36 protein-coding genes (1 of these 36 only partly in view) are annotated in these 43,473 nt (G+C 63.2%); 20 read left to right on the top strand and 16 right to left on the bottom strand.

The annotated features are described in order from the left end of the window. The 3 genes from ABT23_RS07555 to ABT23_RS07545 form a co-directional block, all read right to left on the bottom strand. On the bottom strand, window positions 1-915 hold a 915-nt coding region (locus ABT23_RS07555), incomplete at its 3' end, for an MCP four helix bundle domain-containing protein (RefSeq protein WP_296633348.1). A 221-nt stretch (window positions 916-1,136) separates the two neighbouring features. Further along, complete coding sequence (locus ABT23_RS07550) at window positions 1,137-1,796, bottom strand: RluA family pseudouridine synthase (RefSeq protein WP_296633347.1); 660 nt, start codon at window positions 1,794-1,796, stop codon at window positions 1,137-1,139. A 25-nt stretch (window positions 1,797-1,821) separates the two neighbouring features. After that, on the bottom strand, window positions 1,822-3,276 hold the full coding sequence (locus ABT23_RS07545) for a leucyl aminopeptidase family protein (RefSeq protein WP_296633345.1): 1,455 nt from the start codon (window positions 3,274-3,276) through the stop codon (window positions 1,822-1,824). 112 nt (window positions 3,277-3,388) lie between these two features. On the opposite strand from ABT23_RS07545, the gene pdhA reads away from it, so the two are divergent. The 3 genes from pdhA to ABT23_RS07530 all read left to right on the top strand — a co-directional run bounded on the left by pdhA (window position 3,389) and on the right by ABT23_RS07530 (window position 8,501). Beyond that, window positions 3,389-4,390 (top strand): pyruvate dehydrogenase (acetyl-transferring) E1 component subunit alpha, encoded by a 1,002-nt coding sequence (gene pdhA / locus ABT23_RS07540; protein ID WP_296633344.1) that lies wholly within the window; start codon window positions 3,389-3,391, stop codon window positions 4,388-4,390. Between the two features lie 20 nt (window positions 4,391-4,410). Next, the gene (locus tag ABT23_RS07535) at window positions 4,411-5,394 is read left to right on the top strand and encodes an alpha-ketoacid dehydrogenase subunit beta (protein ID WP_296633342.1); all 984 of its coding nucleotides are present in this window, start codon (window positions 4,411-4,413) and stop codon (window positions 5,392-5,394) included. A 95-nt stretch (window positions 5,395-5,489) separates the two neighbouring features. Further along, window positions 5,490-8,501 carry an FAD-dependent oxidoreductase gene (locus tag ABT23_RS07530; protein ID WP_296633340.1) on the top strand — a complete coding sequence of 1,004 codons (3,012 nt, stop codon included), beginning with the start codon at window positions 5,490-5,492 and terminating at the stop codon, window positions 8,499-8,501. Between the two features lie 136 nt (window positions 8,502-8,637). Here ABT23_RS07530 and ABT23_RS07525 read toward each other — a convergent pair whose 3' ends face one another. The 3 genes from ABT23_RS07525 to ABT23_RS07515 all read right to left on the bottom strand — a co-directional run bounded on the left by ABT23_RS07525 (window position 8,638) and on the right by ABT23_RS07515 (window position 12,293). Then, the gene (locus tag ABT23_RS07525) at window positions 8,638-9,228 is read right to left on the bottom strand and encodes a cytochrome c (protein WP_296633338.1); all 591 of its coding nucleotides are present in this window, start codon (window positions 9,226-9,228) and stop codon (window positions 8,638-8,640) included. Then, window positions 9,212-10,864, bottom strand: a complete 1,653-nt coding sequence (gene soxC, locus ABT23_RS07520) for a sulfite dehydrogenase (RefSeq protein WP_296633336.1) — start codon at window positions 10,862-10,864, stop codon at window positions 9,212-9,214. The genes ABT23_RS07525 and soxC overlap by 17 nt, the downstream gene beginning before the upstream one ends. Before the next feature lie 271 nt (window positions 10,865-11,135). After that, window positions 11,136-12,293, bottom strand: coding sequence for a D-alanyl-D-alanine carboxypeptidase family protein (locus ABT23_RS07515; protein WP_296633335.1), 1,158 nt, complete (start codon window positions 12,291-12,293; stop codon window positions 11,136-11,138). Between the two features lie 156 nt (window positions 12,294-12,449). Here ABT23_RS07515 and ABT23_RS07510 point away from each other — a divergent pair, with 156 nt between their 5' ends. The 4 genes from ABT23_RS07510 (at window position 12,450) to ald (ending at window position 17,182) form a co-directional block, all read left to right on the top strand. Next, window positions 12,450-13,763 (top strand): dicarboxylate/amino acid:cation symporter, encoded by a 1,314-nt coding sequence (locus ABT23_RS07510; protein WP_296633333.1) that lies wholly within the window; start codon window positions 12,450-12,452, stop codon window positions 13,761-13,763. Between the two features lie 4 nt (window positions 13,764-13,767). Beyond that, entirely contained in the window at window positions 13,768-14,778 is a 1,011-nt protein-coding gene (locus tag ABT23_RS07505; RefSeq protein WP_296633331.1) for a quinone-dependent dihydroorotate dehydrogenase, read from the top strand. Further along, window positions 14,757-16,031, top strand: coding sequence for a TIGR03790 family protein (locus ABT23_RS07500; protein WP_296633329.1), 1,275 nt, complete (start codon window positions 14,757-14,759; stop codon window positions 16,029-16,031). The genes ABT23_RS07505 and ABT23_RS07500 overlap by 22 nt, the downstream gene beginning before the upstream one ends. 68 nt (window positions 16,032-16,099) lie before the next feature. Further along, entirely contained in the window at window positions 16,100-17,182 is a 1,083-nt protein-coding gene (gene ald / locus ABT23_RS07495; protein ID WP_296633327.1) for an alanine dehydrogenase, read from the top strand. 1 nt (window position 17,183) lies between these two features. Here the strand turns inward: ald and ABT23_RS07490 are convergent, their stop codons facing one another. Then, window positions 17,184-17,906 carry a 2,3-bisphosphoglycerate-dependent phosphoglycerate mutase gene (locus tag ABT23_RS07490; RefSeq protein ID WP_296633326.1) on the bottom strand — a complete coding sequence of 241 codons (723 nt, stop codon included), beginning with the start codon at window positions 17,904-17,906 and terminating at the stop codon, window positions 17,184-17,186. Beyond that, window positions 17,903-18,556: a histidine phosphatase family protein gene (locus tag ABT23_RS07485; RefSeq protein WP_296633324.1), complete on the bottom strand. Its 654-nt coding sequence runs from the start codon at window positions 18,554-18,556 to the stop codon at window positions 17,903-17,905. Before ABT23_RS07485 ends, ABT23_RS07490 begins: the two co-directional genes overlap by 4 nt. A gap of 219 nt (window positions 18,557-18,775) precedes the next feature. On the opposite strand from ABT23_RS07485, the gene ccoN reads away from it, so the two are divergent. From ccoN to ABT23_RS07445, 8 genes are all read left to right on the top strand, one after another. After that, a complete protein-coding gene (gene ccoN, locus ABT23_RS07480) occupies window positions 18,776-20,218 on the top strand; it encodes a cytochrome-c oxidase, cbb3-type subunit I (RefSeq protein WP_296633322.1) in 1,443 nt (480 codons plus the stop codon). A 16-nt stretch (window positions 20,219-20,234) separates the two neighbouring features. After that, window positions 20,235-20,837: a cytochrome-c oxidase, cbb3-type subunit II gene (gene ccoO, locus ABT23_RS07475; protein ID WP_363161411.1), complete on the top strand. Its 603-nt coding sequence runs from the start codon at window positions 20,235-20,237 to the stop codon at window positions 20,835-20,837. 7 nt (window positions 20,838-20,844) lie between these two features. Beyond that, window positions 20,845-21,015 carry a CcoQ/FixQ family Cbb3-type cytochrome c oxidase assembly chaperone gene (locus ABT23_RS07470; protein ID WP_296633318.1) on the top strand — a complete coding sequence of 57 codons (171 nt, stop codon included), beginning with the start codon at window positions 20,845-20,847 and terminating at the stop codon, window positions 21,013-21,015. Next, on the top strand, window positions 21,012-21,932 hold the full coding sequence (ccoP, locus tag ABT23_RS07465; protein ID WP_296633317.1) for a cytochrome-c oxidase, cbb3-type subunit III: 921 nt from the start codon (window positions 21,012-21,014) through the stop codon (window positions 21,930-21,932). The genes ABT23_RS07470 and ccoP overlap by 4 nt, the downstream gene beginning before the upstream one ends. Window positions 21,933-22,042: 110 nt before the next feature. Continuing rightward, window positions 22,043-23,458, top strand: coding sequence for a cytochrome c oxidase accessory protein CcoG (gene ccoG / locus ABT23_RS07460; RefSeq protein WP_296633314.1), 1,416 nt, complete (start codon window positions 22,043-22,045; stop codon window positions 23,456-23,458). Window positions 23,459-23,476: 18 nt separating this feature from the next. Beyond that, window positions 23,477-24,004: a FixH family protein gene (locus ABT23_RS07455; protein WP_296633312.1), complete on the top strand. Its 528-nt coding sequence runs from the start codon at window positions 23,477-23,479 to the stop codon at window positions 24,002-24,004. A 1-nt stretch (window position 24,005) separates the two neighbouring features. Continuing rightward, window positions 24,006-24,140, top strand: a complete 135-nt coding sequence (locus tag ABT23_RS07450; protein ID WP_296633311.1) for a DUF3149 domain-containing protein — start codon at window positions 24,006-24,008, stop codon at window positions 24,138-24,140. Window positions 24,141-24,165: 25 nt separating this feature from the next. Beyond that, on the top strand, window positions 24,166-24,465 hold the full coding sequence (locus tag ABT23_RS07445) for a hypothetical protein (RefSeq protein WP_296633310.1): 300 nt from the start codon (window positions 24,166-24,168) through the stop codon (window positions 24,463-24,465). Window positions 24,466-24,498: 33 nt separating this feature from the next. Here ABT23_RS07445 and ABT23_RS07440 read toward each other — a convergent pair whose 3' ends face one another. Further along, on the bottom strand, window positions 24,499-25,938 hold the full coding sequence (locus ABT23_RS07440; protein ID WP_296633309.1) for a diguanylate cyclase: 1,440 nt from the start codon (window positions 25,936-25,938) through the stop codon (window positions 24,499-24,501). A gap of 158 nt (window positions 25,939-26,096) precedes the next feature. Further along, complete coding sequence (hemN, locus tag ABT23_RS07435) at window positions 26,097-27,467, bottom strand: oxygen-independent coproporphyrinogen III oxidase (protein ID WP_296633308.1); 1,371 nt, start codon at window positions 27,465-27,467, stop codon at window positions 26,097-26,099. A 146-nt stretch (window positions 27,468-27,613) separates the two neighbouring features. Here hemN and ABT23_RS07430 point away from each other — a divergent pair, with 146 nt between their 5' ends. Genes ABT23_RS07430 through ABT23_RS07420 form a run of 3 tightly spaced genes read left to right on the top strand, consistent with a single transcriptional unit; the run spans window position 27,614 to window position 32,188 of the window. Beyond that, window positions 27,614-28,426 (top strand): outer membrane lipoprotein-sorting protein, encoded by an 813-nt coding sequence (locus ABT23_RS07430; RefSeq protein ID WP_296633307.1) that lies wholly within the window; start codon window positions 27,614-27,616, stop codon window positions 28,424-28,426. Then, complete coding sequence (locus ABT23_RS07425; RefSeq protein ID WP_296633306.1) at window positions 28,423-29,883, top strand: DUF1302 family protein; 1,461 nt, start codon at window positions 28,423-28,425, stop codon at window positions 29,881-29,883. Before ABT23_RS07430 ends, ABT23_RS07425 begins: the two co-directional genes overlap by 4 nt. A gap of 13 nt (window positions 29,884-29,896) precedes the next feature. After that, entirely contained in the window at window positions 29,897-32,188 is a 2,292-nt protein-coding gene (locus tag ABT23_RS07420) for an MMPL family transporter (RefSeq protein WP_296633304.1), read from the top strand. Between the two features lie 3 nt (window positions 32,189-32,191). On the opposite strand, the gene ABT23_RS07415 is transcribed toward ABT23_RS07420, so the two are convergent. The 5 genes from ABT23_RS07415 to ABT23_RS07395 form a co-directional block, all read right to left on the bottom strand. Further along, window positions 32,192-32,821, bottom strand: a complete 630-nt coding sequence (locus tag ABT23_RS07415; protein ID WP_296633302.1) for a hypothetical protein — start codon at window positions 32,819-32,821, stop codon at window positions 32,192-32,194. Beyond that, window positions 32,758-35,577, bottom strand: coding sequence for a phosphoenolpyruvate carboxylase (gene ppc / locus ABT23_RS07410; RefSeq protein WP_296633298.1), 2,820 nt, complete (start codon window positions 35,575-35,577; stop codon window positions 32,758-32,760). The genes ABT23_RS07415 and ppc overlap by 64 nt, the downstream gene beginning before the upstream one ends. Before the next feature lie 73 nt (window positions 35,578-35,650). Continuing rightward, a complete protein-coding gene (gene purL, locus ABT23_RS07405) occupies window positions 35,651-39,607 on the bottom strand; it encodes a phosphoribosylformylglycinamidine synthase (RefSeq protein WP_296633297.1) in 3,957 nt (1,318 codons plus the stop codon). Between the two features lie 28 nt (window positions 39,608-39,635). Beyond that, on the bottom strand, window positions 39,636-39,878 hold the full coding sequence (locus tag ABT23_RS07400; protein WP_296633295.1) for a DUF3330 domain-containing protein: 243 nt from the start codon (window positions 39,876-39,878) through the stop codon (window positions 39,636-39,638). A gap of 82 nt (window positions 39,879-39,960) precedes the next feature. Then, window positions 39,961-40,758 carry a PhnD/SsuA/transferrin family substrate-binding protein gene (locus ABT23_RS07395; protein ID WP_296633294.1) on the bottom strand — a complete coding sequence of 266 codons (798 nt, stop codon included), beginning with the start codon at window positions 40,756-40,758 and terminating at the stop codon, window positions 39,961-39,963. A gap of 200 nt (window positions 40,759-40,958) precedes the next feature. Between ABT23_RS07395 and ABT23_RS07390 the strand changes: the two genes are divergently transcribed. Further along, window positions 40,959-42,395 carry an NAD(P)H-hydrate dehydratase gene (locus ABT23_RS07390; protein ID WP_296633292.1) on the top strand — a complete coding sequence of 479 codons (1,437 nt, stop codon included), beginning with the start codon at window positions 40,959-40,961 and terminating at the stop codon, window positions 42,393-42,395. Here the strand turns inward: ABT23_RS07390 and ABT23_RS07385 are convergent. Further along, window positions 42,373-42,939: a TetR/AcrR family transcriptional regulator gene (locus ABT23_RS07385; protein WP_296633290.1), complete on the bottom strand. Its 567-nt coding sequence runs from the start codon at window positions 42,937-42,939 to the stop codon at window positions 42,373-42,375. The two genes, ABT23_RS07390 and ABT23_RS07385, sit on opposite strands and share 23 nt — an antisense overlap. 85 nt (window positions 42,940-43,024) lie before the next feature. Here ABT23_RS07385 and ABT23_RS07380 point away from each other — a divergent pair, with 85 nt between their 5' ends. Continuing rightward, window positions 43,025-43,473 carry the 5' portion of a nuclear transport factor 2 family protein gene (locus tag ABT23_RS07380; RefSeq protein WP_296633289.1) on the top strand. It continues 19 nt past the right edge of the window, so 449 of the gene's 468 nt are visible here — the first part of the coding sequence; it begins with the start codon at window positions 43,025-43,027; the stop codon falls past the right edge of the window.

Genomic DNA, 43,473 nt, shown 5'->3' with positions numbered 1-43,473 from the left:
GGTGCTGGTCAGCTCTTCCATCGAGGAGGCGGTCTCTTCCAGGCTCGAGGCCTGCGATTCGGTACGCGACGACAGGTCGGCGTTGCCGGAGGCGATCTCACGTGAGGCAACGGCGATGGTCTCGGTGCCGTGACGCACCTGGCCAACGATGGTCACGAGGCTGGCGTTCATGTCTTTGAGCGCTTGCATCAGCTGGCCGACTTCATCCGTGGAGTGGATGTCGATACGCTGCGTCAGGTCGCCGGTTGAAACAATGCGGGCAAGCTTCACTGCATGCTTGATCGGAGTCGTGATGGAACGCGTGATCAGCCAGGCGGCCAAGCTGCCGAGACCCAGCGACAAGACCATCATGAAAAGCATGAACACGCGCGCACTGGCATAGGCCGCCTCCGCGTCCGCCACGGCCCGGGCACTTCCCTTTTCCTGAAGCCCGGCCATGTCTTCCAGGGCCTTGATCCATTGCTCCTGTGCCGGGCGTGCCTCATCGACCAGCACCTGGGTCGCCGCAATGGGGTTGCCAAGCGCAAACCCCATTGCCTTGTCGAGCAGGGGATCGGTCTTTGCGCGCGCCGCTGCAATCCTGGCGAGCCGCGATTTTTCCTCCTCGCCCGTTACCATGGCGGCCAGTTTCCTGCTTGCCTCGGCATACAGCGTCCGCTGCGCCTGGATACGCTTCGCTTCGGCTTCCATGGCGCCGTCGTCCGTCAGCAGGACAAGATTGCGGACCGAGATGGCGACGGTTTGCAACGTATCGCGCATGGTGCCGACCAGTTTGATCTTGACCATGTGATCCCCCGTCACCTGGTCAAGATGGCCCTGAATCTGCGACATCCGTATCAGGCCGAACGCTGCAACCAGCAGCATCAGGACCAGAACCAGACCGAATCCGGCGCCCATCCGGGCGCCAATTTTCATGTTTGCGAACGACATTTCCTACCTATGTATTGAACGAGTACGGATTCCTCGAACGCCCGAATTCCGGGTTCGGTCGGCATACGACGCCAAGGATGGAGCAGAGAGGATGGGGAATGTACTTGTGCCAAATGACAGCGGTGTGACTGCGTGTGACGACAGCGTGCCGCACAGTCATGGGCAAGGCCCGATGAGATCGAAGCAGAGCTCCCGATCGGAATCCGTCAGAATGGCGCCGAACGCTCGAACACGAGCGCTTCGCCGGTCAGCGGATGGGCGAAGCGCAAGACGCAGGCATGCAAGAGCAGACGACCAGCCTGGGCCTGCACATCCGGCGGCGCATACAGGGTATCGCCCAGGATGGGATGGCCCAACTCGCGCAGATGGACGCGCAACTGATGCGAACGGCCGGTCACGGGTTCGAGCTCGACGCGCGTGCGCGCTCCGGTTTCGTCGACTTCCAGCACGCGCCAGCGAGTGAGACTCGGCTTGCCGTGAATGCGATCGACCATCCGCAGTGGCCGCCTGGGCCAGTCGACGATGATGGGCAGGTCGATCGTTCCCCAACCGCCCGGCACAGCGTCCAGTCTGCCGGCCACGATTGCGACGTAGCGCTTCGACACCTCGCGTGCCGCGAAGGCCACGCTCAGTGCGCGCTGCGCCTCCGCGCCGCGCGCCATCACCATCAAACCGGACGTGGCCATGTCGAGCCGATGTACGATCAAGGCATCGGGATAACGGGCCTGCACCCGCGCACTCAGGCAATCCTGCTTGTCGACACCGCGCCCCGGCACGGCCAGCAGGCCGCTGGGCTTGTCGAATACCAGCAGGGTGTCGTCGGCGTAGAGAGGCTCGATGGCAACGCTGCCTGGGGTCGGCGTCATGGTCACCGATCGAGTGGGGTTTTTCTTACGCCTGAAGCCCGTCCAGCAATGCCAGCCCCCACGCCACGCCAAAGCCATTGGCGTCGCTCATCACCGCACCCAGCCCGCCCTTGCAGCTGTGGCCGGACAGATCCATGTGCAGCCACGGCGTGTCGCCGACAAAACGCGACAGGAAGCGGGTGGCGAGGATGTGGTCGGCTTCGCCTTCCATGCTGCACTGCTTGACGTCGGCCACGGTCGAATCGAGGCTGCTGTCGTAGTCCTCGGGGTAGGGAAAGACGACGATGCGTTCGCCGCTCACCGTCGCCGCGCGCGAAGCCGAGTGCGCGAGCGCGCTGGAGGTGGCGAACACGCCGGACATGCGGCTGCCGAGTGCGTAGTGCATGGAGCCTGTGAGCGTGGCGAAGTCGGCGATGAGCGCGGGCTTGGCCCTGGCCGCCAGCGTCAGCGTGTCGGCCAGCACCATGCGGCCTTCGGCGTCGGTATGGACGACTTCGATGGTGGTGCCGTTGAGCGCCGTGATCACTTCGTTCTGCCGGTAGGCTTGCGGGCTGATGTGGTTTTCGGCGAGCGCGACCCAGCCGTCCAGCGCGACCGGCAGTTTCAGCTTCGATGCCGTGGCGAGGATGCCCAGCACGACCGCCGAACCGTTCATGTCCTCGTGCATTCCCTGCATGTACTTGGCCGGCTTGAGGTTGTGGCCGCCGGTGTCGAAGCAGATGCCCTTGCCGACGAAGGCGACGGGCCTGGCCTTGCCGGCCTTGCCCTGGTAGCTGACGCGCACGATCGCCGCGTCCCTGGCAGGCGAGCCCTGCGCCACCGCGCAGAAGGCACCGGCACCCATCTTCTTCAGTTTGTCGAAGCTGTATTCCTCGACCGTCCAGCCGTACTGCTTGGCCAGCGTCTTGATCCGTTTGCGGTAGACGCCGGGCGTGAGTTCGTCCGGCCCCTGCACGGTGAGGCTACGGGTCAGGAGATTGCCTTCGGCCAGGGCCTGCGCGCGGGCAAAGCCGCTGGCCGACTTGTAGCCGAACAGCTGCACGCGCTTGAGCACCGTGTCGGTTTTGGATTTGCGCGACGGCAGCGGCACGGCGTTGACCAACGCGGTATACACCGCCGCCTCGGCAGCACGCGCCTTGAATGCCTCGTCGCCGAACACGGCCAGCGCCAGCGATTTCGGATGCTCGGCCATCAGGTGCGCAAGCGCCTTGCGCACCAGTTCATGGGTTTCGAAGGTGCTGGCATCGGCCTTGAGCATGGCGAACACCGCAAGCGTGCCGCCGGTCAGCTGCACCGCCACCGGCGACTTCGCCAGCGCGTCCACCTTGAGCTCGCGTCGCTTCATCACGGCCTTGAGTTCGGCGCTGCCCGGCACGTCCGGCAAGGTTTTCGACACCGGCAACAGCACGATCGCATGGCCTGCATCCTCCAGTGATTTGGCTGTGATTTCCTGTTTGTTTTCAGCGAGTTTAGGCAGCATGTGGGTTCCTTGGGGGTGGCGTTTTTCTTGATGGTTGGCGGGGTTTACCGGATAATTGCGCGTTTGAATTTTTCCGGCGCTTTTTCCGAGCCCATCCATTAAGGGTAACCGAATGAAGATTGAAGACAAGAAACGCGTGCTGCGCGAAATGGTGTTGCACCGCCGTTTTGAAGAGCGCTGCTATCAGGCCTACATCGAACGCAAGATCGGCGGCTTCCTCCACCTCTACCCCGGCCAGGAAGCCTGCTGCAACGGCGTGATGGAGGCCGCACGCCCCGGCCACGACTATGTGATCACCGGCTACCGCGATCACGTCCACGCGATCAAGTGCGGCGCCGATCCGAAAGCCGTGATGGCCGAACTGTATGGCAAGGAAACCGGCTCCTCCAAGGGACGCGGCGGTTCGATGCACATCTTCGACGGCGACAAGCGCTTCATGGGCGGCTACGCCCTGGTCGGCGGCCCCTTCCCGCTCGCGGCCGGCATCGCCAAGGCGATCCAGCTCAAGGGCGGCGACGAGATCGCCATCTGTTTCCTCGGCGATGCCGCCAACAACCAGGGCGTGTTCCACGAGACGCTGAACATGGCCGCGCTGTGGAAACTGCCGGTGCTGTTCGTCTGCGAAAACAACCTGTACGGCATCGGCACCTCGATCGAGCGTTCCACCGCCGTGGTGCACCAGCACAAGCGCGTCGCCGCCTACAACATCCCGGCCGACGAATGCGACGGCCAGGATATCGAAATCGTTTACGAAGCCGCGCGCAAGGCAGTCGACCATGTGCGCTCGGGCAACGGCCCCTACTTCCTCGAACTGATGACCTACCGCTATCGCGGCCATTCGATGTCCGATTCACGCGGCTACCGTTCGCGCGAAGAGGAAGAACTGTGGAAACAGCGCGACCCCATCTTCATCCTGCGCGACCGCCTGGTCAAGGACGGCGCGATGAGCATGGCCGACTTCGAGACGCTGGAAAAGGAAACCGACGCCTACATCGAGAACGAAGTCATCAAGTTCGCCGAGGAATCGCCCGAACCGCGCGTCGAGGATCTCGAGAAATACGTTTTTGCCGATCGCGCAACCCAGCTCCCGTGGCTCACGGGCAAGGCCGCTTAAGGTTTTAAGGAAAAGACAGCATGGCAAACATCATGTACTGGGAAGCGATTCAACGCGCCCACGACGAAGAAATGGCACGCGACCCGCTCGTCATCTGCATGGGCGAAGACATCGGCGTGGCCGGCGGCACCTATAAGGCGACCAAGGGCCTGTACGAAAAATACGGCCCGCTGCGCGTGATGGATACCCCCATCTCCGAAGGTGGCTTCACCGGTCTCGGCATCGGCGCCTCCTTCCTCGGCGTGCGTCCGGTCATCGAGATCATGTCGGTCAACTTCGCCTGGCTGGCGATGGACCAGATGTTCAACTCCGCCGCCAAGGTGCGCTACATGTCGGGCGGCCAGCTCACCGCGCCGTGCGTGTTCCGCTCCGCCGGCGGCGCCGCGCACCAGCTTGGCGCGCAGCACTCGGCGCGCATGGAAAAGGTGTTCATGGGCATCGCCGGCCTGCGCGTCGTCACCCCATCCAACCCCAAACAGGCCTACGGCCTGTTGAAATCGGCGATCCGCTGCGACGATCCGGTGTTCATCAACGAACACGAACTGATGTACAACATGAAGGGCGAAGTGCCGGACGGCGAATATTTCCACCCGCTGGAAGGCTCCGACATCGCGCGTGCCGGCACCGACGTGACGCTCTTCGGCTACAACATCTCGGTGCACTGGTGCCTCAAGGCCGCCGAGATCCTCGACAAGCAGTACGGCATCTCGGCCGAGGTCGTCGACCTCTATTCGTTGTCGCCGCTGGATCGCGCCGGCATCAAGGCATCGGTCAGCAAGACCCACCGCGCCGTCATCGCCGAAGAAGATGAAGCGCCGGTCGGCGTCGGTTCCGAGGTCATCGCCATCATCAACGAGGAATGCTTCTTCGAACTGGATGCAGCGCCGGTGCGCGTGCATTCGGCACTGGTGCCGCAGCCTTACAACCACACGCTGGAAAAAGCGGCGATTCCCGACCACGAGGACGTGGTGAAGGCCGTTCTGAAGATTTTCGGTAAGGCGTGATTGAGAGTAAGGCGTAAGGGGTAAGGCGTCAGGAACATTCGCTGGCGTCATTACCTATCCTCACCCTTCACCCCTAACCCCTCACGGAAATACATATGTCCCAACATTACGCCATCACGATGCCGCAGCTCTCGGACACCATGACCGAGGGCGTGGTCGTCACCTGGGAAAAACAGCCGGGCGACAAGGTCGAACGCGGCGACATCGTCGCCACCGTGGAAACCGACAAGGCCATCATGGACGTCGAAGTGTTCAAGGCCGGTTATCTGGCCGGTCCGCTGGCCGACGTCGGCGCGACCATCGCCGTCGGCGCGGCACTTGGCTACATCACCGACACCGCAGGCGACGTGGCGATTGCCGCCGACGAAGTGGTGGAAGAGCAGGCGCAGACCGAGATGATCCCGCACCACGCCGGCACGCCGATCGTGATGCCGCAGCTCTCGGACACCATGACCGAGGGCGTGGTCGTCACCTGGGAAAAACAGCCGGGCGACGTCATCAAGCGCGGCGACATCGTCGCCACCGTGGAAACCGACAAGGCCATCATGGACGTCGAGGTATTCCAGGAGGGCTTCCTCTCCGGCCCGATCGCCGACGTCGGCAGCGTGGTCGAGGTCGGCCACCCGATGGCCTTCATCGTCGACGACGCATCGAAAGCGAACGATACCGGCGTCACCATCAGTGCCGACCACAAGGTCCAGAACACCCACAAGGTGGCACCGCCGTCCGCCGACAAACCAGCGCACATTCCCACGCCCAAGGCTGCGCCCACGCAGATTTCCGCGGCCGGCAACGTGCCACCGGTGGCGCGTCCGCAAGGCCGCCAGGCCAGTCCCTATGCGCGCAAGGTGGCGGCGCAGCTGGGCGTGAACCTCACTGGCCTTGCCGGTACCGGCCCGTCCGGCGTCATCGTCGCCGCCGACGTGGCGCGCGCACGTCCCTCGATGCAGGAAGTCGCCCATTCACTGCCGCAGGTCGACGTGCCGGGCCAGGGTCGCGCGATGACCTCGATGGAAAAGGCCGTGAGCCATGCGATGACCGCCTCGCTCACGCTACCGACCTTCAACGTCACGGTGAACATCAATACCGCCGCGCTGACCGCCGCCGCCAAGGCAAACAAGGTTTCGGTGACGGTGGCAATCGCCAAGGCCTGTTCGGTCGCGATGGCGAAATTCCCGCGCATGAACTGGGCCTACCAGCCGGTCGACAAGCTGGTCGAGCGCAGCAACCACGACTTCGGCGTGGCCGTGATGTCGAACGACGGCGGCCTGGTGGTGCCGATCCTGCACGGCATCGAGAAGAAGCCGCTGGAGGCGCTGCAGTCAGACTGGACCGGCCTCGTCGAGCGCGCCCGGGTCAGGAAACTGGCGCCGGCCGAGTATTCCAATCCCACCTTCACCATTTCCAACATGGGCATGCTGGGCGTGTCGCACTTCACCGCGATCCCCACCCCCGGCATTTCCGCGATCCTGGCGATTGCCGCCAATGGCCCGCAGGGCACCCCGTTCACCATCACTGGCGACCACCGCGTGCTGAATGGTGCCGACGTCGCCCTGTACCTGGCAACCCTGAAGCAGACCATCGAGGCACCCGAGGCGTGGATGGCCGGTGAGGCGTCAGGGGTGAGGGGTGAGGCAACGGGCACGGCAGCCGTCACCACCAGCGCCCCGGTGTCGCCGATCCCCGAAGGCAACTGGGACTTCCCGGTGGTCGTCGTGGGCGGTGGCCCCGGCGGCGAAGACTGCGCACGTGACCTCGCCGATCACGGCATCAAGGTCATGATGGTCAACAACGAGCCCTTCCCCGGCGGCGAATGCCTGTGGCGCGGATGCATCCCGTCCAAGGCCTGGCGCGCCGCGGCCGACGTCATCCGTAATCGCGCGCACGACGCCGAAATGGGTGTCGATGGCACCAACACCCCCGCGCTCAACTGGGCACAGGTCGAGAAGCATCGTCGCTGGGTGCAGACGAGCCGCGGCGACATGGCGCTGAAGGCCGACAAGGGCATGAAGATCGACGTGCGCGAAGGCTACGGCGAATTCGTCGACGCCCACACGCTGAAGATCACCCCGGTCGAGGGCGAGCCCTACACCGTCAGCTTCGGCGCGGCGGTCATCGCCACCGGCGCCCCCGCCTTCGTGCCGCCGATTCCCGGCGCGCGCGAGAACCTGGCGACCGGCGGCGTGGTCACCTCCGACACCATCTGGAACCTCGCCACCCCGCCGAAGAAACTCGGCATCGTCGGCGGCGGCGTGATCGGCGTGGAAATGGCGCAGATCTTCCGCGACTTCGGCACCGAGGTGCTGATGCTGGAGCGCAACGAACGCATCCTCGCCGAAGTCGAAGAGGAAATCGCCAGGACCCTGATCGCCTCGCTGGAGAAGGAAATCACCGTCGTCACCAGCGCCGACATCAAGGAAGCGAGCGGCAAACCGGGCACGATGAAGCTGCGCTACGCAAATAAAGAAGGCGTCGAGTCGGTATTCGACTGCGACGTCGTCCTGATGGCGACCGGCAAGCGCCCCGACACCCGCAAGCTCAACCTCGACAAGGTCGGCGTCGAGCTCGACGGGGCGGCGATCAAGGTCAACGCCCGCTGCCAGACCAGTGCGCCGCATATCTACGCGGTGGGCGACGTCATCGGCGGCTACATGCTGGCCCACACCGCCGCCACCCAGGGCCGTGTCGCCGCCAGCAACCTGCTCGGCCATTCCAGCGAATACGACCAGGACAAGGACTGTGGCGTCACCTTCTCGCGTCCGCAGGCCGGCTTCGTCGGCCTGTCGGTGGCGCAGGCCAAGGCCAAGGGCATCGACGCGGTGGAAGCCAAGATGCCGATGAGCATCGACGCCAAGGCGATGATCACCGGCGAAACCGAGGGCATGATCAAGCTGGTGGCCGACAAGGCCACAGGCCGCATCATCGGCGTGCACTACCTCGCCGACCATACCGACACCCTGATCGGTATCGGCGTGATGATGGTGGCCGGCGAGATGACGCTGACCCAGGTCGCCAAGGCGATCTTCCCGCATCCGACACAGACCGAGCTGTTCGGCGAGTTAGCGCGACGGTTGTTGAACCGCCTGCGGCGGACAGCGAAGAAGTAAGCAACCCTGTCATCTGACGTAAAAAGAGCCGCATCAGCGGCTCTTTTTACGTCAGGGAAACAAAGAATGAGAATGAACCCAGTGTCAGACTTTTTCGGATATGCCGTCAGAAGTGGACACCATATGGAGCACTCGACTAGCGCAGGCGAGGATGCTTGTCTGCCGGTTTAAAATGATCTGGCCGGTGATCCGGGATGAATCCGTCGCGATTCGGCATGGCGACTTTTGCCAGACTTTCCGCAGTGATGGGCTCATCGCCTTTAAGAATATTGGCTTCAGACAGGATGTACCCGGTTACCGAATAGACCTCGTCATTCGTCAATGACCCTGGCGTATAGAACGGCATGGCACGCTTGATGTAGTCAAACAATGTCGTTGCGTAGGGCCAATAGCTTTCAACCGTCTTGACCGGCGCTTTCTTGGGATCATTGTTCACCAGTGTTCCCCTTCCGCCGAGCAGGCGATCGCCTACGCCGCCCTCCATTTTTTGCCCATGGCAGGAGGCACACTTTTCGTCGTAAACCTGTTTGCCCCTTGAAATCGTGCCACTGCCCGCCGGCAGATCCCGTCCATCCGGCAAAGACGACACGAAATCCTGCAGGTCGTGTGCAGATGCCGGCTCTCCAAATCCATACCGCACCGGATCTGCGCCCACGGCATACGTATTCAATGCGAATAGAGCGCCGCACGCCGTTACCTGTAAAAAGAGTTTAGTAGTAGTGAACATTGCTGACTCTCCCCTCGGTATCAACTTTCCAGCTTTGGATTGCATTGAGATGGTAGATCGAGCCAATCGGGCCATTTAAACCCCGAACCTCAATAAGTTGCCCAAGCGTCGGTTGGACGTACCCGGTTTCATCCACGCAACGGCTTTGCAAAATCGCTTCTTTACCGTCCCATACCCAAGGAAAACGAAAGCGTGTCTGACAAATCGGAAGGATCGGGCCTTGCAGATCCGCAGGCCTCCATGTTCTCCCTCCATCCGTAGATACATCGACACGTTTTATGCGTCCGCGTCCGGACCACGCCAATCCCGTAATTTCATAAAAACCGGGGCCTGAGAGCGTCATTTCTCCGGATGGTCGCGTAATGACCGACTTGGCATCCATAATCAAGGAAAATTGCACCGCCTTGCCGCTGGGAAGCAGGTCGGTATATTTCGAGGTTTCTTCACGCGTCATGAACGGCTTGTCAGACAACTCGATTCGGCGAACCCACTTGATATGCGTATTGCCCTCGTATCCCGGCGCGATCAGACGTAACGGATAGCCTTGTTCAGGACGGATCGCCTCCCCATTCTGTCCATAGGCCAGGAAACAATCTTTCATTGCCTTGTCGATTGGGATGCTTCGCGTCATGACCGCAGCGTCGCCGCCCTCCACGAGCAACCATTTGGCGCCGGATTTGACACCCACTTCGTTCAGGATGGTCGACAGCGGAACCCCCGTCCATTCGGAAGTCGAGACGAGACCGTGCGTGCCTTGTACGGTTTTCAACGTGGGCTTCGACCACTCCGTGAGACCGTTGCCAGAACATTCAATGAAAAGAATTCGGGATATCGACGGGAAGCGCTTCACGTCCAGCATCGAGAATTTCTTTGGCTGTTTCACCATCCCGTGCACAAACACCTTGTGCGTGGCCGGATCAATTGTGGCGATGCCACCATGATCCCGTTCGAAATGCAGCCCTGACGGAGTAATAATGCCTACGCCATGCTCCAGTGGCGTCATCGACCAAGAGGAGAGGGGGGTCTTGGTACCAAAGCGCCAACGAACCTCAGTTTCGAACTGGGAGCGCGTCCCGTAACCCCCGTCTTCGCCAATGGCGGTGCCTGGAATTTTCGTGGCATCTTCGGGGACCGACCGCCATACCGCACCGGGGGGCGCTTTGCCTTCCGGGGGCGTGGTGGTTTGCGCAATGGCCCTTCCAGCAACGCTTGAACTGGCGAGCACCGCGACGGAAGCCAGGAAATGGCGCCGATTTTGTGGTCGCTGAAGAGGATCAACGCCTTTAGAAGACTCACCTTTTACAGGCTTTGCCGGCTCAATATGATGTTGACTAAAATAAACTGAATTGGCGTTTGTTCTGGCTTTGGCGAGAAAGGCTTCTTCGGCCTCAACCAAAGACGCTATTTTCAATTTGTTCTTGGCGTCGCTATTTGGATCAAGAATGGACATCTTCATTCCTCCACTTTTATTGATTAAGCCGTTGAACTCGACAGTATCTTTCTTACTTAAACTGAAGCCGTAAAACCGAACGTTGCAGTGACAAGATCTCCTTCCTGCAATTTCTGGATCGTGGACCGCCCCGGGCATTGAACGATTTGAAACAAAGTGTTCCAGATTCGGGGCGCTGAACATCATGATTTTGACGCTGGATTTACACCACGCAATTGTCGTGCCAGCCCCTCCTGAATCCTTACCCCGCGTTACCGGACGCTTTCGAGCCAGTTGCAATACTGTTCGAACGCTGGCTGCATCATCCCGTTTGCGTAGCTATGCCACGGTTCATACTGGTCGGCGACAATGACAGGTTGAATCCGCGGCCGATACCGGACAAAGAACCCAACGCCAGCGGCAAAAAAAAGCGACCCCTCTCTCGAGGGGTCGCTCTCTCTCATTTACGTATGACTACTCAGCCGAACAAGCCCTTGAAGAACAGCCGGATGCTGTCCCACATGCGGCGGAAGAAGCCGCCTTCATCCACGTTCTCCAATGCGACCACATCGGCCTGCTTGATCACCTTGTCACCCTGGCGGATTTCGACCTTGCCAATGACGTCACCCTGTTTCACCGGGGCGATCAGGGTCGGCTTCAACACGAGCTGGGTGGTGAGCTTGGCGGCTTCGCCGCGGGCCACGGTGGCGGCCAGATCTTCGCTTGCGCCCGCCTTGACGGTGCGCGCAGCCCCTTTCCAGACAGGCGCTGCAGCCAGTACATCACCCTTCTTGTTGAACATCTTGGTCTCGAAGAATCGGAAGCCATAGCCCAGCAGCTTGGCGGTTTCGGTGGCGCGCGCGGCCTCGCTGTCGGTACCGAATACGACGGCAATCAGACGTTCGCCATTCTTCTGGGCCGAGGCCACCATGCAGTAGCCGGCTTCTTCCGTATGGCCAGTCTTCAGGCCATCGACGCCGTCATCGCGCCACAGCAGCAGGTTGCGGTTGGGCTGGTGGATGCCGTTCCAGGTGAAATCCTTCTGCGCATAGAGCGCATAGTGGGCAGGATCGGCATAGATGATGGCGCGCGCCAGGACAGCCATGTCGCGGGCGCTCGAATAATGGCCGGGATTGGGCAGGCCGGTGGCGTCCATGAAGTGGGTGTCCTTCATGCCGAGCCGCTTGGCTTCCGCGTTCATCATCGCGGCGAAAGCATCTTCGTCGCCGGCGATATGCTCGGCCAGCGCCACGCTGGCGTCGTTGCCCGACTGGATGATGATGCCGTGGAACAGGTCATCGACCGAGACCTTGTTCCCCACTTTGACGAACATCTTCGAACCGCCCGTACGCCAGGCTTTTTCGCTGATGGTAACCATGTCGTTTTCGTGCAGCCGGCCGTGCTTGATTTCCTGCGTCGCGATGTAGGCGGTCATCAGCTTGGTCAGGCTGGCGGGGGGCAGATGCATCTCACCCTGGTGGTCGACCAGAACGTTGCCGCTGGCCGCGTCCATCAGCACCCAGGATTTAGCGGCCAACTCCGGGGGCGGTGGGACGAGGGAGGCGCTCCAGGCAGCCGGGGCGATCAGTACGCTGAAAATCAATATGAGTCTTTGCAGAAAGAACGGGGTAGTCATGGATTCGTCGATGAGTGAACAAACAAGGTTGGCATTGGACCAGACAGACACGCACAAGCGCGCGTAAGTTCAGGATAACATCGCCCGCCCGCTCTGCGACAGCTTCGTGGCGCTGCCCTGTTAAACTCGCGCCATGTCGAAACTGCACTGAACCGCATGCCCGCGCCCGGATCCCGCCACCTCACCCGCCAGATCGTGATCGCGATGCTCGCGGGCATCGTGCTGGGCGTCATCCTCAATCGGCTGGGGACGGCAGACTGGGTGCAACTGGTTCTGGTCGATGGCCTGCTATATGTGGTCGGCTCGGTCTTCGTGGCGGCATTGAAAATGATGGTGGTGCCGCTGGTGTTCGTGTCGCTGGTGGCCGGCGTCACCTCGCTGTCGGACCTGAATGCGCTGGGCCGCATCGGCATAAAATCGCTGGCGCTGTATCTGGCCACGACAGCGATCGCCGTCACGATCGCGCTGACACTGGCGGGAATCGTCGGGCCAGGACAGGGCTTCAATGCCGGCAGCACGGCCGCCAGCTTCAACGGCAAGCCGGCGCCGCCGCTTACCCAGGTGCTGATCGACATGGTGCCGACCAACCCGGTCGCAGCCATGGCCGAAGGCAACATGCTGCAGATCATCGTGTTCGCGCTGCTGTTCGGCGTGGCGGTGACGATGTCCGGCGCACGCGGCAAGCATGTGCTCAATTTCTTCGGCGATCTCGACGTGGTCATCATGCACATGGTCGAATGGATCATGCGGCTCGCCCCGTATGGCGTCTTCGCGCTGATCACCCGTACCTTCGCCAGCCAGGGCCTGGACATTCTGCTGCCGCTCGCCGCCTATTTCCTCACCCTGACCGGCGCGCTGGCCATCCAGGTCTTCGGCGTCTATCCCCTGCTGCTGAAGCTGCTGGCTTCGCTCAACCCGCTCACCTTCCTGAGAAAAATGCGCGACCCGGCGGCGTTCGCCTTTTCCACCGCCAGCTCCGGCGCCACCATTCCGGTCACGCTGCGCACGGTGGAATACAAGATGGGCGTGAAGAACAGCGTCGCCTCGTTCACGGTGCCGATGGGCGCCACCATCAACATGGACGGCACCGCCATGATGCAGGGCGTGGCCACCGTGTTCATCGCCAATGTCTACGGCATCGACCTGGGATTCACCGATTACCTGCTGGTCGTGCTGACCGCCACGCTGGCCTCGATCGGCACCGCCGCCATCCCTGCAGTCGGCCTGGTCACGCTCACCATGGTGCTCGGCCAGGTGGGCCTGCCGGTCGAAGGCATCGCCCTCATCATCGGCGTCGACCGCCTGCTCGACATGATGCGCACCGTGACCAACGTCACCGGCGACTGCGCGGTCAGCTGCATCGTCGCCAAGAGCGAAAAAGCCTTCGACCAGGCGGTGTTCGACGACCCCTCGGCCGGTTCGGTCGAGGCGGCCACCCGCCGCCCTCTTCCCTCCCATTCCGCTTCCTGATCCCATGTTTTATCCGCTGATCCGGCCTGCCCTCTTCTCGCTCGACCCCGAAGACGCGCACGGCTTCACTCTCGCCAGCCTCGACGTCGCGCACGCACTGGGCCTGTTGAAGCTGCTGCCGCGCGCGGCGGGAACGCCCGTGCACGTGATGGGCATCGACTTCCCCAATGCCGTGGGCCTCGCTGCCGGGCTCGACAAGGACGGCGCGCACATCGGCGCGCTGGCCGACCTGGGCTTCGGCTTCATCGAGATCGGCACGGTGACACCGCGCCCGCAACCGGGCAACCCTACGCCGCGCATGTTCCGCCTGCCCGCGGCCGAAGCCATCATCAACCGCATGGGCTTCAACAATCTTGGGGTCGACAATCTGGTGCGCAATGTCCAGTCGAGCAGCTTCAGGGGCGTGCTCGGGATCAACATCGGCAAGAACAAGGACACGCCGAACGAACATGCGGTCGACGATTACCTGACCTGCCTCGACAAGGTCTACGCGCATGCACGTTACGTGACGGTGAACATCTCCTCGCCCAACACGCAGAACCTGCGCGAGCTGCAGAGAGACGAGGCGCTCGACGCGCTGCTCTCCGCAATCAAGCTACGCCAGTCCGAGCTGGCGCAACAGCACGGCAAATATGTCCCCATTGCGCTGAAGATCGCGCCCGACCTCGACGACGCGCAGATCGCCGCGATCGCCGCGCTGCTGATGATGCACCGCATCGACGCGGTGATCGCCACCAACACCACGATCGCGCGCGATGCCGTCGCCGGCCTGCCCAATGCTGAGGAGACCGGCGGCCTGTCCGGCGCGCCGGTGCGTGCGGCATCCACCCGGGTGGTACGCGAACTGGCGCGCCATCTGAAGAATGAAGTGCCGATCATCGGCGTCGGTGGCATCCTCTCGGGCGACGATGCGCGCGAAAAGATCGATGCCGGCGCGTCGCTGGTGCAGCTGTATTCCGGCCTGATCTATCGCGGCCCGGCGCTGGTGCGGGAATGCGTGCAACGCCTCGCCTGACGGCCATGCGGTTTGCGCGTGCCGTCGTTGCAGCGTGGCTGCTGCATGCCGGCGCGCATGCCGCGCCGACGGAGCCGGTCCTGACCCATTTTCCGCAACCCGGCCTCGATGCCAACCAGCTCGGCGTGATCGTCAACGACGACGATCCCGACAGCGTGGCGATCGCCGCGTACTACCGGGAAAAGCGCGGCATCCCCGTCGTCAATTTGATTCATGTGCGCTTCAAGCCCGGACGCAGCACGCTCTCACGCGAGGAATTCGTCAACCTCAAACGTCTTGTCGACCGCAAGACGCCGAAGAACGTGCAAGCTTATGCGTTGACCTGGGCGCAGCCGTACCGGGTGGACTGCATGTCGATCACGTCCGCCTTCGCCTTCGGCTTCGATCCCGCCTGGTGTGCCAACAGCTGCAAACCGACGCAGCCGAGCCCGTATTTCAACAGCAGCGTGACGCGGCCCTATGCCGTCTATCACATGCGCCCGGCCATGAGTCTGGCCGGGGCCAGCGTGGCCGAAGCGAAGAAGCTGATCGACCGCGGCGTGGCGTCCGACGGCAGCAATCCGGCCGGCACCGCCTACCTCGTCAGCACGAATGACAAGAACCGCAACGTGCGTGCTGCCGGCTACGCATCCGTGCGCGCGCTGATGCAGTCCGTCATGCCGACCGACATCGTCGAAGCCAACACCCTCGAAAACAAGCCCGACGTGATGTTCTACTTCACCGGACTGACTCAGGTAGCGGGCATCGACAGCAACCGTTTCCTGCCCGGCGCCATCGCGGATCATCTCACTTCGGCCGGCGGCGACCTGTTCGGCGGCGGCCAGATGAGCAGCCTGCGCTGGCTGGAAGCCGGCGCCACCGGCAGCTACGGCGCGGTGGTCGAGCCGTGCAATTTCCCCGCCAAGTTTCCGGTTCCCGGCATTGTCATGGCGCACTACCTGCAAGGCGAAACGCTGATCGAGGCCTATTGGAAAAGCGTGCAGATGCCGGGACAGGGCATTTTCATCGGCGAACCGCTGGCGCGCCCGTTTGCCGGCATCCGTCACGATACCCGCGGCGGCGGCTTGACCCTGTCGGCGCGCTTGCTCACGCCAGGACTCTATGAGGTGCAAGCCGCGCCGTCGATGATCGGTCCCTACCGCAGCGTCGGCCGCATGGCCATCGCCTGGGGAACACGCCGGATCAGGCTCGAGCACGTTCCGCCAGCCTATTACCGGTTCGAACGCCGCGCCGAATCCGCACCGGCACAATAAAGCCGGCACTTCTGGCGCGGTGTGGCTTTGACTATGCTGCAGATTATCCATCCCGCACGAGGCTCGCCATGCACATCGGCATTCCCAAGGAAATCAAGAACCACGAATACCGGGTGGCGCTCACGCCCGAGGGGGTACGGGTACTGGCCCAGGCCGGGCACCGGGTGAGCGTCGAGACGCGTGCCGGCGCCACCGTGGGATTCGACGACGATGCCTACCGTGCCGCCGGCGCGGTCATCACTGACACTGCGGCCGAAGTCTATGCCGCCGACCTGGTGGTGAAAGTGAAGGAACCGCAAACGGACGAAGTGGCGCTGTTGCGCGCAGGCCAGTTGCTGTTCTGCTATCTGCACCTGGCGGCCGCGCCGGAACTGGCGCGAGAGCTGATGGCGCGCGGCGTGACGGCGATTGCCTATGAAACCGTGAGCAACCCCGCTGGCGGCCTGCCGCTCCTGCAACCGATGTCGGACATTGCCGGACGGCTCGCGCCGCAGATGGGTGCGCTGGGCCTGCACACTTCCCACGGCGGCAATGGCAAGCTGATCAGCGGCATGCCCGGGGTACCGCCCGCCCATGTGCTCATCATCGGCGCCGGCGCGGTCGGCATGAGCGCCGCGCGCATGGCCGTTGGGCTGGGCGCTCAGGTCACGCTGATCGACCGCCAGGCCGACAGGCTCGCGCATGCCGAAACGCTGTTCGGTGCTCGGGTGGCCTCGCGCTTTTCCTCGCCCGAGGCGATTGCGGCGTTTCTTGCACAGGCCGACATCGTCATCGGTGCCGCCCAGATCCCGGGACGTCATGCGCCGCGGCTGATCAGCCGGGAATTATTGAAGCAGATGCCATCCGGCTCCGTACTGGTGGATGTCGCCATCGACCAGGGCGGCATTGCCGAGACTTCGCGCCCCACCACCCACAGTGCGCCGTTCTTCGTGGCCGAAGGCGTCGTCCATTATTGCGTCACCAACATGCCCGGCGCGGTGGCGCGCACCGCCACCGACGCGCTCACCCATGCCACCCTGCCCTACGTCCAGGCACTGGCTGCACAGGGCCTCGCCGCACTGGATACGGATGCCGGACTGAAGGCCGGGCTGCACGTGCACGCTGGCCAAATCATGCACGCCGGGCTGGCCCAGGATCTGGGACTGGGCTGAATCACGACGGCGTTGACGCAGGCAACGCCAGCCACTCGCGCCCGAGCACGTTCCCCGCCGCGTCAAAGCGGTATACCAGCGGCACCCCGGACGGGATCTCCACCTGCTCCATCGTCACCGCATCCAGCGCATCCAGATGCATCACCAGCCCACGCAGCGTATTGCCGTGGCTCACCACCAGCAGGCGCCGCCCCGCACGCAAACGCGGCACCAGCACGTCGTTCCAGTACGGCAGCATGCGCTGCTGGCAATCGCGCAGGCTCTCGCTGGCTGGCAATTCGTCGGGGGTAAGCGCGGCATACAGCGGATCGAAGCGCGGATGGCGCGGGTCGTCGCGCGACAGCGGCGGCGGCGGTTCGAAATAGCCGCGCCACCAGCGGCGCGATGCCGCCTCGCCCCAGGTGGCGAAGATCTCGCGCTTGTTCATGCCCTGCAGCGCGCCGTAATGCCGCTCGTTGAGGCGCCAGGTCGTGAACAACGGCACCCCGGGCGTGCCCATCGCTGCCAGCAGCGCGGCGGCGGTCTGGCGGGTGCGCTGCAATACCGAACCATGCACCTCGTCGAAGGCGTAACCCGCCTGCGCCAGCTGTCGCCCCGCCGCGGCCGCCTCGGCCAGGCCGGTTTCGGTCAGCGGAATATCGGCCCAGCCGGTGAAGCGATCAGACAGGTTCCATTCGCTGTGGCCGTGGCGAAACAGCACCATCCAGTGGACCGGCGCGTTCATTCGGGCGGTTCCGTCAGCACGTCGTGCAGATGATGGCGGTCGCCCCAGGCCTCCAGATGCCAACCCTGCCCGTCGAAATGAAACCAATTGAGCGCGCAGTTGGGGATCGTGAAATCACGCGGCGTGTGCAGCGGGCGGCCGGTAGCCTTGCGGTAGATCACATCGAGCACGCCGCTATGGCTGACCGCGGCGATCGTCTGGCCGCCGTGATGCCGCACCAGCCAGTCGATCGCCTCGCCCACCCGTCCGGCAAAGCTGCGCAGCGACTCACCCGTCCCGAAATCGTAGTCGAGATCGCGCGCCACATAGTGCGCATAGGCCTTCGGATACCGTTCGGCGCCCTCTGCCGCCGTGAGCCCCTGAAACAACCCGAAATGCCGTTCGCGCAGTTGCGGCAGGTATTTCACCTCCATCTCCTCGCGCTGGGCCAGCACCCATGCCGTTTCCAGCGCCCGCGTCAGATCGCTGCTGTAGATCGCGCCGAATCGATGGTGCGCCGCGTTGAATGCCATCGCCAGCGCTTGCGCCCGCCCGGTCTCGTTGAGCGGAATGTCGGTGTGGTCCTGGATGCGCTTCTCCACGTTCCATCCGGTTTCGCCATGGCGGATGACGCAGATGCGGGTGCCTGTCGGTCTGGAAAACGGATGCATATCAATTGCACAAGATCTGATCTATACCGAATCCAAATTTGGCATAAAAAAACAGGGATGCGCTTTATTCGCAACGAAACAACACTTGGCCGGCCGATCCGCCAGCGCCGGGTGCGACAACTTGACACACCATAATAAATAGATATATTTATCTTCATATGCGAAACATGTCATTAAATTCGCATGTACTAATCAAGTCATCAATCACGGGAGACGTGTATGGAAGCGACAACCTACAACTATAAGGTCGTCCGCCAGTTCGCCATCATGACGGTGGTGTGGGGGATCGTCGGTATGCTGGTCGGGCTCATCCTGGCCTCGCAACTGATCTGGCCGGACCTGACCTTTGGCATCGAATGGCTGTCATATGGCCGTCTCAGGCCGCTGCATACCAATGCGGTGATCTTCGCCTTCGGCGGCTCCGCGATGTTTGCGGTGTCGTACTACATCGTGCAGCGCACCTGCCAGGTTAGGCTGTGGGCGGAGAAGCTGGCCGAGTTCACTTTCTGGGGATGGACGGCCGTGATCGTGCTGGCAGCCGTCACGCTGCCGCTCGGCATCACCACTTCGAAGGAATACGCCGAACTCGAATGGCCGATCGATCTGCTGATCACGGTAGTGTGGGTTTCCTACGCACTGGTGTTCTTCGGCACCATCATCAAGCGCAAGACCAAGCACATCTACGTGTCGAACTGGTTCTTCGGCGCCTACATCCTGGTGATCGCGCTGCTGCATCTCGTCAACAGCGCCGAACTACCCTGGATCCTCGGCGGCAGCACGAGCGCCTGGTACAAGTCCTACTCCGCCTACGCCGGCGTGCAGGACGCGATGGTGCAGTGGTGGTACGGCCATAACGCGGTGGGCTTCTTCCTGACCACCGCCTTCCTCGGCATGATGTACTACTTCATTCCCAAGCAGGCCGGTCGCCCGATCTATTCCTACCGCCTGTCGGTCGTGCACTTCTGGTCGCTCAACTTCATCTACATGTGGGCCGGCCCGCACCACCTGCAGTACACCGCGCTGCCGGACTGGGCGCAGTCGCTCGGCATGGTGTTCTCGCTGATGCTGCTGGCTCCGAGCTGGGGCGGCATGATGAACGGCATCATGACGCTGTCCGGCGCCTGGCATAAGCTGCGCACCGACCCCATCCTGAAGTTCATGGTCACCGCGCTGTCGTTCTACGGCATGTCGACCTTCGAAGGTCCGATGATGTCGATCAAGACCGTCAACGCACTTTCCCACTACACCGAATGGACCATCGGCCACGTGCACTCCGGCGCGCTGGGCTGGGTGGCGATGATCACCATCGGTTCGATGTACTACCTGATTCCGCGCCTGTTCGGCCGCGAATCGATGTACAGCACCAAGCTGATCGAATGGCATTTCTGGTTCTCCACCATCGGGGTGGTGCTGTATATCGCCTCGATGTGGATCGCCGGGGTGGCGCAAGGCCTGATGTGGCGTGCAGCCAATCCCGACGGCACGCTGACCTACAGCTTCGCCCAGGTGGTCGCCACCATGCATCCGTTCTACGGCATCCGTCTCGCCGGTGGGGCGCTGTTCTTCGGCGGCATGCTGATGATGGCCTACAACGTCTGGCAGACCGTCCGAGCCGGACGCGTCGTCAATGACGCCCCCATCCCGCAAGCCGTCCACGCCTGATAGGAGACCGAACATGATTTCGCATGAAAATATCGAAAAGAACCTCGGTCTGCTGATCGTGCTGACCATCCTCATCGTCAGCGTCGGCGGCTTGGTGCAGATCGTGCCGCTGTTCTTCCAGACGTCCACCACCACACCGGTTGAAGGTCTGAAGCCCTACACGGCGCTGCAGCTGATGGGGCGCGACATCTACATCCGCGAAGGTTGCGTCGGCTGCCATTCGCAGATGATCCGTCCGTTCCGCGCCGAGACCGAGCGCTACGGCCACTACTCGGTCGCCGGCGAATATGTCTACGACCGCCCCTTCCTGTGGGGCTCCAAGCGTACCGGTCCCGACCTGGCACGTGTCGGCGGTCGTTATTCGGACGCCTGGCAGGTCGCGCACCTGATGAACCCGCGCGACGTGGTACCGGAATCCATCATGCCCGCCTACCCCTGGCTGGACCGTCCGCTCAAGGACACCGGTATCCAGGCCAAGATGCGCACGCTGGACATCGTCGGCCACGGCTACACCGAGCAGGAAATCGCCGAGGCACCCGCGGCGCTCCAAGGCAAGACCGAGCTTGATGCCGTCATCGCCTACCTGCAGGTGCTCGGCACCCACGCCCCGAAGAACTGAGACAGGCATGGACAGCGGAACTCTCAGCGGCATCATTACGGTCGCCTTCATCGTAGTGTTCATCGGCATCGTCTGGTGGGCCTTCAGCACGCGCAACAAGCAGCGCTTCGAAGAGGACGCCAGACTGCCTTTCGAGGATGACGACGACCTGCCCGCCAAACAAGGAGACAAGCAATGAGCGATTTCACAAGCGGCTTCTGGCCGATCTACATCAGCGTCCTGACCCTGGTGAGCATCCTCGGTACCTGGGTATTTCTCAAATCGCAGACCACCCGCAAGTTTGCGCCCGGTGAGAAGGCCGAGCTCATGGAACATACCTGGGACGGCGACTTGCAGGACCTCAACAACCCCCTGCCGCGCTGGTGGCTGGGGCTGTTCTACGGCACCATGATTTTCGGGCTGGGCTACCTGGCCTTGTGGCCGGGACTGGGCAATTTCGCCGGTTTGCTGGGCTGGACGTCCAAAGGGGAATACCAGGCCGAGGTGAAAGCCGCCGAAGCCAAGTTCCAGCCGATGTATGCCGGCTTCATGAAGCAGGATGTCGCCACCGTGGCGGCCGACCCGAACGCGCGCGCCATCGGCAAGCACCTGTTCCTGACCTACTGCTCGCAGTGCCACGGCTCCGATGCCATGGGTGCCAAGGGCTTCCCTAACCTGACCGACAACGACTGGCTCTATGGTGGCGAACCCGACACCATCGTGGCCACCATCACCAACGGCCGTGCCGGGGTGATGCCGGCATGGGAACCGATCCTCGGTGCAGAAGGCGTCAAGCAGGTGGCCAACTATGTGCTCTCGCTGTCGGGCCGCAAACACGATGCCGCTCTGGCCGAGGCAGGCAAAGCGAAATTTGCCGAGAACTGCGCCGCCTGCCACATGCCGGATGGCACCGGCATGAAGGCGCTGGGCGCGCCCAATCTCACCGACAAGGTATGGCTGTATGGCGGCAGCGAGGCCACGATCATCGAGACCATCAGCAAGGGACGCAACGGGGTCATGCCAGCCCTGACCCAGACGCTCGGCACCACATCCAACAAGGAAGCCAAGCTGCACCTGCTGGCCGCCTATGTGTATGGGTTGTCGCAGCAGAAGTGAGTGGTGAGCGGTAAGTAGTGAGCGGTACTTGCCGGTAAAGAACCGGCGAGCCGCTTGAGCGTATTGCCAACAGTACGTTCAAGCGGCTCAGACTTTCACGGACAAACGCAGTGACCAACGACAAGCAGCCCGCCTCCGCCGACGCCGCGACCGAGCAGCAGCTCTATGCGATCCGGCAGAAGATCCAGCCGCGCGCAGTACATGGCGTATTCGCCAACTGGCGTGTCGCGCTGGTACTGCTGACCCAGACCCTCTACTACGGCATGCCCTGGCTGCAATGGGACCACCGGCAGGCGGTGCTGTTCGATCTGGCCGCGCGCAAGTTCTACATCTTCGGCCTGGTGTTCTGGCCACAGGATTTCGTCTACCTCACCGGCCTGCTGATCCTCTCGGCGCTCTCGCTGTTCCTGTTTACCGCGGTGGCCGGGCGATTATGGTGCGGTTACGCCTGCCCGCAGACCGTGTACACCGAGGTTTTCATGTGGGTGGAAAACTGGCTGGAGGGCGACCATCTCGCCCGCAGAAAACTCGACCAGTCGCCGTGGAACGCCAACAAGCTGAAGAAGCGCGGACTCAAGCACGCTGTCTGGTTCGCGATCGCACTGTGGACGGGCTTCACCTTCGTCGGGTATTTCACCCCGATTCAGACGCTGGCGGCCGAGACGATTCAAGCCAACCTCGGCCCGTGGGAAACCTTCTGGATCCTGTTCTACGCCTTTGCCACCTGGGGCAACGCCGGTTTCATGCGCGAGCAGGTATGCAAATACATGTGTCCGTACGCGCGCTTCCAGAGCGTGATGTTCGACTCCGACACGTTGACCGTGACCTACGACAGCTCCCTCGGCGAGCCACGCGGCCCACGGAGCAAGAAAGCCGACTACAAGGCAGCCGGCCTCGGCACCTGCGTCGACTGCAACGTCTGCGTGCAGGTCTGCCCCACCGGCATCGACATCCGCAATGGCCTGCAGTACGAATGCATCGGTTGCGCCGCCTGCATCGACGGCTGCGACCAGATCATGGACAAGATGGGCTATCCGCGCGGCTTGATCCGCTACACGACGGAAAACGTGGTGAAAGGAAAATACCCGGACACCGGCATCGTTAGGCACATCCTGCGTCCGCGCACCATCATCTACACCGTGCTGCTGACGCTGATCGCCGGTGCGTTCCTCTATAGCCTCGCCACCCGGGTGCCGCTCAATGTCGGCGTGGTACGCGACCGTGTGGCGCTGTCGAAGGAAACCGACGACGGCTTGATCGAGAATGTCTATCGCCTGCAGATCATCAACAAGGACGGCCAGGCTCACCGCTATACGATCCAGGCACATGGCATCGAAGATCTTCGGGTCACGGCCGCCACGCGCGATATCTCAGCTGCGCCTTTGCAGACCATCGACATTCCCGTCAGCCTGACAGCCGACCCCGAAGAACTGAAGGGCCGCTCGATCGCCATCACGTTCACGATACAAGCCACCGACGACCCGCGCATCAGACAGGACGTCGCCACCAAGTTCTTCAACCGTTAGATTGCGAGGCACGGTGCCATGACGAATACAGCCCTTCATGCCAAACCCTGGTATCGCGAACCCTGGCCCTGGTTCCTCATGAGCCTGCCCGCCACCGCAGTCGCCGCCGGGCTGACTACCGTGTGGATCGCCTACCAGAGCGCCGACGGGCTGGTGGTGGGCGATTACTACAAGGAAGGACTCGCCATCAACCAGACGCTGGAGCGCGACGACGCCGCACGTGCCCTGGCGCTCGCCGCCACCGTGAAAGGCGAGGATGGTGAGCTGGTGCTCACGCTGGCCGGCCATCTGACGACCTATCCCGGCCAATTGACCCTTACCCTGGCTCATCCCACGCACCAAGGCATGGATCACACGCTCACCTTGCACTACGCCGGCGGCAGCCGCTATCGCGCCACGCTTCCCGCCATGCCCGACGGGAAATGGCATGCCCAGCTGACCGATGCCGCATCCACCTGGCGCCTTGCCGGCGTGTTGCATTCCCCATTCAAGCAAGCCGTCACGCTGTCATCCGGCTCAGCCGTTCATCAACCACAGGGAGAATAAAATGGACGTTGTACTCAATCTGCTATTCAGCAGCCCGATCGGCCTCTTGAGCCTGTTTACCATCCTCTTCATCATCGGCATGGCGATCACACTGATGGTCTGGTACAAGCGCAAGATGAACAACCCCGAAGAATGACGTCCACCCAGACGAGGAGTACGCCATGATGCAGCGCCTGATCCACATTCTGTGGCCGTCCTTCCTTGTGGCCGGCATGGCCGACATCGTCTTCACCACCTTGTTCGATCCGCTGGAGATCATGTACCACGGCGAAGCGGTGATCGAGCAGCGCCTCGCCGCGTATACCATCGGCTTCTTCGTGTTCTGGCTGCTGGGTATCGCATCCAGCGCCATGACCTGCTATTTCCAGCGCAGCGCGGATGAAATCAACCGTTGCCCCTTGCCGCCGCGCAAGCGGCCTGAGGGCTGTCCCAAGCGCGATGATGGCAGTGGCTGCTGCTGAAAATCCGGCCATCATGGTGACCGGCGCTGCAGCCTAACCCGGGCAAACCTGGTTGCGGCCCTGGTTCTTGGCCCGATAGAGCCCCGCGTCGGCGCGCCGTAGCAGATCATCGATTTCTTCCGATGCATCCTCCAGCGCAGCAAGCCCGGCACTGACGGTAATTTGGGCCGGGCACCCGGGGACCACGTTTTGCGCAATCAGCAACCGCAGGCGCTCGGCCATCGGCAAGGCTTCAGACAGCCCCTGGCCTGGCAGCATGACGACAAACTCTTCGCCTCCCAAGCGCGCGAAGATATCGCCCCCGCGCAACGTGGCATGGATAGTGGCAGCCAGCGCCACCAGCACCTTGTCGCCGATTTCGTGGCCGAAACGGTCGTTGACCGATTTGAAGAAATCGATGTCCAGCATGATCACCGACAATGGCAACCCTTGACGCTTGGCTCGGCTGATCTCGACCTTGGCCAGACCCATAAAATGGCGACGGTTGCTGGCACCGGTCAGGGGGTCGATCGAGGCCAACTTCTCCAGATGCTGGTTGGCCAGCTGCAAGTCATGGGTACGCGCCTCCACGCGTGCTTCGAGTTCGCGGTTGAGGCGGTCGAGTTCGTCATGGGTCGCCCGCAGGTCCTGTAGTAGCGCGGCCAGCGCGAGCGACGAGAATGCCAGCACGGCCAGATATTCCTGCAGCAGCAGAACCGTATCGGCCGGCGCATTTGCAAGGAGGGGGCCCACGTCGTTGAGCGTGGCCGTGATGGCGATGGCGGCGATCAGCAGCGCGATACTGGCCGCACCCCGCACTCCGAAACGGACGGCCGCCCAGAGGGGAAGCGGGAACAACAGGAAGGGTCTTCTGGGGAAGCTGTCGGTGGTGCCCTGCGAGAACACCCAGACGGTGAACAGCAGGGTCAGCGTCAATAGCGCGGCGGCTTCCAGGGGGCGGCGTATGGCGGGTTGCGACGAGCCCTGCAGCCAGCCCAGTATGAGCGGCGTGACCAGCAGCACGCCCATGGCGTCGCCCAGCCACCAGATTGTCCATAAGTCCCAGAACGACGTGGTGGTCGGAGCGCTCAGCGAATAGATCGATGCGCCCAGCATGGCCGCCAGTCCGCTGGCCAGAACCAGGACCAGCCCGAACAGGGCGACATGGCGCAACCGATCGAGCGCAAAGGGGCAGGCGACACGCTGCAGCAGCCAGGCCGCCAGCAGGCATTCAAACAGGTTGACGGCAGCAAAACCGATCGCCTGCGCGAGGTTGAAGGTGGGTAGGTCGGCGGCGATTTCCGCCGCCACGGCCGCCAGCAGGTAGAGCGGCCAGTCGCGCCGCGGCGCCAGCAACAGCGCCGCCAGCAGGATGCCGTTGGGCAGCCAGAAGATAGAGATGCCCTCGGACATGGACGAGGCGGCCACGCCGAGCACAGCCCCCAGGTAATACCCCAGCCCGACCGCAAGCAAGCGCAGCGGTCTCGCGGACATCGTCCCGGCCTTATTGAATGCCATGTCTATCGGGTACGGCGCGTGAATGCGCAATACGCACCGCCCGCTTCCCTCCGCTTGTTATGTCACCAACTATCGCGAGGCCGCAGCGGGATTGTCAATGGCATTCGTCAACCACCCTGCAGGTGCGGCGGGACTCAGGCGGTACGCGAATAACGGGGCTGCGTGCTGGCAGTTTCCTTCAGATAGCGGTCGAAGCACATGCCGATGTTGCGCAGGAACAGCCGGCCGCGCGGGGTGACGCTGATCCGATCCGATGCAACCATGACCAGCCCGTCGTCGGCGAGCGGGCGCAGATCGGTCAATGCGTCAGCGAAATAATCGGTGAAGGCAATGTTCCATTCCTGGCCGAAGGCCGTAAAGTCGAGCTCCAGGTCGCACATCACGCGCGTGATCGCGTCGCGTCGGATCTGGTCGTCGCGCGTGAGCCTGAGGCCGCGCTCGACGGCCAGGCCGGTCGCGGCGATACGTTCCTGGTAGCGTTTGAGATTCTTCTCGTTCTGCATGTACACGTCGGCTGTCTGGCTGATGCTGGAGACACCGAAGGCCAGGATGTCGCAGTCCTTGTGCGTGGTATAGCCCTGGAAATTGCGCCATAGCGTCTTGTTCTGCTGCGCGCGTACCAGTTCGTCGTCCGGACGGGCGAAGTGGTCAAGGCCGATGTTGACGTAACCCACTGCGCCCAGCATCTCATTCACCGCCTGCTGCAGTCCGAGACGCGTCGCGGAATCCGGCAGATCTTCTTCCTTGATCAGGCGCTGGTGCTTCTTCAGCCATGGCACATGGGCATATGCGAACACCGCCAGGCGATCCGGCGACCATGCGGTCACCTGTTCCAGCGTGTGGCGAAAACTGGCTACCGTCTGTTTCGGCAATCCCACGATCAGATCCAGATTGATGCTGGAAAAGCCCAACTCGCGTGACCAGTCGAGCACCTGCTGGATCAGGGCCTGCGACTGGATACGGTTGACTGCCTGCTGCACGTCCGGATCCATGTCCTGCACGCCAAACGAGACGCGATTGAAACCGGATTCGCGCAACGCCACCAGATGCTCGCGCGTCAGTTCGCGCGGGTCGATCTCGCAGCTGATCTCGGCGTCGGCAGCCAGCGTGAAGTGCCGGCGCATCATGTCCATCAGGCGGCGAATATCGCCGGGATTCAGGTAAGTGGGCGTTCCGCCGCCCCAGTGCAATTGGCGAACCAGGCGGCCCGGATCCACCCGTTGCGCCGTATGCGCCATTTCCTGGTCGAGATAGGCCAGATAGGGCTGGGTCTTGCTGTAGTCGCGCGTCGCCACCATGTTGCAGCCGCAGAAGTGGCAGAGCGTGTCGCAGAAGGGAATGTGGGCGTACAGCGACAACCCGCGGTCAGGGGATGCCGCAGCCAACTCATCGGTCCAGTCCGTCTCGCTGAAGCCGGTGCGGAAATACGGCGCAGTCGGATAGGACGTATAACGGGGGCCGGGTACGCTGTATTTCTGGAGCAGTTCCAGAAGAGTCGAAGTCATGGAGGCGCCCACCATCAGATAACGATGTCTTTTTATCATAGTACGAACGCGAAATCCAGCACCTCCGGGCTGGGGAGCACAGCGGGTTTTGCGGTAAAGTTCGGGCTGACAAAGCCGTTGGTATGCGCTGCTCACCCGGAAATCACATGTCATCCATTCCGCCGCCGTCTCTGGTTCGTTTCCTGCTGCTGGTCGCGTTGTTGCTCGGGGCCGCCGCCGTCCGCGCTGACGATGCATCCGATCTGGCACAGCGCGTCTACGACCGTCCCAACGGGCGCGACCTCACCACGCTCGGCCGCATGGTGCTCACCGAGAAAGGCCAGGCGCCGCGCATCCGCGAACTGGTCACCTACCGCCTCGACAAGGCGCGCGGCGAAACCGCCAATCTGATCCGCTTTCTCGATCCCGAGGACATCGCGGGAACCGGCCTGCTCAGCATCGACAAGGCCGATGGCAGCACCGACCAGTGGCTGTATCTGCCCGCGCTCGATCGGGTACGGCGCATTTCCAGCAACCGCAAGGGCGGACGCTTCGTCGGTTCCGACCTCTATTTCGAGGACCTGCAGGAGCGCAAACCCTCGAAAGATCGCCAGCGCCTGCTCGGCAAGCAGCTCGAAAACGGCATTCTCTGTGACGTGCTCGAGAGCGTACCGCTTGACCCCGACGATTCGGTGTACAAGAAACGCATCAGCTGGATCGATCCCGCCACCGCAATCCCGCAGCGCGTGGATTATTTCGAGCAGAGCGGCAACACGCCCAGCAAGCGCTGGCTGCTACGCAGCAAAAAACGCACCCAGGGCTACTGGACGCTCACCGACAGCCGCATGATCGATCTGGAAAGCGGGCACGAAACCCGGCTGGTGATCGATACCGCGCTGTACGACCAGAAACTGCCCGCCAAACTCTTCACCTCGCAAGCCCTTGCCGACGAAAGCCTGGAATCGGAATATCGCCCATGAAAAACCTGTTGCTGCCCCTGAGCCTGTCGCTCGCCACCCTGCCCGCGCTCATCCCAGCCCATGCGGCCGATGACCTGCCGCCACCGCGCACCGTCGCACAGGATGCGCCAGACGACCTGCCACCGCCACGCACCACAACGCGCAAACCGCGCGCGCAAACCGCCGAGCCCTCGCCTGCCGACAGCGTCCAATCCACCAGCATAGCCGACGATCTGCCACCTCCCCCCCCCCGCAGCCACAAACCGAAAGCACGCGGTTTCCAACCCTCGCTCAAGGTCGGCATCGACGACCTGGTGCTGGAAGGTGGCAGCCTGCCCGACGCGCCCGAGGCCGATACCTATTCCACCCTGCGCACGAGCGCCTACGTCCAGTGGCAGCCCAGCCTCAACTGGGAATTCCGCGCCGGTGCGCGGCTCGACGGCATGACGCAGGATGGCGGCCTGGCCAGTCACCGCGAACTGCTGGCCGACTACGGCGACACCTATGTCCGCTACCGCAGCGGCGACACCCGCCTCACCCTCGGCGCGCAGACCATCATCTGGGGCCGCGTCGATGAAATCCCGCTGGCTGACCGCGTCAGCCGGGTCGACCTGACTCGGTTCGCCCTCGACGACCTGGCCGACCGCCGCCGCGCACAGCTCGCCACCCGCTGGGAACAGAATTTTGGCGACTACAAGCTGGATGCGGTGTGGCTGCCGGTATTCCGTGCCGCGCAGCTGCCGGATGTGGCCAGCATCTGGAGCCCGGTCAACCGCACCACCGGCCAGATCATCGGCATCGACCCTGCGCTCACCACCCCCTGGGTCAGCGCCGCGCGCATCGACGAGGACGAGCATGGCAGCGGCGGCGGCGCACTGCGACTCACCAAGACCGGCGACCCCTTCGATTTCGGCGTGACGCTCGCGCGTACCCGGCAGTCGCTGCCGTATTACCGGCTCGACCTGGCTGCGCTCAGGCTCACCGCCGTGCACCCGTTCAACACCTTCGTCGGCGCCGACATGGAACTCGAGCACGACGGCCTCACCTGGCGCATGGAAGCCGGCTACACCGGCGACGTGCCGGTGACCCTGCCCACGACCGTGATGGACACCACGCATTCGCTCGACTGGGTCGGCGCATTGGAATTCTTTCCCGGCGGTGCGGATACCCGCGTCAACCTGCAACTGGTCGCGCACGCGCTGCAGACCGACCGCAATATCCTCGAGTTGAAGGAATACTACGGCGCCAACGGCGAGATCGAGACGAACTTTGGCCAGGGACGCTGGAAAGCCGGACTGCGTTTCGCCAGCGGCTTCAACGTGCGCGACGTCTACCTCAGCCCCAAGCTCAGCTTCGTGGGCTGGGAACCGTACGAGCTCTACGTCGCCGCGCATTACTTCGACGGCGAAGCACGCACCCTGGGTGGCTTCCACCAGGATCATTCGCTGATCACGCTGGGCCTGCGCACCAAGTTCTGACCGGGACCGGCGCATGAAGCTGCTGAAACCCTGGATCGATGGCAGCCGCATGCTGCCGCCCTGGCTGGCGCTGGCCATCCTGCTCGGGATACAGCTGGTATCGATACCGTTCCTGTTGAAACTTCATTTCAACAACGCACCGGACATCTACTCGCCCCCTGATTCGCCCACCATCCAGCTGCGCGAATCACTGTTCAAGGAATTCCCCAACGACGAGGCCGTCATCGCCCTGTTCGAAGGCGACGACCTGTACACCCCGACGTTTCTCGCCGCGCTCGACCGCGCCGCGAAGAAAATGGCCGCACTGCCTGCGGTCGACCGGGTCCTGACGCTCACCACGGTCGAGCACATCGACGCCACCGACGACGGTTTTGCCGTATCGCTGCTGGTCGATCCGAAACATTTGGCCGAGCGCACGCCGGCGCAGTGGAAGGCCCGCGTGCTCGGCGACCCCATCGCGCCCGGCTTGATCGCCTCGCGCGACGGCCGCGCCGTCGCACTGGTGGTACGTCCGAAATTCCTCAAGGAAAGCCTCGCCCGACGCGACATCGAGAACGCACTCGAAAAAACGATCACCGCCGAGAACCTCGATAGCCACCACACCGCCACCGGAGGCACGGTGGCGCAGACGGTTGCGGAACTGCGCTCGCTCTGGCGCGACAGCGCGATCTTCATTCCGCTCACCTTCGTCATCGGCATGGTGTTGCTGTGGTGGGTGGTCGGACGCATCCGTCCGGTCGTGATCGGCGGGCTGGCCATGGGCATGGTGGTATCGGCCAGCGTGGCCGGGTTGGTGGCATTCGACCAACCCTACACGCCGATCACCGCGATGATCCCCACCCTGATGGCGGCCTATACGGTCGCCACGCTGCTGCACCTGTATGCCGGCATCCAGCGCGGCCGCATCGCGTTGCTGCCGCGGCGGCAGCGCATCGCCCGCGCGCTGAAGGACACCTTCGTCCCCGGCCTGTTCAACATTCTGACGACCGGCGCCGGCATGCTGAGCATGCTGTGGATCAGCATCCCTCCGGTTCAGACCTTTGGCCTGGCGGGTGCCATCGGCACGCTCATGGTGTTCCTGGTGGTGTTCATCCTGGTGCCGCCCATCCTGTTGAAATGGGACACACCGCGTTGGCCGCGCCGCCGCTCGGGCCTGGCGCATGCCCGTCGGATCGCGGCGGTGGTGGCCGTATTCAGTCTGCGGCACGCGAAAGCTGTACTGATTACCTCGGTCCTCTTGGTGCTGGCGACCATCCCGCTGGTGATGCAGGTCAAGGTCGAGTCCAACATCCTGGAATTCTTCGCGCCCGACCATCCGCTCAGCCGTGGCACCGAACGGATCGAAAGCAAACTGTCCGGCGTCACCGGGCTCGAAATCGTGCTCACCGGCTCCGGTCGCGACAGCCTGAAAGATCCCGGCCGCCTGGCCCAGATCAGAGCTCTGCAGACCTGGCTGGAACAGCAACCGGAAATCGACCGCAGCCTTTCGCTGGTCAACGTGCTGGAGGAAATGAATCGGGCGCTCAGCGGCATCGCGCCCAACGCGGACGCGCTGCCGACCAGCCGAAAACTGATCGAGCAACTGCTGTTGATTTACGACGGCAGGGATATGTATGAACTGGTCAACCACGAATTCCAGCGGGGTCGCATCGCGCTCAGCCTCAACGTGCACGGTTCCAACGAAACAGGCCAGGTGATCGACCGGATCCGCGCGCACCTTGCCGCCCACCCCATTGCCGGTGTGCGCTACGATATTTCCGGATTCGGCCAGCTGTTTGCAGACCAGACGGATCGCATCGTCAACGGACAGATCAAGAGCTTTACGTCGTCCTTCCTGCAGATCCTGCTGCTGATGGCGCTTCTGTTCCGCTCGCTCAAGGCCGGTCTCATCTGCCTGATCCCCAACCTGGCGCCGCTGTTCTTCATCTTCGTGGTGATGGGCGTGTCAGGCATCGCACTCGACGTCGCCACCGTGCTGATCGCCGGCATCATCCTCGGCATCACCGTGGACGACACCATCCATCTGTATCACGGCTATCTGCACCGTCTCAAGCATGGCGCCGGTCCAGTGTTTGCCATCATCCGCAGCGTGGAAAGCTCGGGCCGCGCGGTGATCGCGATTTCGGTGGTGCTGATTGCGCAGTTCAGCCTGCTCGGGTTGTCCGACTATCGTCCCACGGCCCATTTCGGCATGCTGTGCGCTGTCGGCCTGTTCGCCGGTCAGGTGTTCGAGTTGCTGCTGATGCCCGCCCTGCTCGGCATGCAATTGCGCAAACCGCGTCCGGTCGCCGTCACGGCACCGTGACCTTCAGTGCGCCGAATTCGTCGTTGAATATCCCCACCCCACCTCGTCGCCCGACGCGAACTGCCAGCCTTCCAGATGACCGAACTCGGTGCGCGACCGCGGTTCCAGATCGAGTTTGAAACGGCGTGCCGTCGACAGCGTGGGGTTGCGCACGGCGAGGATCACGGTGAGATAGCGGTCGCTGGTATTCTCGATTTCAGCCACCAGTCCCTTGCCCAGTATCGATGAGCGGAAACCGATGACAACCGGCAGGGCCGGTTTGGCCGCAACCGCAGCTGCCTGGACGTCGGTTTCCTTGTAGGCCAGCTGCGCTTTCAACTGTTCGATTTCGCGCAGGCTTTCGGTCAGCTGGTTGCGCGTCTCGACCAGATAGCGCTCGCTCTGCTGGCGCGTCTCGGTCTCCTTGGACAGCCGCCGTTTCATATCGCCCAGATCGACGTTGAGCATGAAGGCATACAGCGCCAGGCCACACACCAGCGTCAACAGCACGGCATTCAGGCCGAGCGACACGAACAGCCCACGGCGTCTCGGCCGAGCGGGAGAGGACGTGCCTGCGCTCGTGTTCATGCTCAACCGGTGTTGCGCATCCCGGACGCGATGGCGTTGATCGATCGCATCAGCGGCGTCAGCCATGATTCCTGCTCGGCATCCCATACGCTTTCGGAACGATAGCGTTTCAGCATGCGGACCTGGATGTGGTTGATGGGGTCGATGTAGGGGCGGCGGCGGGACAGCGACAAGGCAAGCGACTGGTTGTCTTCCAAAAGGGTCTCAATCTGCGCAACCTGCATGACGCTCGTCACCGTCAACGTGAACTCGTCCACCACCGCGCGGTAGATCGCCATGGTATTGGGGTGGTCGCACAGGCGCGCATATTCCTCGGAGATTTCCATGTCGGCCTTGACCAGCGACATCTGCACGTTGGACAGCAGACTGCGGAAGAACGGCCACTCGCGGTACATGGTCCGAAGATGCTCGAGGCCCGCCGGATCGGTCTCGATGAAATAGGTCAGCGCCGTGCCGATCCCGAACCAGGCAGGCAGCGTATGGCGCGACTGGGCCCATCCGAATACCCATGGAATGGCGCGAATCGACCCGAGCGAGCGATCGGCCTTCTTGCGGTGCGACGGACGGCTACCCATGTTGAGCAGGCCGATCTCGGTGACGGGCGTGCTCTCGTAGAAATAGTCGATGAAGCCCGGCATGCCGATCAGGGCGCGGTAGGCTTTCTCGCCAGCCGCCGCCATATCGCCCATCCAGTCGAGGTATTCCTGCGGGTAGCGTACCTCGCTCTGTGCAAGCGCCGTGGCGCTCGCCTTGAGCAGGCCGGTGACCCCCATGGCGATTTCGTAATTGGCCGTTTCGGGATTGCTGTATTTGTAATACAGCATCTCGCCCTGCTCGGTGAACTTGATCTCGCCGTTCACGGTGCCCGGCGGCTGGGACAGGATCGCCTCGTGGGTCGGCCCGCCGCCACGGCCCACCGTGCCGCCGCGGCCGTGGAACAGGCGGCATTCGACGCCGAAATGCTGGGTCAACGCGATGATGGAAAGCTGTGCCTGGTAGAGATTCCAGTTCGACGCCAGGATGCCACCGTCCTTGCACGAATCCGAATAGCCGAGCATGACTTCCTGGTGGTTGCCGTTGGCGGCCACCAGCGCCCGGTACACCTTGTTGGACAGCAGTTGGTCGAGGATGGCCTCGCTGCGCTGCAGGTCGTCCACGGTCTCGAACAGGGGCGCAACCTGGATGCGGCAGAACCAGTCGCGGCCGTTGTGGCCGCATAGGCCGACGAGACGCGCCAGCAGCAGGACTTCCATCACATGCGATGCGCTATGGGTCATCGAGATCACATAGGTGCCAAAGACTTCGTCGCCCACTTCGGCCTGCAGCTTGGCCATGCGGCGGAACACCGCGAGCGCCTCGCGCGCCTCGTCATCCAGCGCGCCATCGCTGATCTCGATCAGGTCGATATGGCCGACCCAGGCCGCCAGGCGCTGCAGACGATCGGCCTCGGACGCCGCAGCATAATCGAAATCGGGATCGATCTGCTGCAGCACCGCCACGACCGTCCGCGTATGGACGGTCGACTCCTGGCGGATGTCGAGCTGCAGCAGGTGAAAGCCGAAACTTTCGACCAGCCGGATCAGCGCCTGCAGGTCCTGCATGGCGACGATGCGGTCGCCATGGCTGATCAGCGAATCGCGCACCAGGCAGAGGTCGTCGAGGAAGGCTGCGGCATTCTCGTAGGCCAGGTGGGAGGTGAAGCTCGGCACGTCCGCCAGACACTGATGGACATAGGACAGATTGGCGTCGAGTCGTGCCAGCATCATGGCCGCCATGCGTCGGTAGGGCTCGCGGCTGTAAATCTGTACCGCCGTGCCACGGAAGACCTGCTCGCCGAACTCGGCCTCATACTCGCCCAGCCGTTCCAGGAAAGCGGCCGATGGCGTGCACCAGCCGCTGCTGTGGGTGAGCGTCTGCCGCAATTCGAGCACGCGCGCACGGTATTCGTTGAGCGCCGTCTTCATCTGCGTATGCACCGTCCACTCGGTGACGTCTGCCGTCACGAACGGATTGCCATCGCGGTCGCCCCCGATCCACGAGCCGAAGCGGATGAAGCTCGGTACGCTGATCAAGGCGCCCCCATCGGCATTCACGCCGTAATGCTTGCGCAACGCCTTTTCGAAGTAGGAATATGCCTTCGGTACCGCCTCGAACAGGCTTTCCCGCACGTAATACAGTCCGTTGCGCACTTCGTCGCGCACTTCGAGCTTGGCGGTACGCAGTTCGTCGGTGCGCCACATCACCTGGATTTCCGCAGCCAGTTGCGCTTCCAGTTCGCGCTGGTCGTTCGCGCCGAGCGTCGGGCTGTAGAGCTGGTCGCAGATCAGGAACACCCGGCGCATGCCTTCCATGACCGCGCGGCGGCGCGCTTCGGTCGGATGGGCAGTGAACACCGGCGCATAGTGCAGGCGGTTGACCATGCCCTGCAGCGTATTCGCCGAAAGCCCCTGCGCCTTGAGATCGCCCAGGGTGCGGTCGAACGAACCTTCCCACAGCATCATGCTGTGCGACAGCATGCGGCGGCGGTTGCGGTGGGCAAAGCTTTCCTCCGCCACGTTGACCAATTTGAAATAGCTGGAAAAGGCGCGCACCACCAACTCGACCTTGGCAGCCGGCATGGCGTCGATCAGGACCATCAACTCGGTGCGACGTTGCTGGTCTTCCTGCTGATGCAGTTCGGCAAAGCCGCGGCGCAGGGTTTCCACTGCCTCGAACACGTCTTCGCCGGCAAATTGCAGCAGGACCTGGCCGAGCAGCGTGCCCAGCAGTTTGACCTGCGCGCGCAGGTGATCATCCGTCAGGAGATTTTCGGGTGCGTTCATGGCAAAAAATCAATGCCCGGCACAGCGGGATCGGAAGCGACAAAGCCCGCTATTTTCTCATAGTCGGCACCGATCACCCAACCGTGCGCCGTGCGTTGCGGAACATGCGCAACCACGGGCCTGCACCGGCCATGCCGTCGGGCCGCCACGACAATTGGGCGGCGCGGTATACGCGCTCCGGATGCGGCATCAGGATGCTGAAGCGGCCATCACGTGTGGTGAAGCCAGTCAAGCCGCCAACCGATCCGTTCGGATTGAGCGGATAGCATTCGGTCGGCGCACCCTGGTGATCGACGTAGCGCAGTGTCGCCACGGCCTGCACCGCATGCGCCGCCTCGCGGAAAACGACTCGCCCTTCACCGTGCGACACCACGATTGGCATCGTCGAACCGGCCATGTCGGCGAAGAAGATCGACGGCGAGGCCAGTACCTCGACCTGCGCGAAGCGCGCCTCGAACTGTTCCGACAGGTTGCGTTCGAAACGCGGCCAGGCGGTGGCGCCGGGAATCAGGTCATGCAGCTGGCTCATCATCTGGCAACCGTTGCACACGCCCAGTGCGAAACTGTCGGCTCGCCCAAAGAACGCCGAGAATTCATCCCGGGCACGCGGGTTGAACAGGATGGATTTGGCCCAGCCGCCGCCCGCGCCCAGCACATCGCCGTAGCTGAAGCCGCCGCAAGCCGCCAGCCCGGTGAAATCGGCGAGGCTCACGCGGCCGGACAGGATATCGCTCATATGCACGTCGACAGGTGCGAAGCCGGCGGCGTCGAACGCGGCGGCCATCTCCACCTGGCCGTTGACGCCCTGCTCGCGCAGCACCGCCACGCGGGGACGTATGCCACGGGCGATGAAGGGGGCGGCGATGTCGTCGTCCACATCGAAAGTCAACGCATAACGCAGGCCCGGGTCGACGGCATCGGCATTGCGTGCAAATTCCTGATCAGCACACGCCGGGTTGTCGCGCAGTTTTGCCATTTCATGGCTGGTGCGCGCCCATGCCTGCTGCAGGTCGGCGCGTGCCTCGTCCAGGATCACCCGCTCCTTGCGCAGGATGCGCACGCGGTCCGTCCCGTTGGGCTGGCCAACAATGTAGAACTCGCCGCGCAGTCCTGCATCGAAGAAGGCCTGCATCACCGCCTGAGTGTCGCTGCGGCGAACCTGCAACACGGCGCCGGCTTCTTCGCTGAACAGCACGCTGAAAATTCGTTCGGAATAGCCGCGCGGATCCTGCATGTCCGGCTCCGGCAGGCCCTCGTCCTCGGCATCGAGACGGATCTTCTCCGAGCACAGCTCGTCGACATCCACCTCCACCCCGCAGTGGCCGGCAAACGCCATCTCGCACAGGACGGCGAACAGGCCGCCATCCGAACGGTCGTGGTAGGCGAGCAACTTACCGCCGGCGTTAAGCGCCTGCACGGTATCGAAGAACGCACCAAGTGTCGCGGCCACCGGCGCATCCGGGCAACGGTCGCCGACCTGCTTGTAGGCCTGGGCAAAACTCGACCCGCCGAGACGGTGCTTGCCCAGTCCCAGGTCGATCAGCACGAGATCGGTATCGCCGGCGTCGGTACGCAGCTGCGGCGTCAGGTGTTGCGTCGCATCGGGCGTGGTGGCGAACGCCGAAATCACCAGCGAGATCGGCGAGGTGACCGTCTTCTTCTCGCCGTCGGCCTGCCACACGGTCTTCATGCTCATCGAATCCTTGCCAACCGGGATGCTCACACCCAGCGCCTGACAATAATTCGAGACCGCGGCAACCGTGTCGAACAAAGCCGCATCCTCGCCGGGGTGGCCGGCTGGCGCCATCCAGTTGGCTGACAGCTTCACGCTGCCCAGGCCCTCGACCCGCGCGGCAGCCAGGTTGGTGATCGCCTCGACGATCGCCATACGCCCCGACGCCGGCGCGTCGATCAGCGCCAGGGGGGCCTTCTCACCGATGGAAAACGCCTCACCCTGCGTGGTTCGATACCCTGCCAGCGTAATCGCGCAATCGGCGACCGGGACCTGCCACGGCCCCACGCACTGGTCGCGCGCGGTAAGACCGCCGACGCTGCGGTCGCCGATGGAAATGAGGAACATCTTCGACGCCACCCCAGGCATCGCGAGCACGCGATAGACCGCGTCCTTCAGGTCGATGCCGTCGAGCACGAGGGGCGCCGGCAGCTCAGCCTGGTGCACCACGTCGCGTGTCATCTTGGGCGGCTTGCCAAGGATCACATCCAGGCTCACGTCGACCGGGGCATTCTTGAAGTGGCTGTCGGACACCAGTAAATGGTTTTCTTCCGTGGCCTCGCCCAGCACCGCGAACGGACAACGTTCGCGCTCGCAGATGGCGCGGAATTCTTCGAGGCGACCTGGCGGGATCGCCAGGACGTAGCGTTCCTGCGCCTCGTTGCACCAGATCTCGCGCGGCGACATGCCGGATTCCTCCGACGGCGCAGCACGCAGTTCGAAGCGGCCGCCTTTGCCGCCGCCGTGCACCAGTTCGGGCAGCGCGTTCGACAGGCCGCCGGCGCCGACGTCGTGGATCGACAGGATCGGATTCGCCTCGCCGAGCTGCCAGCAGCGGTCGATGACTTCCTGCGCACGCCGCTCCATTTCGGGGTTGCCGCGCTGCACCGAATCGAAGTCGAGGTCAGCCGCGTTGGCGCCGGTGTCCATCGACGAGGCGGCGCCGCCACCGAGGCCGATCAGCATGCCAGGGCCGCCCAGTTGAATCAGCAGCGTGCCGGTGGGCAGCAGTTTCTTGTCGACGTGGTCGGCGCGGATGCTGCCGACGCCGCCCGCCAGCATGATGGGCTTGTGGTAGCCGCGGCGCTGCCCGGCCACGGTCTCTTCGAAGGTGCGGAAATAGCCTGCCAGGTTGGGGCGACCGAATTCGTTGTTGAACGCCGCCGCGCCGATCGGGCCTTCGAGCATGATCGCGAGCGGGGTGACGATGCGCTCGGGCTTGCCGTAGGCACCCGTTTCCCACGGCTGCCCATGGCCGGGAATGTTGAGGTTGGACACCGAGAAGCCGCACAGGCCCGCCTTGGGCTTGGAACCGATGCCGGTCGCGCCCTCGTCGCGGATCTCGCCGCCGCTGCCGGTCGCGGCGCCGGGAAAGGGCGAGATCGCGGTCGGGTGGTTGTGCGTCTCGACCTTCATCAGCACGTGGGTGAGTTCGTTGCCGTAGGCGTAGCTGCCGTCCGCACGCGGGTAGAAGCGCTCGATGGTCGCGCCTTCGATGACAGAGGAGTTGTCCGAATATGCCACCACCGTACCTTGCGGATGGGCAGCGTGGGTGTCGCGGATCATGCCGAACAGTGATTTCGCCTGCGCCTCGCCGTCGATCACCCACGCGGCGTTGAAGATCTTGTGTCGGCAATGCTCGGAATTGGCCTGCGCGAACATCATCAGTTCGACGTCGGTCGGGTTGCGCCCGATGCGGCTGAAGTTGTCGACCAGATACTCGACCTCGTCGTCCGACAGGGCGAGTCCCAGCGCGCGGTTGGCTGCTTCCAGGGCCACCCGCCCGCCCGCCATCACGTCGACCGTGGTCAGTTCGCGCGGCGGCACATGCTGGAACAGCGCATGCGCAGCGTCCAGCGAGCCCATCACGGCTTCCGTCATGCGGTCGTGCAGCAGCGGCAGCAATGTCGCCAGCGCCTGGGCCGTCAGCACGGCGCCCTGCGGATCGCGCAGGCGGTAGGCGACGCCGCGCTCGATACGGCGCAGCTGGACGAGGCCACTGTTCCTGAGAATATCCGTGGCCTTCGACGACCAGGGCGAAATCGTGCCCGGGCGCGGCGTGACCAGAACCTGCACGTCATCGGCCGAAGGTCGGTCGGTCGGGGTACCGTAATCCAGCGTTTTGGCCAGTTGCTGCCTGGCTGCCGCATCCAGGTCGGCTTCCAGTTCAAGGAAATGCCAGTAGCGTGCGCTCAGCTCGCCCAGTGCCACCCCGAGACGGGCTGCCTCCTGGCGAATTTTGTCGAGCCGAAAGGAAGACAGCGCGTCACTGCCGGGGAGCGATACGGTGGAAGACATGTGCGGCTTTGCAAACAGGGCAAAGACGCTATTTTAGCCGATCGGAACGCTTCGCCGGATGGGTCGGTTGGCGAATGGCCGCCTGCTTCCGCCAGATTTCGAGACACTCGAGGCCGCAGAAATGATGGACATAATCCTGCGCGTCCGCCACTTTGGCCGCATCTGGCGGGATTTCCTTCAAACAGACCTCACAATTGATGACCGTGCAGGCATCTTCATCGGAACACTGTGCGACTGGCGCACCTGATGGTGTGCGGTGATGGACCGTCATACGCACTCCGTTATGTGAACTGCGGATACCCGGAATATAGGCCCCCGGGAACGGCTTGCAAAGCTGCCCCCTTCTTCACCGATCAGTATCCCGCCTCCTTGATTGCCGTTTTGATGGTTTTGTAATCCGCCTCCTTGTCGATCACGAACCCCGTCACTTTGCTGTGGATCGTTTTTTGCAGGGACTGGACCGCCTCTTGTCTGAGCTCAACGGCCGCGACACCCAGCTTGTCCTGTTCGACTGCAGTCAGCCGATTACTCGCCAGCAACGTGAAATCCGGCGTGTTCGGCAAGGCGTACCACACCTCGAAATCCCCTTTTTCCAGCAGCGCATTCGCGGCCTTGCTCCGCAGGCTGCCGGCCTGGGCGTAATTCCGCTCCAGGGCGATGGAGACATCTTCCTGCGTTTTGAAATTCAGAATCTTGGGGGTGCCCGCATTGTTGCGCTTGATGGTGTAGCGGCCCATCACGTCAAGCCAGGACTCCTTTTCGGTCAGCGCCGCCGTCTCGATCGTGGCGCCTTTCCGGCGCACCAGCAGACCGGTGGCCTGGTCTTTCACCCGAGCCACGGGCGAATAATCCTGGTCGAGGACGGACACGGCAACGGACGGCGGCACGAAATACAAATCCAGCCGGCCTCGATCCAGCGAACGAAGCGTCGATTTGATCGTGCGGAACAGCGTCAGGTTGGGCTTCAACCCCAGCGAAGCGCCAAGCGCCCGGGCAAATGGCATCGCCGCCGTGCGGAAGTCGTCCATGAACACATCGGCCTTGCCGGTCCCGGGGTAGATCCCGATACTCAGCGTCCCATCACCGGCATAGGCCATGAGCGGCCAGGCGGGTAACAATGTCAGGCCTGCCAGAAAACCACGTCGATGCATGTTTGTCTCCCTTATTCAGGCCCAATGGCCGGCTGCACATTAGCGGCCAACGTCCGGGAAAATGAATGTTCGGAGTGGGGTCAATTATGACTATTCACCCGCCCAGGCCCGGCTGGTGGCGGGCCCGTTCCGCCAAGACGACCGCCATACGCCCCGCCCGGATTATGATGTCCGCAGCGCCCTCCATTGAGCCTTGCCCCATGCCGACCACGCCGCGTTCATCTGTCACTCCCGCTCTCTATATGGCGACCGATATTCATGCCGGCGAGCGAATATGGGCAACCGCACACCCCCACGACCCGCTGATGGAGAAAGCGGGGGCGACGGCAGCCGAATGGGCTGGCACAGTGGCCGACGATTCGGGCGAGCCCGTCCTGATCCTGGCAGGGCCCGGCAACAACGGGGGAGATGCCCTGGTCGCAGCACGTCACCTCGCGGCACAAGGATTTCGCGTCGTCGTCGCGAGCCGTGCCGACCCGACCCGACTGCCTCAGGATGCCGCGCGTGCCCGGGATGCCTGGCTGCAACAGGGTGGGACCGTGCTGCCTCACTTCCCGTCGTCGCAACGTTACAGCCTCCTGATCGACGGCCTCTTCGGCATCGGCCTGACGCGCGACGTAGCCGGCGAGGACGCGCGCTGGATTGCGCAGGCCAATGCGCTGGCCTGCCCCAAGCTGGCACTGGATGTGCCGAGCGGGCTCGATAGCGACAGCGGCCGGATCCGCGGTTGCGCCCTGCGGGCAGACCACACCCTGACATTTCTCGGACTCAAACCCGGTCTTCTTACCGCCGAGGGACCGGACTATGCGGGCACATTGCATCTCGACATGCTGGGCGTCGATCCGGCCACGATGCCGGGAACGCCCGGGATCGCCCTGGCACAACTGGATGAACGCCACCATCTGCCCGCGCGCGCCAGAAACAGTCACAAGGGCCAGTTCGGTCATGTCGGCATCGTCGGCGGTAGCAGCGGCATGGTGGGCGCCTGTCTGATCGCCGGCCGCGCGGCGCTGTGCCAAGGTGCCGGCAGCGTGACCCTGGGTGTGCTGGATGACCGCATTGCGGTCGATTACGGCGAGCCGCGACTGATGTTTGCCAGTCCGGAGCATCTGGCGGCGGCCGTGCAATTGAATGTCCTGGCGATCGGCCCCGGACTGGGCCGGGGCGCGCGCGCGCATATCCTGTTGGAAGCCGCACTTCCGGCCCCTTGTCCGCTGGTACTGGATGCCGATGCCCTGAACCTGTTGGCCGACGATCCCGAACTGGCCAAACAAGCGGCCCGTCGCACCCATCCCACGCTGCTCACCCCACATCCCGGAGAAGCCGCTCGCCTGCTCGGCGTGAGCGGGATGGAAGTACAGGCGAATCGTATCGAGGCGGCCCGCACGCTGAGCCGAACCTATCACGCAGAAATTGCACTGAAAGGGGCAGGCACCGTGATCGCCCATCCCGACGGCCGCTATGCCATCAACACCACGGGCGGTCCCTGGCTCGCCCAGGCCGGTTCGGGCGATCGGCTCACCGGCATGGTGGCGGCGCTGCTGGGTCAAGGCTTGGCGGCAGGCGACGCGCTCGAAGCCGCCGTATGGCTGCACGGCTGCGATATGGAGACCGCTACGCCTTCAACAGCGCGTTGATGATCCTGCGCAGCGCGGCCAGTGCTGCATCAGGCGAGGGATCGAATTGCGCCCGCACGATCGCACCATCGATCGCCAGCGCCACGGCCTGTGCGATCTGTGCGCGCTGCCTTGACTTGGGCAGCACGGCGGCAATCGCTGCGGCCATGTCCTGTTTGTGGCTGTACGCAATCTCGATGACGTCCGGCAGCGTGCCGCCCAGTTCCCCGACGCTGTTGATGAAGGCGCAGCCGCGGTAACGCGCGTCGCGAAACCATTCCTCGACAGCTGGCACGATCGCGCCAGCCCCGCCGCCGTGACGTGCCAGCGCATCGGTGAACCAGGCCATCCAGCGCGTATGCCGATACGCCAAATAGGCGTGAATCAGATCGTTCTTGCTTGGAAAGTGCCGGTAGAACGTGACCTTGGTCACGCCGGATTCGGCAATGACGCGATCGATGCCGGTGGCGCGCACGCCATCCCGGTAGAAAAGTTCGTGCGCGGTGTACAGGATGCGCTCGCGCGCACTGGGCAGCGCGTCGTTCCGATCGGCCTGGGTGTTCATGCGCTCATTGTAGACAGATCCGTCTACATGACCTAGACTGCACCGAACGTAGACAGATCTGTCTACATCATGCCAAGGAGCCGACATGGAAAGCAAACCGCCACTGCCCCCCTTTACCGAGGAAACCGCCGCCAGGAAGGTACGCATGGCCGAAGATGCCTGGAATTCACGCGACCCCGAACGCGTTGCGCTGGTCTACACCGAAGATACCCGCTGGCGGAATCGTGCCGAGTTCCCGGTCGGACGCGAGGAGGTCCGCCGGTTTCTCGAACGCAAATGGGCCCGCGAACTGGATTACCGGCTGATCAAGGAATTGTGGGCCTGTACCGGCAACCGCATCGCCGTGCGCTTCGCCTACGAATGGCATGACGATTCCGGACAATGGTACCGCTCGTATGGCAACGAGAACTGGGAATTCAACGAGCACGGCTACATGATGCGCCGCTTCGCCAGCATCAACGACCTGCCCATCAAGGAATCCGACCGCCAGTTTTTCTGGCCACTCGGCCGCCGCCCGGATGACCATCCCGGCTT

This window comes from Thiobacillus sp. SCN 63-57, assembly GCF_001725555.1.
Classification (GTDB): Bacteria; Pseudomonadota; Gammaproteobacteria; order Burkholderiales; family Thiobacillaceae; genus Thiobacillus.
The sequence above is the reverse complement of the archived record's forward strand: the minus strand, read 5'-3'. Positions and strand labels throughout refer to the sequence as shown.

What these genes read in the sequence shown, in the direction of transcription:
- ABT23_RS07385 (WP_296633290.1), bottom strand. Translation starts at nt 42,939, where the DNA reads ATGAACACCCAGGCCGATCGGAACGACGCGCTGCCCAGTGCGCGCGAG.
- ABT23_RS07445 (WP_296633310.1), top strand. Translation starts at nt 24,166, where the DNA reads ATGATGCAGCGCCTGATCCACATTCTGTGGCCGTCCTTCCTTGTGGCC.
- ABT23_RS07390 (WP_296633292.1), top strand. Translation starts at nt 40,959, where the DNA reads ATGCCGACCACGCCGCGTTCATCTGTCACTCCCGCTCTCTATATGGCG.
- ABT23_RS07515 (WP_296633335.1), bottom strand. Translation starts at nt 12,293, where the DNA reads ATGACTACCCCGTTCTTTCTGCAAAGACTCATATTGATTTTCAGCGTA.
- ABT23_RS07490 (WP_296633326.1), bottom strand. Translation starts at nt 17,906, where the DNA reads ATGAACGCGCCGGTCCACTGGATGGTGCTGTTTCGCCACGGCCACAGC.
- ABT23_RS07400 (WP_296633295.1), bottom strand. Translation starts at nt 39,878, where the DNA reads ATGACGGTCCATCACCGCACACCATCAGGTGCGCCAGTCGCACAGTGT.
- ABT23_RS07455 (WP_296633312.1), top strand. Translation starts at nt 23,477, where the DNA reads ATGACGAATACAGCCCTTCATGCCAAACCCTGGTATCGCGAACCCTGG.
- ABT23_RS07440 (WP_296633309.1), bottom strand. Translation starts at nt 25,938, where the DNA reads ATGTCCGCGAGACCGCTGCGCTTGCTTGCGGTCGGGCTGGGGTATTAC.
- ABT23_RS07470 (WP_296633318.1), top strand. Translation starts at nt 20,845, where the DNA reads ATGGACAGCGGAACTCTCAGCGGCATCATTACGGTCGCCTTCATCGTA.
- ccoN (WP_296633322.1), top strand. Translation starts at nt 18,776, where the DNA reads ATGGAAGCGACAACCTACAACTATAAGGTCGTCCGCCAGTTCGCCATC.
- ABT23_RS07425 (WP_296633306.1), top strand. Translation starts at nt 28,423, where the DNA reads ATGAAAAACCTGTTGCTGCCCCTGAGCCTGTCGCTCGCCACCCTGCCC.
- ABT23_RS07500 (WP_296633329.1), top strand. Translation starts at nt 14,757, where the DNA reads ATGCGTGCAACGCCTCGCCTGACGGCCATGCGGTTTGCGCGTGCCGTC.
- ABT23_RS07530 (WP_296633340.1), top strand. Translation starts at nt 5,490, where the DNA reads ATGTCCCAACATTACGCCATCACGATGCCGCAGCTCTCGGACACCATG.
- ABT23_RS07525 (WP_296633338.1), bottom strand. Translation starts at nt 9,228, where the DNA reads ATGTTCACTACTACTAAACTCTTTTTACAGGTAACGGCGTGCGGCGCT.
- ABT23_RS07485 (WP_296633324.1), bottom strand. Translation starts at nt 18,556, where the DNA reads ATGCATCCGTTTTCCAGACCGACAGGCACCCGCATCTGCGTCATCCGC.
- ppc (WP_296633298.1), bottom strand. Translation starts at nt 35,577, where the DNA reads ATGAACGCACCCGAAAATCTCCTGACGGATGATCACCTGCGCGCGCAG.
- ABT23_RS07510 (WP_296633333.1), top strand. Translation starts at nt 12,450, where the DNA reads ATGCCCGCGCCCGGATCCCGCCACCTCACCCGCCAGATCGTGATCGCG.
- ABT23_RS07420 (WP_296633304.1), top strand. Translation starts at nt 29,897, where the DNA reads ATGAAGCTGCTGAAACCCTGGATCGATGGCAGCCGCATGCTGCCGCCC.
- ABT23_RS07535 (WP_296633342.1), top strand. Translation starts at nt 4,411, where the DNA reads ATGGCAAACATCATGTACTGGGAAGCGATTCAACGCGCCCACGACGAA.
- pdhA (WP_296633344.1), top strand. Translation starts at nt 3,389, where the DNA reads ATGAAGATTGAAGACAAGAAACGCGTGCTGCGCGAAATGGTGTTGCAC.
- ABT23_RS07450 (WP_296633311.1), top strand. Translation starts at nt 24,006, where the DNA reads ATGGACGTTGTACTCAATCTGCTATTCAGCAGCCCGATCGGCCTCTTG.
- ABT23_RS07545 (WP_296633345.1), bottom strand. Translation starts at nt 3,276, where the DNA reads ATGCTGCCTAAACTCGCTGAAAACAAACAGGAAATCACAGCCAAATCA.
- ABT23_RS07505 (WP_296633331.1), top strand. Translation starts at nt 13,768, where the DNA reads ATGTTTTATCCGCTGATCCGGCCTGCCCTCTTCTCGCTCGACCCCGAA.
- ABT23_RS07430 (WP_296633307.1), top strand. Translation starts at nt 27,614, where the DNA reads ATGTCATCCATTCCGCCGCCGTCTCTGGTTCGTTTCCTGCTGCTGGTC.
- ccoP (WP_296633317.1), top strand. Translation starts at nt 21,012, where the DNA reads ATGAGCGATTTCACAAGCGGCTTCTGGCCGATCTACATCAGCGTCCTG.
- ABT23_RS07415 (WP_296633302.1), bottom strand. Translation starts at nt 32,821, where the DNA reads ATGGCTGACGCCGCTGATGCGATCGATCAACGCCATCGCGTCCGGGAT.
- purL (WP_296633297.1), bottom strand. Translation starts at nt 39,607, where the DNA reads ATGTCTTCCACCGTATCGCTCCCCGGCAGTGACGCGCTGTCTTCCTTT.
- ABT23_RS07550 (WP_296633347.1), bottom strand. Translation starts at nt 1,796, where the DNA reads ATGACGCCGACCCCAGGCAGCGTTGCCATCGAGCCTCTCTACGCCGAC.
- hemN (WP_296633308.1), bottom strand. Translation starts at nt 27,467, where the DNA reads ATGACTTCGACTCTTCTGGAACTGCTCCAGAAATACAGCGTACCCGGC.
- ABT23_RS07395 (WP_296633294.1), bottom strand. Translation starts at nt 40,758, where the DNA reads ATGCATCGACGTGGTTTTCTGGCAGGCCTGACATTGTTACCCGCCTGG.
- ald (WP_296633327.1), top strand. Translation starts at nt 16,100, where the DNA reads ATGCACATCGGCATTCCCAAGGAAATCAAGAACCACGAATACCGGGTG.
- soxC (WP_296633336.1), bottom strand. Translation starts at nt 10,864, where the DNA reads ATGATGTTCAGCGCCCCGAATCTGGAACACTTTGTTTCAAATCGTTCA.